Below are 49,140 nucleotides of genomic sequence, written 5' to 3' on the forward strand. Positions count from 1 at the left end.
GGCGACCGAGCCGCTGCCGCCGTCCGGTGCGCCGCAGGCGGCGAGCAGGCCGGCCGCGGCCGCGGCGGTCAGGAAGCGGCGCCGGTCGAGGGCGGTGTGGCGGCAGCCGTGGTGTGTGCACATGGGGATTCTCCTGTCTCAGTATGGGGTCAGGCGCGGTTCGCGCCGAGACGGAAACGCCACGCGGCGATCGCAAGCGGGACGACGATCCAGCCCGCCATCACGAGGCCGAGCAGCCAGGGCCGGGCCAGCGCGGGCGGGAAGACGGTGGCCAGGCCGTACAGCGTGCGCACGTCTTCCAGCGAGAAGATGTTGAGGATGCGGAAAACGTCGGCCGGATTCAACAGCAGCAGGTAGGGCAGGGTCTCGCCGCCCCACTGGCCGGCGCTCACGACCAGCACGCCGAGCAGCAGCAGGTCGAAGATCAGCACGAAGAAGAACCACATCGCGATCGCCAGGCCCGAGGCGCGCGTGCGGTCGGCGGCGAACACCGACAGCATCACCGCCAGGCTGAGGAAGGCGCAGCCCAGCAGCACCGAGCTGAGCATGAAGCCGAAATAGTGGAACAGCGCATTGAGGTCGAGCTGCGCCGACAGCACGATGCCGACCAGGCCGAAGCCGGCCACGGTGGAGAAGGTCAGTGCGCCGGCCAGGCCGAGGTACTTGCCGAGCAGCAGCTCCACGCGGGTGATCGGCATCGACAGCAGCAGGTCGAGCGAGCCGCGCTCGCGCTCGCCGACGATGGCGTCGAAACCCAGCACCAGCGCAATCAGCGGGATCAGGTAGATGACGAGGCTGACGAGGCTGGCGATGGTCACCTCGATCGAGCGGAAACCTACGGTGCCCTGCTGCGCGGCGCCGAAATAGGCGATCGACAGCGCGAACGCGGTGAACACCAGCGCCACCGCCAGCACCCAGCGGTTGCGGATGCGGTCCCAGAATTCCTTGCCGGCGATGGCGGCAATCTGCGAGAACTCCATGGTTCGCCCCTTAATCCGAAAAGCCGAAGAACACGTCTTCGAGCGAAGGTTCGCGCACGCTGAGGTCGCGCACCTTGCCGCCGAGCGCGGCCAGCGCGGCGATCACCGCCATCTTGGCCTCGCGCGGGCACTGTACCGCGACATGGTCTTCGCGTGCCTCGATCGCGCCCACCGGCAGGCTGCCCAGCGCCGCGCGCACGGCCTCGAAGTCTTCGGCGGCCACGCGCACGCTGAACCACAGCGGCAGGTCCATCTGTTCGCGCAGGGCCTGTACGGTGCCGGTGGCCTGCACCTTGCCGGCGGCCATGATCGCCAGGCGGTCCACCCGCTCCTGGATCTCGGCCAGGATATGCGAGGTGATGACCATCGTCACGCCCTCGCCCTTCAACTGCCGCAGGATGGCGTAGAAGCCGCGGATCGCCTCGGGGTCGAGGCCGGTGGTGGGCTCGTCGAGGAACAGGATGCGCGGCGTGCCGAGCAGGGCCTGGGCGAAGCCGAGGCGCTGGCGCATGCCTTTGGAGTATTCGCGCACGCGCCGGCGGGCGGCGTGGGCGAGGCCGACGCGCTCGAGCAGCGCGGCGTTGCCCTGCGGCGGCACGCCTTTCAGCCGGGCGAAGAACTGCAGCGTCTCCAGCCCGGTGAGGTTGTCGTACAGCACCACGTTCTCGGGCAGGTAGCCGATCTTGCGCCTCACCGCGCGGAAGTCGCCGCCGGCGCCGCCCACCGGGGCGCCGTCGATGCGGATCTCGCCCGCGCTCAGCGGGATCAGGCCGAGCATCATCTTGAACAGCGTGCTCTTGCCGGCGCCGTTGTGGCCGATGAGGCCGAACAGTTCGCCTTCGCGCACGTCCAGGTCGACGCCGTCGACCGCATGGATGCTGCCATAGTGCTTGCGCACGCCGCGGGCGACGATCACCGTGCGCGCGGCCTCATTCGGAGCGGGGGAAGTATCGGCCACGCCATGGGCTCCAGTCGGGGTTGTGCGGCTGCATTCGCGGCTTGGGGTCGACGATGCTGGGCGCGCGCAGCAGCGGGAACTGCTGGCCCACCAGTCGCAGCGTCTGCACCGCCGGGCTCGCCAGCAGCAGCTTCATCATCGGGTGGCGCCATGAGAGACGGTCCACCATGTCGTTGGCCTCGTACTGGACGTCGCCGGCGCCGTCGCCGTCGCGGTCCCAGCCGAGGTAGTTGCTCCAGTAGTTGCCTTCCTTCTCGCCCCACACCATGTCGCGCGCGCCGACGTAGCGCACCTGCTCGCGGTTGGCGATGAAGTCGTTGCCTTCGACCTTGTTGTTCTTCGATCCGGCCCACAGGTGGATGCCGACCCGGTTGTCGATGACGCGGTTGCCGCGCAGCTCGTTGTATTCGGCGTCGTAGATGAAGAAGCCGCGCTGGTTGCCGGCGACGACGTTGTTCTCGATCAGCGAGTCCTGGATGGTGCGCAGCATGATGCCGTGGTCCGAGTTGGCCCAGGCGCGGTTGTTGCGTACGGTCAGGCGGCGCACTTCCATCAGCGCCAGGCCGCCGCGGTTCATCCAGCTGTCGTTGCCTTCCCACACGTTGTCGTAGGCATTCATGTAGTGCGTGCCGTAGCGGCTATGGTGCAGGCGGTTGTCGCGGAACTGCGCGTCGTGCGACACATCCACGTACAGCGCGTCGCGCACGAAGCTGATGTTGTTGCCGATGATGCGCGCGCGGCGGGTGTTGTAGAGCTGGATGCCGTTGCCGCGCTGGGACGATTGCAGTTCGCGCTTGCCGGTGATCAGGTTGCCCTCGATGAGGACATCGTTCGACTGCTCGATCCACAGTCCGAACAGGGTGTAGGCGAAGTCGCAGTTGCGCACCACGGCATGGTGCGAGCCCGGCCAGACGTAGATGCCGGCATTCTGTTCGCGCAGGCTCGCGCCGGAGTCGGCGATGATCAGCCCTTCGATGGTGACGTTCTCGGCCTTGATGCGGATGGTATCGCCGCGCAGGCCGCCCGAGATCGTCGGCCGGTCGATGCCGCGCAGCGTCAGCGGCCGGGTGATCAGCAGGTTCTCGACGTAGCGCGCGCGTTCGACTTCGATGGTGTCGCCCGGCGCGGCGCGGTCGATGGCGGCCTGGATGGATTCACCCGCCTTCACCCGCCACACCGTGGCCGCGGCCGGCAGGGCGAGTGTGGCCAGCAAGGCAAGAGCTGCAGCAAGGCGAAAGAGGCGGGCGGGCAGAGGCATTGATCCGTCGGTGCTTGAGCGTGGGGCGATTATGCGACGCAATGTCTCAGTGTGCCTTGATCTTGGCAAAGTGGGGACCTGCCCCTTGGCGGCCGCGGCCGCGCCGGCTGCGTCGCAAACGATCACCGCCCGCGGGGACGGACGGTGATCGTGCGGAGGAAGACTCAGAGCACCAGCAGGCCGAGACTCTTGAGGGCGATGAACAGCGTTGCGCCAATCAGCAGGTTCTTGAAGCCGACGTAGCAGATCATGTCCATCACGCTCGCCTTGCGGTAGCGCTGGCTCCACCATGGACCTTCCTTGACGTAGGGTTTGGAGCCGAGGCGGACCACGACTTCGAACACGCTCCAGCCGAACCACCAGCCGATGATCGTGTTGGGGGCAAGGTCGTTGCCCAGTGCCGCCAGCACCCAGACGAGGGTGGCGGCGAGCGCGATCGCCAGGCTGGCGGCCTGGATCGTGCGCTGGCGCTGGAAGCCGCTGCGGCTCCAGGGCCACAGGTGGTCCCAGATCTCGGCGCCGATGTGCGCCAGGACGCCGCCGGGGTATGGCGGCTTCACCGGCTCGGTCATGCTGCGGGGGTCGATCATGATGCGCTCCTCGTCGACGTGACGGCGCTCAGGCCTTGGGCGGCTGGCGCCGGCTGGATCGGGATGTAGTAGCCGTCCTTGCCGATCGGCGTCAGCGTCAGGCCGGCCTTGGTGCGGCGCTTGCGCTCCTGCGCCAGCGGCGGGCAGGTGTTCTCGTCGGTATAGAGGATCATGCAGTCGAGGCAGTGCATGCATTCGCGATGGTCGATGCGGCCGTGCTCGTCGATCGCCAGCGAACCGCAACCTACTGCGCAGGCCTTGCAGGTGCTGCATTCCTGCTTGCGCTTGAGGCCGAACCAGCGGAAGGTCGAAGGCATCGCCAGCGAGGCGCCGAGTGGGCACAGGTACTTGCAGAACGGCCGCTCCATGAAGATCGACAGGCCGAGCAGCACCGCCACGAACAAGGTGTAGGGCCAGGCGCGGTTGAACATGCCGACGAGGAAGGTGGTCTTGAACGGCTCCACCTCGGCCAGCATCTCGGCCAAGCCCATCGAGAACACCGATACTGTGAGCAGAATGAAGAACACCGCGTACTTGATCCACTTCAGGCGGTTGTGCCACTTCATCGGCAGCTCGAACTGGAAGCGCTTGAGGCCGATCGTTTCTCCCACCTTGTGGATCAGCTCGGACAGCGAGCCAAAGGGGCACATCCAGCCGCAGAAGAGTCCCCGGCCCCACACGAAAGTGGTGAGGATGATGAAGATCCAGAACAGGAAGATGAAGGGATCGGTCAGGAACAGCTCCCATTTCCACTGAAACAGCAGCGAATGGAACCAGGTCAGCACCTGCGTGATCGAGGGCTGTGCGAGCAGGCCGAAGCCGACGAAGCCGATGCTGATCACCCAGAAAGTGTATTTGAAGGCGTTGACCGGCCACTTGTTCTTGCGCGTCGAGCGGCGCGTCAGCGCGTCGCGCTTGGCATAGACCACGGCCACGGCCACGAGCAGCGCGGCGAACAGGCCGATTTCCAGCGCGCGCGTCTTCCACACCCGCACCCAGGGGGCGTCGGGCTTCTTCACCTCCGGGCGGCCGCCGTCGAGGTAGGCCGCGGGCAGCCAGTATTCACGGTCGAAGTTCACGAAGGTGCGCGCGCCCGTCTCGCGGTCGACGCGGTTGCCGAGGAAGATGAACTTCCACGGGAAGGCGCCGGAGAAGGCGGGCGAGCGCACGATGAATATGCCCGATTCGTTGAAGGCCGGGGCGCCGGGCGCCGAGATGCCGTACAGGTTGAGGTAGTCGAGGTCGCGGAAGGTGAAGGCGTCCTGGCCCTGGCGGATCTGGATGCGATCGTAGATGCCGCCGCGTACGAAGCCCGAACCCTTGAAGGATTCGTTGCCGCCGGTACGGATCACGAACAGCGCGTGCTCGCCTTCGGCCAGCCGGCTCATCAGCGTGCGCCAGCCGGTTTCGCCCATGATCGCGCGGCCGACCTCGGGGTGGTTCAGGTAGCCGTACCACAGCTCGATGAAGGGTTCGCTGCTGCGCGCCAGGCCGACTTGCTCGGGCATCACCGCCAGGCGCTGCACCACGCCTTCGCTGACCATCGTGGCCCAGTCGAGTGCACGGCCGCGGTCGGCGAACTCGGCCTGCGGGCGCACGGCCGCTTCCAGGATGCCGACCTGGCGGCCGACCGAGGCGCCGGACATCATCATCACCTGGTTCTGCGCGATGACCGTCACCGTGGCGCCCGAGATCGCATCCAGGCCGATGATGTCTTCTTCCGGGCGCGAGCGGCCGATCTCGATGTTGTCGCCGACGAACTTGCCCAGGTACTGGTCGTTGAACTTGACCAGCGCGGACTCGGGAATGCCCAGCAGCAGGATCGGCTCGGAGTGCTTGAGGATCTTGATGCCGGCGAAGTGGCCCTGCGGCGTGAGGCCGATCAGCGTGATCACCGGCTTGCCGGAGTAGGCCGGGGTGTCGGTGACGTCGGTCGACAGCACGACGTAGCCGACCAGCTTGCGCGTGCCGTTTTCCTCCGCGTAGCCCTCGACGTAGGACGGCTGGCCCTTGCGTTCGGAGAAACTCGTCGCGCCGGGCAGCACGTCGGTACAGGGGACGTAGTCGCACAGCGCCGGCGCGGTATTGACCTCGGGCGGCAGCTTGGCCTCGTACGCGCTTTGCGCGCCGGCGGGCGGAGGGAGGAGGGCGACGGCAGCGAGAAGGGCCGCCATTGCGATGCCCCGCAGGGCGGAGAGGGGCTTCATGATGCGCTCCATTAGGAAATTGCGATGGAGTCTAGGAAAGCCGGAACAGGGTGTATTTGTCCCGGATCAATTCGTCGGAGAAGGCGTGCCGCGGCGCGTCTGGAAAAGCAACAGGGGGCTTGGCGCCCCCTGTTGCTATGCGGCCTGCTAGCGTGCCGGTGTCATGCCTCGACGATCATGCGGCTGCGCATTTCGAGGTGCAGCGCATGGCAGAAGTGGGTGCAGTAGCACCAGAACACGCCCGGCTTGTCGGCCTTGAAGGTCACCGACTTGGTTTCCTGCGGATTGACGATGAAGTTGACGTTGTACTTCGGAATCGCGAAGCCGTGCGTCAAGTCTTCGATCTTGTCCAGGTTGGTCAGGATGACGGTGACTTCGTCGCCCAGCTTGAGCTTGAACTCGCGCGGCTCGAAGGCCGGCGCCAGCGAGGTGATCTTGACCGTGACCTTGTTGCCGTCGCGGAACACGCCGGCCTCCTTCGCATCCTTGACCGCGTTCGGGAAGTCGTTGATGTCGTACACCTGCTTGGGCTGCAGCAGGTCGCGCTTGAAGATGATGAAGTCGTGCGGCTCGGGGCGGACCGGGTGGTCAGCCATCAGCACCATCTTGTCGCCCGAGATGTCGACCAGCTGCTCGGTTTCGGCGTGCAGCGGGCCGACCGGCAGGAAGCGGTCCTTCGAGAACTTGCACCCCACGCACAGCCACTTGCCGTCGGCGAACATGGTCTCGGACTGCGAGGCGTTGATGTGGCCGGGCTGGTAATGCACGTCGAGGCGGTCGACCACGTACTGGGCGTTGGTGTCGCCGCCGTGGAACTTGATGGCCGCCTCCACGTTCCACTTCACGATCTGGCTGTCGAGGAACAGCGTGGTGTAGGCATTGCCGCGGCCGTCGAAGGCCGTGTGCAGCGGGCCGAGGCCGATCTCGACTTCGGCGACGATGGCCTTGTCCAGGTCGTCCAGCTTGCCGTCGAACCATTCGAGCACCTTGGCCAGCTCGATCACGGTGGCGGTCGGCGACAGCTTGCCGGCGCAGATGAAGTACTTGCCGTCCGGGCTGGCGTTGACGCCGTGCGGGTTCTTCGGAACCGACACGTAGGCGACCAGCGCGGTCGCGGGGTCGGCGTTGGCGGCCTTGGTGCCATCGACGACCGGCACCTTGGAGGTGCCGAAGGTCTTGAACTTGCCGTCCTTGACCGCCTGCTCGATGCGGCCGACGTTGAAGAAGATGCAGGCGTCGCGTTCGGCCGACATCATGCCTTCATAGTGGTAGCCGCCCTCGGTGTTGTACTGGTTCGAGGCGGCGAGCTTGCCGTCGTACGAAGTGGCGACGAGGTCGCAGTTGCCGTCGATCAGGACCTGCCAGCGCACGTCCATGGTTTCGGCATCGATGCAGCTGAAGAGCGCGCGGTATTGTTCCGGCGCATCGGCGTCACGGCCGTCGTTCGGCAGCGGAGTGTGGAACTCGGCGCCGCAGAACACGCGGGTGGTGTAGTTGATCGCGGGATCGACCGGGTCGCGCTTGTCCGGGAAGATGCCGTGGAAGCCCTGCACGTTGGGCAACTCGGTGATCTTGTCGCAGATCAGGTAGTCGAGCCGGATGCGGGCGATGCGGCTGTTGATCTTGTCGTTGATCCACGCATAGCGGCCGTCGTAGTTGCCGTCCTTGTACGAGGCGTGGGTGTGGTGGGTGTCGCCGACGGTGTAGCGCAGGCTGCCGTCGGGCTTGGTGCCCATGACCGCCTTCGATTCGTTGGTGACGCCCCAGCCCACGAGCGCGTCGGGGACGAAGCAGGGCACGCGGTGCAGTTCGCGCCCGGAAGGCAGACCCAGCACGCGGAAGTCGCCGGTGTGGCCGCCGCTCCAGAAGCCGTAGTAGGTGTCGAGTTCGCCCGGCTTCAAGTGCACCGAGTTGTGCGCTGCCGCGGGGGCAGCCGCGGATACGGCCGCGGGCGCGGCCGCCGGGGCGGATTCCTTGTTGCATGCCGACAGGCCCACCGACAGGCCCGCGCCGGCCAGGCCGGCGAAGGCGGCGGTGTTGAGGAACTTGCGGCGGTTCGGGTCGGGCATCGCGTCGGCCTGGTTCATCTTCACATCTTCGTTCATGATCATGTCGCTCCCGTTCTGGCTTGATCGGCGTTCGTCCAGTCATCCGGAACGCGTGCGTCTTGCGCGGGCTGGGCGGATGCCTGTGACAAAATGTCCTGTGGCGTTTTGTCGCAGGTGCACTCTAGGCCCGGCTGCGGGGGCAAACCTTGATCTGGGTTAAGGACCGTCCTTTCCGTCGGCATCGGAAGCGGCCGTGTCCGTATGGGATTTCATCAGGATGAATCTTCTTCGCGGCGGTTCCAGCGCATCGCAGTCCGACCCCGCAGGCTTGGTGGGCGCTTCCCGTACGGGCGGGGGCGGCATGCCCACCGAGCCGGAGATCGCCGCGCTGCGCACGGATCCGGCCCGCCTGCTGCAATTTCGCTGGCTGTCGGTCGCCGCCATGGTGGCGATGGCCGTGCTCGTGTTTCCCGTGCTTGCTCCTGGGCATCCCGCGCAGCCCCTGCTGGCGGTGGCGCTGGTCCTGGCGGCGGTGAACCTGGCCCTGCTGGCCGGCCTGGCGCGCTGGCTCGACGGGCGTGGCGGCGCCTTCGTGCAGCTGCTGCTCGACCTGCTGGGCTGGGGAGCTTTCCTGTTCTACGGCGGCGGCGTCACCAATCCGGCGATCTCGTTGCTGCTGCCGGTCGTGGCGGTGGGCGCCTCGATCCTGCCCGCGCGCCAGGCCTGGGCGCTGGCGGCGGCCGCGATCGGCGTCTATGCGGTGTTGTGGGAGTTTCATCATCCGGTGCGTCTCGCCGATGCCGCCGCGGCGATGCACTGGCACCTCGCCGGCATGTCGATCAGCTTCGCGCTCGCCGCGGTGACCGTGGTGTGGTTCATCGCCCGGCTCAATGCCGAGCTGGCGAAAGGTGCGGCGGCGCTTGCCGAGGCCCGCTCCGCGCGCGCCCGCGACGCCCACGTCGTCGCCCTTGGCAGCCTTGCGGCTGGCGCGGCGCACCGGCTGGGCACGCCGCTCGGCACGCTCCGCATCCTGGCGGACGAACTGGCGCGGCGGGACGGCCTGGACGGCGAAATGCGCGAAGACCTCGGCCTGATGCGGGAGCAGCTCGATCATTGCCGCGAGATACTCAACAGCCTGACGCGCGAGGCCGGTCAGCAGCGCGCCGAAGGCGGCGGGGCAGAATTCGCCGGGCCATGGCTGCGCGCCGCGGCGGCGCGCTGGCAGCGCCTGCGCCCGGAAGCCGGCTTGCGCCTGGAGATCTCCCCCGAGCTGTCGGCGCACAGTCTCGTTGCCGACGCGAGCCTGGCCGAGGCGCTGCAGAATCTCATCGACAATGCGGCCAATGCCAACGCGGCGGCGGGCCGCGCCGGCACAGCGGTGGAGGTGCGCGCAGCGCTGGACGACGGCGGAATGCTGCGGATCGACGTGCTGGACAGCGGCTCGGGCATCGCGGAAGGGCGGCTCGCGGCGGCGCGCCATGCGCCGCTCGGCAGCCACGCCGAAGGCATGGGGGTCGGGCTGATGCTGGCGCATGCGGCGGTCGAGCATCACGGCGGCCAGCTGGATTTCCTCTCGCGCCCCGGTGGCGGCACCATTGCACGCATTGCCGTCCCGCTGCGTCCCGCTGGCGCATGAGTCCGGTGCGTCCCCGCTGCTGCCTCACGGCGCGGCGTGCGGCGGGAGTGGCGTGAAGTCCCGGCGTTCGGCGATGAAGGAGGGGCGTGGCGGCAGGCCGCAGAAAGGCGCGGCCGGCGTGTTGTGCACGCTGTTGTAGACGAAGAAGACGTTGCTGCGCGGCAGCGGCGTGATGTTGGAGTTCGAGCCGTGCATCACGTTGCAGTCGAAGAAGGTCACCGAGCCGGCCGGGCCGGTGGGCGCGACGATGCCGAACTCTTCGACCAGCCGCATCAGGCTGGCGTCGTCGGGCACGCCCACTTCCTGGCGTCTGAGCGAGGCGAGGTAGTGCGCCTGCGGCGTCGCGCCGACGCACGAGATGTAGCGCTGGTGCGAGCCGGGAATGATCATCAGTGGCCCGTTGTGCGGCGTGTTGGGCGTCAGGCTCACCGAGCAGCTCACCATCCGCATCGCCGGAATGCCGTCCTCCATGTGCCAGGTCTCGAAGTCTGAGTGCCAGTAGAACTCCTTGCCGCGAAAGCCGCTCTTGTAGTTGATGCGCGACTGGTGCAGATAGACCTCGCTGCCGAGCAACTGGCGGGCGATCGCCACCAGCCGGGGATAGGCGCACAGCCGGCGCAGCACGGCGCTGCGTCTGTGGACTTCGAACAGCGAGCGCAGCTCGCCGCTGCCGGGTTCGATGATGGCTTCCGCGGCGTGCCTGACGGTTTCGTCGCGGCGCAGCGCGTCGAGCTCGCCGAGGCAGGCGCCGAGCTCGTCGGCGCCGATCAACTGGTCGAAAGTCAGATAGCCGTTGTCGCGGTAGAAGCGCAGCTCGGTTTCGCTCAGCGGGCCGTCGCCGGCGTGGCCATGGACCACCGGGTCCTGGCGGTCGGCGATGCGCGGCTCCGGCCAGAAGCGGGACGGATAGCGGTCGTCGTCGCGCGGCCGGGCATGCGCCGCCCGTGGTGGCAGTGTCGTCGTCATGACGTGCTCCTCTTCAGTCGGCCAGGACGTAGGCGCCGCCTGCGTCATGCACCTCGCGCCCGGTCAGCGGCGGGTTGAAGACGCACACCATGCGCATGTTCACGCCCTTATTGGCGCGCAGGATGTGGCGGTCGTGGGCGTCGAGGGCGTACAGCGTGCCCGGCCGGATGGGGTGGGTGAGGCCGGTGGCGAGATCGGTGATCTCGCCCTCGCCGTCGATGCAATAGACGGTTTCGAGATGGTTGCGGTATTCCATCTCGAGTTCGGCGCCGGCCTTGATGATGGTGTCGTTGACCGAGTAGCCCATGCCATCCTGCTTGTAGATGAGGCGGCGGCTGGTCCAGCCTTCGGTGTCGACGTCGGCCGCGGTGCCGATGATGTCGTCGAGATGTTTCACGATCATGATTCGAGCCCTCGATGTGCTTGGGGTGGAAAAGGTGATGCGGCGCCTCAGGCGACCTGGCCGATTTCTGCGGCGAGCGTGGCGGCGAGCGCGGCGTCTATCGTGTCCAGCCCTTTCGTCAGCGTTGCCTCGTCCATGGTCAGGCTGGGCAGCAGCTTCAGAACCTGGCCGTCGATGCCGGCGGTCTCGATGATCAGTCCACGCTCGAAGCAAGCCTGGGAGACGCGGCCGGCAAGTCCGGGGTCGCCGAACTCGACCCCCTGGATCAGGCCGCGGCCGCGCACCGCGCCTTCGACACCGTGCGACTTCAGCATGCGTTGCAGGTGCTTGTGCACCCGTTCACCCTTGTGCTCCACCGCGCGGTTCAGGCGGTCGTCCTGCCAGTAGTGTTCCAGCGCCGCGGTTGCGGTGACGAAGGCGGGGCAGTGGCCGCGGAAGGTGCCGTTGTGCTCGCCCGGCGCCCATTGGTCGAGGTCCGGCCGGATCAGCACCAGCGCGAGTGGCAGGCCGTAGCCGGACAGCGACTTCGACAGCGTCACGATGTCGGGTTCGATGCCGGCTTCTTCGAAGCTGAAGAAGCCGCCGACGCGTCCGCAGCCGACCTGGATGTCATCGACGATGAGGACGATGCCGTTGTTCCGGGTGATCCGGCGCAGGCGGCGCAGCCATTCGGCGCTGGCGACGTTGACGCCGCCTTCCGCCTGTACCGTCTCGACGATGACCGCTGCCGGCACTTCCATGCCGCTGCCGTTGTCGAGCAGCATCGCCTCGAAGTAGTCGAGGGTATCGACGTCGCTGCCGAGATAGCCGTCGAAGGGGACGGAGGAGGCGTGCGACAGCGGCACGCCGGCGCCGGCGCGCTTGAAGCCGTTGCCGGTCACTGCCAGCGAGCCCAGCGTCATGCCGTGGAAGGCGTTGGTGAAGCTCACCACCTGTTCGCGGCCGGTGACCTTGCGCGCAAGCTTCAAGGCGGCCTCGACCGCGTTCGTGCCGGTGGGGCCGGGGAACTGGAGCTTGTACGACAGGCCGCGCGGCGCCAGGATCAAATCGTGGAAGCGTTCGATGAAGCGCGCCTTCGCCGTGCTGTACATGTCGAGCGTATGGGTGATGCCGTCGGCCGCCAGGTAGTCGGTCAGCGCGCGTTTGATGGGTTCGGGGTTGTGGCCGTAGTTGAGCACGCCGGCGCCGCAGAAGAAATCGAGATAGCGCCGGCCACGCTGGTCGGTCATCCAGGCGCCTTTGGCCGTGGTGAATACTGCGGGGAAATTGCGGCAATAGCCGCGGACCTCGGATTCGTGTCGTTCGAAGACGTTCATCAGACTCCTCCTTGTAATGGTCGAGTGGTGACATCAGCCGGTGGCACCGACTGATGGCGTTGGCAAAGCGCTTGGCGAGCGCCGTCCCCGGCGCAGAGGCTCAGGGCGCCGAGCCGTCGAGCGGACCGATGCGGTACAGGGGTTCCGCAGGGTGCGGACAGGGGAACATGTCCGCTGTGAACAGCGGCGAGACTGCGCAGTCCGTGCCGCAGTCGCGGGCGAAGCGGCGGAACAGCGCCTGTGAAGCCGTGTTGTCGTCGGCGACGGTGGCGGTGACCCACCTGCAGCCGCGATTGGCCGGCAGCGCGCTCCATTCCTGCAGCAGCTTCAGCCCCAGGCCCTGGCCGCGGTGTTCCGGCAGGACGCCGATTTGCCATACGAAGGCCGTGTCGGTCTGGCGCGGCGGGTGGTAGCCGACGACGGCGCCGACCATGCGGCCGTCGTGTTCGGCGACCAGGCAGGTGTCGCCGAAATCGGCTGCGAACAGGAGGTAGAAATAGGCTGAATTGAGTTCCAGCGCGCCCGTGGCTCCGACCAGCCGCCACAGGGCGGCGCCGTCGTCGGGGCGTGCGGGCCGGAAATGAAGGGGACGGGAAATGCTCGGCTTACGTCGGTCCGTGTCGTTCATGCCATGGGTTGTTTGTCGGTGGTGCGGCGTTTGCCATCGGATGGCGAGCGGCACACCAAGCCGGCGGGCGTCGCCTGCCGGCCGGCCCCGAAGGGCCTGCAAAGGAACTCAAGCGACGCTCAGGCCGTTGAATGAACCCGACCTGACCGGCTGCCGGCCGCGGATCGGGCGAAGAATCACGAAGGATTCGCCGGGAGGTGAATGCGTGTTCGTATAAATTATATTGCGACAAATATAATTTGTGCAAGCGCTCATGCAGTGTTTATACAGATGGAGCCTCGCGTCCGGTGCGTGCATGGGGGCTTCTGCGGATGGCCTGGGCCTGCATTGACCGGGGTTTTGCGTGGGCGGGTCCTCCATCGCGCGGTGCCGTATCGGTCCGGCGCGGGGTCGGATTTCCTTTCGTGTCCGGGAGGTGGCAACATTGCGCGCTCCGCCGTCCCGCTGCATCAGCCTGCCGCATGAATTCCGAACACGCCCCGACCCTGCTCGTCGTCGATGACGACCCCGCCTTCAATCGCGTGCTGGCGCGCGCGCTCGCGCAGCGCGGCTTCGACACCTATGGCGCCACCGACTGTGAAGGCGCGCTCGAACTGGCGCAGGATCATTCGCCCGAGTTCATCGTGCTCGACCTCAACATCGGCGGCGAATCCGGCCTCAAGCTCATCCGCCCGCTGCTCGACGCCAGTCCCGGCGCGCGCATCCTGGTGCTGACCGGCTATGCCAGCATCGCCACCGCCGTGGATGCGGTGAAGCTCGGCGCCGTCCAGTACCTGGCCAAGCCGGCCGACGTGGATGCCATCATCAAGGCCTTGCAGGCCGAGGACGTCGTCATCGACGAACGTGCGCCCGAGGCGCCGATGTCGGTCGACCGCCTCGAATGGGAGCACATCCAGCGCGTGCTCGCCGGGCACGACGGCAACATCTCGGCGACCGCGAGGGCGTTGCAGATGCACCGCCGCACGCTGCAGCGCAAGCTCGCCCGCCCGCCGGGCGGCACCTGAGCGTGCGCCGTCCGTGACCGCCGCACGCCATCCGCTGGAGGCGGATCTGTTCCTGTTGCTGGCCACGCTGGCGGCCGCGGCGGGCTGGATCTTCTCCAAGGAAGCGCTCGCCGGGCTGCCGCCCCTGCTGTTCGTCGGTAGCCGTTTCCTGCTGGCGGGCGTGGCGCTGGCCGTGTTCGGCTGGCCGCAGCTGCGCGTGCTCGGGCGCAGGGGCTGGCGGGGCGCGCTGATGGTCGGCGCCCTGTTCGCACTGGCGATGGCGTTCTGGATCAGCGGCCTGCAGCATGCCAGGCACATCGGCGAGGGGGCGTTCATCGCCAGCCTGGGGGTCGTGCTCGTTCCCCTGGTCGGCCGCCTGTTCTTCGGCGAGCGGCCGCCGCGCATGGTCTGGGTGTCGATGCCGCTGGCGCTGGTGGGCTTCGCCTGCCTGTCGCTGGAGCACGGCTTCCGCGTCGAGCCCGGGCAGTGGTTCTTCGTTGCGGCGGCGGCGGTCTTCGCGGTGCTGATCAACCTCAACGGCCGTGTCGTGCACGACGTTCCGGCGCTGGCGCTGAGCACCGTGCAGGTGACGACGGTCGGGGTGCTGATGCTGCCGTTGTCGGCCGCGCTGGAAACCTGGCCCGGCGCGGTGCAGGCGCCGGTGCTGGGCTGGCTGCTGGGCAGCGCCCTGTTCGCCACCACGCTGCGTTTTTTCGCCCAGCTCCATGGGCAGAGCCTGACCACGCCCAGCCACGCCGCAGTCATCCTGATGCTGGAGCCGATGTGGACCGCGCTTGCCGCCGCGTGGTGGTTCGGCGAGCGCATGGGCGCGCTGCAGTTCTTCGGCTGTACGCTGATCTTCTCGGCCCTCGTGCTCAGCCGCTGGCGGGTGGTGCGGGACGTGCTGAGGATGCTGGCGGGGCGCTGAGGGGCAGGGGAGTCTTGCATGCGCCGGCCGCCGCCAGGGGCGTTCCAGCGGCCGCGGCCCGGGCCCCTCGCCTCCCAGCGTGTCCTCCGGATTGCGTAGCGGGCATTCGTTCAGCGACGGGTAGCCGCAGCCGATGCAACTGTCGAGCATGTTGCGCAGGCGTGCCAGGCGCTTGATGCGGGCGTCGAGATCCTCGCGCCACCTTGATGACCGCGATGTAGCGCAGCGCCACCGCGGGAAAGCGCCGCGGGTTTCCGCGGCGCGGCGAATGGCGACGGCGATGCGCGATGCAATTCGTCCCCGGCCCGGATATTCAATAGGGCCGAAGGCCGGAGCCCATTGTCGGGATGATTGCTTATGATCGGCACATCGGGAAAGTCAATTCAGATATCGATGCGCGGCTTTTTACGTCGGGGTGCAATCCTCAATTGCGGCCGCCAGTGTCCAGCCGGGCCGAATCCCGTGCGCCGCACCGTCCCACCCGCCGCTCCGATACCGAAATCAATTGCGATCCGGGGTGGGTGCGCCGGGGTGACTGTTGTCCGAAACTGTATCTGCGGGCCGTCATGTTGCACTGCAGTTCTGTCCTAAGATCGCCTCCACTCAACGGGCGAACTCCCTCTTCTCCGTATTTTCGGAATGGCCGCCTGGTGGATGCGAAGTGTTTCCATCAGCGGCTCTTTTTTTCGGATGGCAATGGGGAGATTGAAATAATCGGAAGGCACGGGCGTGATTCGAGGACGCGGTGCGCCGATTGCCCCGAATGAGTGTGTGACCAGGCAGGAGACAACGGATGGATGGCAATGGGCAGGACGCCGTACTTTCCGTGTTTTGAATAAAACAGAAAAAATAGAATCAGGAGGATGTGGTGGTATTCATAACGTCATCGAATCGGTTTTCCTGGCGGAAGGCGTGCCTGGGCATTGCAAGCTGTGTCGCCATTGCCGCCTTTCCATTCCATGCTGCTGCCGCCGCCGGAAACAAATCCGTGGCGGCGGTCGACCAGAAGCGGCTCGTCAACGCGGCCGCCGATCCGGGCAACTGGATTACCCGCGGCGGCACGTCGGACGAACAGCATTACAGCCCGCTGAAGCGGATCGACACGTCCAACGTGTCGCGGCTCGGGTTGGCCTGGTACGGCGAATTCGACACCAACCGCGGCCAGCAGGCGACGCCGCTGGTGATCGACGGCGTGCTGTACACCAGCACGGCATGGTCGAAGGTGTACGCCTACGATGCCGCCACCGGCGAGCAGTTGTGGTTCTTCGATCCCGAGGTGCCGGGCAAGAAGGCGCCGGATGGCTGCTGCGACGTGGTCAACCGCGGCGTGGCGGCGTGGAAGGGCAAGATCTACGTGGGCACCTACGACGGGCGCCTGATTGCGCTCGACGCCAAGAGCGGCAAGCCGGTGTGGGAGACGCAGACCACCGACGTGACGCGCAGCTACACCATCACCGGTGCGCCGCGGGTGGCCAACGGCAAGGTGTTCATCGGCAACGGCGGGGCCGAGTTCGGCGTGCGCGGCTACGTGTCGGCGTATGACGCCGAGAGCGGCAAGCTGGACTGGCGCTTCTACATCACCCCCAACCCGGAAGGAAAGCCCGACGGTGCGGCCTCGGACAGGATCCACCGCGAAATCGGCTTCAAGACCTGGGGCGACGGCTGGTGGAAGCAGACCGGCGGTGGCGGCACCGCGTGGGATTCCATCGTCTACGACAAGGACTACGACCAGGTCCTGATCGGCACCGGCAACGGCACGCCGTGGAGCCACGTGGCGCGTTCGGGTGGCGAGGGCGACAACCTGTTCATCTCGTCCATCGTCGCGGTCGATGCCAATTCCGGCGAGTACAAGTGGCACTACCAGTCGACACCGGCCGAGGAATGGGACTTCACCGCGACCCAGCCCATCGTGCTGACCGAGCTGGAGGTCGATGGCAAGAAGACCAAGGTGGCGATGCAGGCGCCGAAGAACGGTTTCTTCTACGTGCTCGACCGCAGCAACGGCAAGCTCGTTTCGGCGAAGAACTTCATGCCGGTGAACTGGGCCGCGGGCATCGACCTCGAGACGGGGCGCCCCATCGAGTACCCGGCGGCGCGCTATTCGAAGCACGGCAACGACTTTCTTGCGATTCCGGGCGCGTTCGGCGCGCACAACTGGCCGCCGATGGCATACAGCCCGGACACCGGCCTGGTGTACATCCCGGCGCAGCAGGGTTCGTTCGGCTACAAGCACGACCCGGACTTCAAGTACAACCCGCTCAACGGCGCCTGGAACCTGGCCAACATTTCCGGGCACCCGACGCTGGCGCCGCGCGATGAGGCCGACCGCCTGAGCGTCACCCAGAGCTTCCGCGGCGACCTGATCGCCTGGGACCCGCAGGCGCAGAAGGAAGTCTGGCGGGTGCCGTATCCCTCCATCGGCGCGGGCGGCACGCTCGCCACGGCCGGCAACCTGGTGTTCCAGGGCACGCCGGACGGCATCTTCCATGCCTACGAGGCCGATACCGGCAAGGAAGTGTGGAGCTACGACGGCCGCATCGGCATCATCGCCGGCGCGATGAGCTACGAGATCGACGGCACCCAGTACGTTGCCGTGCTGTCCGGCCTGGGCGGTTCGGCCGGCCTGCAGATCCCGCACATGAAGAATCCCCGCGCGGGTATCGGACGGGTGCTGGTGTTCAAGCTCGACGGCAGCGGCGCCCTGCCGCCCTACGAGCGCGCGCACCGGCCGGCACAGGTGCCGGCGGAGACCTTCCCGCCCGAGATGGTCGCCCGGGGCGCGGCCTTCTACGGTAACTGCGTGGCCTGCCACGGCTACGGCACCTACACCAATGACGAGGTCGTGCCCGACCTGCGCCGCTCGCCGCTGCTGCTGGACAAGGCGTCGTTCGCGGCGGTGGTGTATGACGGCATCCGCGAAAGCCGCGGCATGGTGAGCTTCGCCGACCGCATGAGCCGCGACGACGTGGAGGCGCTGCGCGCCTGGCTGGTTGACCGCGCCATCCAGCTCAAGGCGGACGAGGCGGCCGAGCAGGCCGCGCGCGCATCCGGCAATCCGGCCGCCAAAGCCAACCCCTGAACGCATGACCGACTACACAGGCACCGCCTCCGCGTCTTGCGGAGGGGGTGGCTTCCTCACGAGGTGAAAAAATGAACACAGAACGTCAAGAGCGTCCGTCGACCGGGCTGCTGCTGGGGCTGGCCTGCGTGGCCGGCGTTGCCGGAATGCTGGCGGCGGGGGACAGCGAGGCGGCCACCGGCCGCAGCTTCATCGCGCCGCATGAATATGCGCTGCCGTCCAATGTCCCCGATGGATTCGACGTGTTTCTCGTCTATGGCTACCTGGAGCGGGGCGACCAGGCTTTCGATGCCAAGGGCGACAAGCAGCGTTCCGACCGCACGGAGACGATGGTCTCGCTGTTGAAGTATTCGCGCGGCTGGACCCTGGAGAGCGATCCGAACTTCGGCTACGCCTGGGAGCTGATCGTGCCGGTGAGCGGCTCACGCAACCGTACGGCGAGGACCTCGGCGAGCGGGGTGGGCGACCCCATCGTCGCGCCCTACATCTGGTACAAGCTGTCGGAAAAGGTCACCGTCGGCACCGACTTCCTGTTCCAACTCCCGGTCGGCGACAGCGACGTGGGCGGCGGCGACAGCTGGAAGTTCACCAACTCGGTTTTCGTCGACGTGCAACTGGGCAAGTTCAACTACACCGGCGACGTGATCTGGAACTTCCCCGGCACGTCGAACAAGGCGGACGCCAAGGCCGGGAAGTCGTGGTCGACCGAGCACTTGTTCGGCTATCGTGTCTCGCCGCTCGTGGAACCGTATGTGGGCGTCGCCTACGAATACCAGAAGGCGTCGGTGATCAACCCCGCCAACAGCGAGACCGACGTCATGGGTGGGGTGATGTTCCATTTCAAGAAGGGCAGCGCGGCGTTCCACTTGCTGCACACGGTGGATGGCAAGAACCGGCCCGCCGGCAACTCGCTCAATCTGCGGCTGGTGTGGGCGCTCTGACGGCGGGCCGCCGGTCCGACAAGAAGGAAGGAAACTCGAAGGAGACGAAAGCATGAAAAACGATCTGAATCCCGCGCTGGCCGCCCAGGCCGGCAGCGCCCGGCATTACGCGATGCTGATCGACGGCGAGCTGGTTGCCGGCGCGACGACGATCCCGGTCATCGATCCGGCGACCGAAGAGGTCTTTGCCCATGCCCCGGCGGCCGACGTGAGCCAGCTCGAAAAGGCGGTCGCGGCGGCCAAGGCGGCGTTCGGCGCGTGGAAGGACGTGGCGCCTGCCGAGCGCGCCGCGCTGGTGCATCGCATCGCCGACGCCATCGAGGCGCGGCGCGAGGAGATCGCGCGGATCATCACGCTGGAAGTCGGCAAGCCGATCGCGGCTGCCCGCGCGGACGTGGATCTGTCGCTGATGTGGGCGCGCCAGGTGGCGGCTGTGGAACTGAAGCCGGAGGTGCTGCAGGACGATGAACAGGCCTACGTCGAGGTCCGCTACAAGCCGATCGGCGTCGTGGCGGCCATCATCCCGTGGAACTTCCCGTTCTTCCAGACCGTGTACAAGCTGGTGCCGGCCCTGCTGACCGGCAACACCGTCGTCGTCAAGCCGGCGCCGACCAGCCCGTTGAACGCGATGCTGCTGGGCGAGATCCTGCACGGCATCCTGCCGCCGGGCGTGGTCAATGTCGTCGGTGATGACGGCAGCCTCGGTCCGCGCCTGTCGAGCCACCCCGACATCGGCAAGGTGTCGTTCACCGGGTCGACGGCGGCCGGGCGGCAGGTGATGGCCAGCGGTGCGCCGACGCTCAAGCGCATCGTGCTGGAACTCGGCGGCAACGATGCCGCGATCGTGCTCGACGATGCCGACGTCGATTCGGCGGCCCGGGGCATCTTTACCTGGGCCTTCATGAATTCGGGGCAGGTCTGCATCAACATCAAGCGCATCTACGTGCCGGATGCGTTGTACGACCGCTTCTGCGACGTGTTCGCGAAACTCGCCAGGTCGGCGGTCGTGGGCCACGGGCTGGACGAGAAGACCGAGTACGGCCCGATCCAGAACCGGCGCCAGTACGAAGCGGTCCTGCGCTCGCTCGACGTCGCCCGGCGCGACGGCACGGTGATCGCGGGCGGCGAGCCGGCGCAGGGCAAAGGCTATTTCGTGCCGCCGACGGTGGTGCGGGACATCGATGAATCGAGCCTACTGGTCAGCGAAGAGACCTTCGGCCCGATCCGCTCGATCCTGAGGTATTCGTCGATCGACGAAGCGGTACGCCGCGCCAACGATACGCAGTACGGGCTGGGCGGCTCGGTGTGGGGCAAGGACATCGAGCACGCGGCACGGATCGCCGCACGGCTGGAAAGCGGCACGACGTGGGTGAACACCCACTTCGCGCTGGCGCCGAATGTCCCGTTCGGCGGACGCAAGCAGTCGGGACTGGGGGTCGAATTTGGCCTCGAAGGCATCCACGAGTTCACCGACCGCCACGTCATCCACGTCGCGCGGGGGTGACGGCACCGGGCGGCGCGGATACCGTCCGTGCCGCCCGGCCGCCTTACAGGCAGGCCTTCATGCTCTCGATGAACAGCGGGTCCTGCAGGTAGCCGACGTTCAAGCGGGTCCAGGGCGACTTCGAGCGGGGGTTCAGCATGAAGATCGAGCCGGGGGCGAGAACGACCCCCTTGGGCAACAGGCGCAGCGTCAAGGCGTTCATGTCTTCGATGCCCGGGAAGCGCGCCCACAGATAGAGCGTCTGTTCGGGCTCGCAGAACAGTTCGGCGCCGAGATCCTTCAGTATCCGGATTCCGTCCCGGGTGGCGCTGCGGGCATGTTCCTGGAGGCGGACGACGTGGCGCAGGAAATGCCCCTCGCTGAGCATCACGTCGAGAATCCGTTCGCTGTATTCGCAGCCGCTGACATGCAGCAGCATCTTGATGTCGGCCAGTTCCTCGATCCGGTTGACGTCGCCGGCGATGAAGCCGGCGCGCAATGATGCGGAAAGCGATTTGGAGAAACTGCCGACGTAAAGCGTATTCCTGAGATTGTCCACCGCTGATATCTTCGGGGCGGAATTGATCTTGATGTCGGCGACGGCATCGTCTTCGACGACCAGCAGGTTGTACATGGCGGCGAGTTTCGCGATTCGCCGTGCCTTTTCTTCGCTGATGTCCGAGCCGGTGGGGTTCTGCCCCGACGACTGGACGAAGAAAAGGCGGGCGCGTTCGGTACGCAGCTTGTGCTCGAGCATTTCGACGTCCGGGCCGTCGGCAAGGCGCGGAATGGCGATCATCCGTGCGCCCTGCAACTGGAGCTTGCCGAATAGCGGGTAATAGCCGGGCTCTTCGACGAAAACCGGATCGCCGGCCGATACATAGCGCCGAATGATCAGGTCGAGCCCGTGGTTGCCGCCGTGCGTCGTCATGATCTGGCGTTCGGATGCGCCGATCGAATGGGCGGCCAGCTTGCGGTTGATGTGGGAGCGCAGGTTCGGATTGCCGTAGCGGCTGCCGTAGCGGAACAACCCGGCGATGCCGTTGCGCGTGATCTGGCGGTGGAACTTGTCGATGCGCATCTCCGACAGCCAGTGCGGCGGCGGCAAGGCGATGCTGAGGTTCGATTCGCCCGGGGCCTGCAGCAATTGCTGGCGCATAAGCCAGATGGTGTCGATGGCCCGCTGGTACGCCTGCGGCGACGCTTCGTCGCCATCGTGGGCCTGTCTGGGGCTGCCGATCACGAAAAAGCCCTTGCCCCGGTGGGCCTGGACCAATTGCCACTGCGTCAGCAGCTCGAATGCGGCGATGACCGTATTCAGCGAATGCGAATAGAGCCGCGCGTAGATCCGCAGCGACGGCAGCTTGTCGCCTTTCTTGAGCGAGCCGGACAGGATCTGCTTCGAAATGTCCTGGGCGATCTTCTCCGCGGCGTTCTTCTGTTTCATGGCGTCATTGGGTGGGGGTGGCGTGGGTAACTGTTTCCCGCGACTGTATCTTCCTTGGCCGTGGGCTTCTTGCTAGCGTGATTCATTGTCTGGCGGCGTGGAAAGATTCATTTTTCGGGCTATTGCCGTTGAATCTTTCCGCCTATTCTTATTGGCGCCTTGCCGCGCCTATCTTACTGCGTGGAGATGAAATGGAGAAACTCGCAAGCAGCGAGGCGGACGATTCCATTGACAAGCGTGCGATGTCGGCGCGGGTGATTCCCGCCCGCTACAACATGGGTTTCGACGCATGCACGAAGTGGGCGGCCGGCCCGGATCGCCTGGCACTGGTGCACGACGATGGAAAGACCATCGAGCGCTATTCATTCCAGGACATCGAGGCGCTATCCAATCAGACGGCGAACCTGCTGCGCGATGCCGGCGTCACCGTCGGGACCCGGGTGGCCTTGATGGTGCCGCAGCGCCCCGAGACGGCCTATTGCCACGTCGCCATCTACAAGTCGGCAGCCATCGCGGTGCCGCTGTTTCCGCTGTTCGGCGAGGAAGCGATCGAACACCGCTTGTCCGACAGCGAGGCCGAAGTGTTCATCGGCGACCGCCAGTCGATCGCCAAGCTGAACCGGGTCCGTGCCCGGCTGCCACATCTCGAGCGCGTGTTCTGTGTCGATGGCGCCGCCGAGGGCGCCGAGGACTTCCACGCGCTTCGGCGCAGCGCCGCGGCGCATGCGCCGATTGCCGACACGTCCGCGGACGATCCGGCACTGATCATCTACACCTCCGGCACGACCGGAAAATCGAAGGGCGCGCTGCACGCGCAGCGCGTGCTGCTGGGGCATCTCCCCGGCGTCGAGATGTCGCACGACGGTCTCGGCCAGCCCGGCGACCTGATGTGGACGCCGGCCGACTGGTCGTGGATCGGCGGGCTGCTGGATGTGCTGATGCCCGCCTGGCACCACGGCATTCCCGTGCTTGCGCGCCGTTTCGAGAAGTTCGACGCCGCCGAGGCGATGGCATTGATGGCCCGCCACGGCGTGCGCAACGCCATGCTGCCGCCGACCGCACTGAAGCTCCTGCGTGCCGGCACGCGCGGCGATCATGACTACGGCCTGGCGCTGCGCTCGGTCGCGAGCGGCGGGGAAAGCCTGGGCACCGAACTGCTCGACTGGGGGCGCGCCGTCCTCGGCGTGAACATCAACGAATTCTATGGACAGACTGAATGCAACATGGTGGTGTCGTCGAGCAGCCGCCTGTTTCCGGCCAAACCCGGCTGGATGGGCAAGGCGGTGCCGGGGCACGACGTGCGCATCGTCGATGCGTGCGGGGCGGTGAAGCCGATCGGTGAAGCCGGGCTGATCGGCGTCCGCCAGCCGAACCCGGTGTCCTTCCTCGGTTACTGGAACAACCCGGCGGCGACCCGCGACAAGTTCGCCGGCGACTTCCTGCTGACGGGCGACCAGGGCGAGATGGACGCCGACGGCTTCATCCGCTTCATCGGGCGCGACGACGACATCATCACCAGCGCCGGCTACCGGATTGGCCCGGGACCGATCGAGGATTGCCTGCTCGGCCACCCGGCGGTACGGCAGGCCGCAGTGATCGGCATTCCCGATCCCGAGCGGACCGAACTGGTGAAGGCCTTCGTCGTCCTCAACGACGGGTTCGCCGGCGGCGACGAACTGACCCGGCAGTTGAAGGAGCACGTCCGCTCGCGGCTCGCCGGACACGAGTACCCGCGCCTGATCGAGTATCTCGACGAGCTGCCGAGCACGACCACCGGCAAGGTGCTGCGCCGCGAGTTGCGGCTTCGGTAAGGCTACGGTGGGGCGACTGGTGGTGTGATTTCACCGGTGACGCGATCGGCCGCACTCGCCCAGCCCGATGTTCTGCAGCACCTGATCCAGCGTTGCTCCCGTGCTTGTCAGGGAAATACCGTATCAGCACAAGAGGGTGCATCAATCCCGGACGCTGGTTTGAGAATGCCGTTGCAGGTGCTGGAACAAGGCTTCTTGGCGTTCCAGACCCGTCTCCGGGCTAGCTCCAATACCGTTCAGATAAGCGCGGCTTGTTTCTGTAGGAGCGGCGCCAGCCGCGCGAACACGGCCTGATTCGCGGCTAAAGCCGCCCTTACCGTGACGAGGCGCGCGTTGACTGAACCGCATTGGGGCCAGTTCCCTATGTTTCCAAGGTGGCTTCTGGGGTGATTCCACCGCCAAATGGGGTAGTCGTGGGTTCGGAATGGGGTAGTTCCACGGAAAACTACCCCATTGGCGCTGCCCGCCGTGCTGTTCAGCCAGCCGAGTGCTACCCGGCTGTCACTGGGGCAGGAGAAAGTCAGACGTTGAACAAGAAATTCAGCACGTCCCCATCTTTGACCACGTACTCCTTCCCTTCCGCGCGCATCTTGCCGGCTTCCTTGGCGCCGGCTTCGCCCTTGTACTGGATGAAATCCTCGAAGGCGATGGTCTGGGCGCGGATGAAGCCGCGTTCGAAGTCGGTGTGGATGACGCCGGCGGCCTGGGGGGCAGTGTCGCCGGCATGGATGGTCCAGGCGCGCACTTCCTTCACGCCGGCGGTGAAATAGGTCTGCAGGCCGAGCAGCGTGTAGCCGGCGCGGATCAGGCGGTCGAGGCCGGGTTCTTCGAGGCCCATGGTCTCGAGGAATTCTTTCTTGTCGCCATCGTCGAGGTCGGCGATTTCGGCTTCGATGGCGGCGCACAGCGCGACCACCTGGGCGCCTTCGGCGGCGGCGTGGGCGCGCACGGCGTCCAGATGCGGGTTGCCCTCGAAGCCGTCCTCGGAGACGTTGGCGGCGTACAGCACCGGCTTGGCGGTGATCAGGCAGAAGGGCTTGAGGCTGGCCCACTCTTCCTTGGCGAGATCGAGCGCGCGCACCGGCTTGCCGGCATCGAGCTGGGCGAAGCTCTTTTCCAGCACCGCGACCAGAGCCTTGGCTTCCTTGTCGCCCGAGGCGGCGGGGCGCTTGTAGCGGGCGACGGCCTTTTCGACGGTGGCGAGGTCGGCCAGCGCGAGTTCGGTGTCGATGACTTCGATGTCGCGGATCGGGTCGACGCTGCCCGAGACGTGGATCACGTTGTCGTCGGCGAAGCAGCGCACCACGTGCACGATGGCGTCGGTTTCGCGGATGTTGGCCAGGAACTGGTTGCCCAGGCCTTCTCCCTTGGAGGCGCCCGCCACCAGGCCGGCGATGTCGACGAATTCGACGATGGCCGGCTGCACCCGCTGCGGCTTGACGATTTCGGACAACTGGACGAGGCGCGGATCGGGCACTTCGACGATGCCGACGTTGGGCTCGATGGTGCAGAAGGGGTAGTTCTCGGCCTGGATGCCGGCCTTGGTGAGGGCGTTGAAGAGGGTCGACTTGCCGACGTTGGGCAGTCCGACGATTCCGCATTTCAGGCTCATGTGAATCCTTGTCGTTCCGGGGCAGGCATCGCGTGAGCGGGCTATTGCCTTGATCCGGTGTGGAAAACCACGAATTGTACCGCGATGGGGGAGGGCATCCAAAGCCGGGCGATGGCTACAAAACGGCCGGGCTGCGCCTACAATGTCTGGCTTGCATTGCCACAAAACAAATCATGGAGGAGCGGAGATGGTGAGCAAATGGATCGAGGCGATCGATGCGCGCAGCGCGGGCGCGCTGACGTCGGGGGCCTTGCAGCCGGTGCAGGCGGAGCAGACCGAGATGGAAGACGGCGGCATGCGCTTCATCGTGCGCTGGGTGTCGTCGCTGGCGGTGAAGGATGCCGCCAAGGCTGCCGGAGCGTCCCAGGTGGCGATTCCGGGCGGGCCGCGCGACCCGAACTTCAATCCCTTCCTGAATCCCGATCCGGAACTGACCGTCGGCCCGCTCGGCGACGAGCACGTCGTGATCCTGAACAAGTTCCCGCTGAGCGAGCGCCACTTGGTGCTGGCGCGGCGCGCGTTCGAGGAGCAGTTGCTGCCGCTGGCGCGCGGCGATTTCGCCGCGCTGGCCACGATCATGGCCGAGGCCGGCGGGATCGGGCTGTACAACGGTGGCGCCGCGGCGGGCGCGAGCCAGCGCCACAAGCATGTGCAGTGGATGCCGCCGGCCGAGGGCAATGCCAGTCTGCGCCTCTTCGCGCCTGGCCTCCCGGCCGGACTGCCCGAGCAGGGTGTGGCCCAGCACCCGGCGCTGCCGATGAAGCATTGCTTCGTGCGCGTGTGCTGCGGCGAGGGCGTTCCGGTGGAAGTGGCGGCGGACAGCCTGCATGCGGCCTACCGCCTGGCCTGCGAGACGCTGGACCTGCAGCCGGGGGCGGACGGCTTGCTGCCGCCGTGCAACCTGCTGGCGAGCGACGGCTGGCTGCTGATGCTGCCGCGCAGCGAGGAGTGCTTCGAGGGCATTTCGATGAGTGCGGTGTGCTTCGGCGGCACCTTGTATATCCGCCAGCCGGAGCAGATCGAGTCGATCCGGCGGGTGGGGCCGCTGAAGGCGTTGGCTGCGGTCGGGTATTGATGCCGGGGCGGCCCCGCCCGTTTCGTAGGAGCTTCAGCCGCGAAAACAACGTATGGGCAACAATCAGGCCCCGTTCGCGGCTGAAGCCGCTTCTACGGGGGCTGCATCTCAGGCGCCGGCGTCGTCCGGTGCCTGGGAAGGCGTCGCCGTCTTGGGGGATTTTGGAGGTTTGGGCGCTTTTGGCGGCGCCGGCCGGGCGTTGAGCCGGGTGGTGGCGGTGTTGAGTTCGCCCTTGGCAAGCAGCGGCCAGGCGGCGAGCGCCTTGTCGATGGACTCGTCGATCAGTTGCTGTTCCTCGCGCCGTGCCGGCTTGAGGACGAAATTCACCACTTCGTTGCGGTCGCCGGGATGGCCGATGCCGATGCGCAGGCGCCAGTAATCATGGGTGCCGAGGTGGGCGGAGGTGTCCTTGAGGCCGTTGTGGCCGCCGAGGCCGCCGCCGAACTTCAGGCGCAACTGGCCGGGGGGGATGTCCAACTCGTCATGGACGACGAGGATTTCCGCGGGTTCGATACGGTAGAAACGCGCGAGGGCGCCGATGGCCTGGCCCGAGCGGTTCATGAAGGTCTGCGGCATCAGCAGCCATGCGCCGGCGTCGCGCGCATTGGCGACCAGGCCGTGGAAGCGGGATTCGTGCGAGAAGCGTACGCCGAGCGTGTCGGCGAGCCGCTCACAAAACCAAAACCCGGCGTTATGCCGGGTTTCAGCGTATTCACCGCCCGGATTGCCGAGACCGACGATGAGGCGCAGGGGGCGCGAAGGCGTTGCGCTCATCGGTATCCGGTCTCCAGCATCCGTGGGGGCGGCAAATCGGGCGTGACGGGGAAGTGGCTCAGGCCGCTTCGCCTTCACCCTCGGCTTCGGCGGCGCCGCGAACCTTCAGCGCGCTGGCGATCACCGGGTCGCCTTCGCCGTGCTGGACCAGTTCGACACCGGCCGGCAGCTTGACCTGGGAGGCGTGCACCGACTGGCCGGCCTCCAGCGCCGACAGGTCGACTTCGACGAATTCCGGCAGGTCCTTCGGCAGGCACTGGATGCCGATTTCGTTGAGGACGTGCGAGATGATGCAGCCGCCCAGCTTCACGGCGGGGCTGACTTCGTCGCCGGAGAAGTGCAGCGGCACCTTCAGATGCATCTTCTGGTCGGCGTCGATGCGCTGGAAGTCGATGTGCAGGACTTGCGGCTTGAAGGCGTGCCACTGGGTGTCGCGCAGGACGGCGGTTTCCTTCTTGCCGTCGACGTCGATGCTCAGCACGGACGAGTGGAACACTTCCTTCTTCAGCAGGTGGTACAGCTCGTTGTGGTCGAGCGAGATCGGCAGGGCTTCGCCGCCGCCGTAGATGATGCCCGGCAGCTGGCCGGCACGACGCAGGCGGCGGCTCGCACCCGTACCTTGGGCGTCACGCTTGGTGGCCTTGAATTGGATTTGCATGTGTTGCTCCTGGTGATGTGTCTTCGCCCGCGACCAGGCGAAAACGTTGAAAACCCGCGCCTTCGTGCGAAGGCGCGGGCGAAAGCTCATTCCATGAACAGCGAGGAGACGGACTCTTCGTTGCTGATGCGCAAAATCGTGTCGGCCAGCAGCGAGGCCACCGAAACCTGGCGGATGCGGGCGCTGGCCCTGGCGTCGTCGCGCAGCGGGATGGTGTCGGTGACGACCAGTTCGTCCAGTGCCGAATCGTTGATGCGCGAGACCGCGGCGCCCGACAGTACGGCGTGCGTGCAATACGACAGCACGCGCTTGGCGCCGTGCTCCTTGAGCGCGGTGGCGGCCTTGCACAGCGTGCCGGCGGTGTCGACGATGTCGTCCATGATCACGCAGGTGCGGCCTTCGACCTCGCCGATGATGTTCATGACTTCGGACACGTTGGCCTTCGGGCGGCGCTTGTCGATGATCGCCAGGTCGCATTCCATGCGCTTGGCGAAGGCGCGGGCGCGCACCACGCCGCCGACGTCGGGCGACACGACCAGCAGGTCGTCGTACTTCTGCTTGTCGAGGTCGTTCAGCAGCACCGGGGCGGCATAGACGTTGTCGACCGGGATGTCGAAGAAACCCTGGATCTGGTCGGCGTGCAGGTCCATCGTCAGCAGGCGCTGGACGCCGGCGGCCTGCAGCATGTTGGCGACGACCTTGGCCGTGATCGGCACGCGCGCGGAACGCGGGCGGCGGTCCTGGCGGGCATAGCCGAAGTAGGGGATGGCGGCGGTGATGCGGCCGGCGGAGGCGCGCTTGAGCGCGTCGACCAGCACCAGCAGCTCCATCAGGTTCTCGTTGGTCGGCGAGCAGGTGGGCTGCAGGACGAAGACGTCCTTGCCGCGCACGTTCTCGAGCAGCTCGATGTTGACTTCGCCATCCGAAAACCGGCCGACGGTGGCCGAACCGAGGGAGATACCCAGACGTCGTGTCACGTCGGCGCCAAGCTTGGGGTTGGCGTTGCTGGTGAAGACCATCAGGCTGCCGTGGGGCATGACCGCTACTCCGATGCCGTAAGAATCTGCGCGTAAAAACGACTCGGGCAGACCCGTGGTCTGCCCGTCGTTGTATGGCTGGGGAGGAAGGATTCGAACCCTCGAATGCCGGAATCAAAATCCGGTGCCTTAACCGACTTGGCGACTCCCCAATAAACCTGTTTCGCTTGCCTTGCGTATCGACCGTGATACAGCCTGTAACGAAGCGGCCGCTATTCTAGCCATTCGTACAGTGGATGGCGAGAGGCGCTTCGCACTTTCCATGCCGACCACCGTTGCGGACAGCTTGCTGCGATGCGTTCCGCGTCCTGCGCCGAAGGGGCTTCGGCAAAGACGCATGCGCCAGATCCTGTCATCCGGGCCGGTGCGTGTTGCATCAGCCAGTCGACCGCGCTTTGCACTTCCGGATACAGCTTGCAGGCCACTGGCTGCAGGTCGTTTCGCGTGGTGCATGCTGCGAAGTCCGCCATTCTGATGGGGGGTGTATCTCTCGTCAAGTCTTTCGCGCAAAAAATTTCAGCGGTGGGGACTGCCACGCCCGGCGAGACAAGCACGTACCAGGCTGGCGCAAGCGCCATCGGCTGCAGTGCCTCGCCCACGCCTTCGGCGAAGGCGTCGCGGCCGAAGATGAAGACGGGGACGTCGGCGCCGAGCTGCAGGCCGAGTGCCTGCAGTTCGGCACGGCCCAGGCCGGTGCCCCACAGGCGGTTGAGCGCGATCAGCGTGGTGGCGGCATCCGAGCTGCCGCCGCCGATGCCGCCGCCCATCGGCAAGACCTTGTGCAGTGCGATGTCGGCGCCGAGGCGGCAGCCGGTGTGTGCCTGCAGCAGGCGAGCGGCGCGCATGACCAGGTCCTGCTCGGCGGGAACGCCGGGAACTTCGGTCGTGCGGTGGATTTCGCCGTCCCCGCGCAGGGTGAAATCGAGCGTGTCGCCCCAGTCGAGCAGGCGGAAGGCCGTCTGCAGCAGGTGGTAGCCGTCGGCGCGGCGGCCGACGACGTGCAGGAACAGGTTGAGCTTGGAGGGAGCCGGGCAGCCAGGCAGGCGTTGCGGGTCGGATGTGTCCGGCGGGGTCAGGGCAGCGTGGTCCATGAATCGATGACGAGGCGAATGCGGGCATCGCCGCGGGAGATGTCGAGGCGTGCCGGCGGCGCGTCGCCGGCGGTGCCGGCGTATTCCGGATATTCGATGCGCCAGCCCTGGTCGATGACGACGGCCGGCCGGCCGGCCGCGTCGAGGTTGCGGATCTCGGCTTCGGCCGCCGGCGCGGCTTGCGCCCAGCGGCTGAGGCGCTCGGCCGGGACCTCGACGCCGAGCACGCGTGGCAGCAGCGCTGCCGCGCTGTCTGCAGTCAGCGACTCGCCCTCGGCAGTCACCAGCCGCGCGCCGAGGGCGTCGGCATCGAGCCGGGCCGCGATCTGCCCGAGCGGGGTGAGTAGCGTGAAACGGTCCGTGCCGCGGTCGTGCGTCCATTCGATGTGGCCGCTGGCGGCCTGATTGCCGTTGCTGGCGGAAATGCGCCCTTGCAGCTCGAATGCGTTCGAGAAGCCGCGAACGGCAATGTCCGCGGGCGCGCTGGCCGGTAGCGGCGCGCAGGCGGACAGGGTGAGTGCCGCTACCGAGAAAGCGGCGGACAGGAGCCGCGGCTGGAGTGCGTTCATTGCCCGCTCAGGCGGCGGACGGTGTCGGCCAGCAGGCTGTTGTCGGGGTGGGCCTGGCGTGCTTCCTCGAAGAGGCGCTTGGCGTCTTCGCGCCGTTCCAGCGTCCAGAGCACTTCGCCGAGGTGGGCGGCGATTTCGGCGTCCTTGCGGATCGTGTAGGCGCGTTCGAGGTGGATCAGCGCCCCGGCCGCGTCGCCGCGGCGGAAGCGTACCCAGCCCATGCTGTCGAGGATGAAGGCGTCGTCGGGCGAGAGTTCGAGCGCGTGCGCGATCAGCGCTTCGGCCTCGTCCAGGCGCAGGCCGCGGTCGGCCAGCGAGTAGCCCAGCGCGTTGCGGGCATGGGCGTGGTCGGGTTTGAGCTCGATCACGCGGCGCAGGCGGGTCTCCATCAGGTCGATCCGGTTCAGGCGCTCGGCGAGCATCGCGGTTTCGTACAGCAGATCGGTGTCGTCCGGGGTGGCGAGCAGGGCCGCGTCCAGTACGGCGAGGGCGTCGCCCGTGCGCTCTGCCTCTCGCAGGATCTGGGCCTCCGCGAGCAGGTAGCGGCGCTTGTCCTCGTCGCTGCCGCTTTGCGCCTTGAGCAGCGCGCGCGCTTCGTCGACCGCGCCCTCGCGCGCCAGGCTCTGCGCGCTGCGGATCATCGCCTCGGCCTGGTGGTGCTCGTCGCTGATTTCGCCGAACCACTTGCGCGCCAGCGCGCCTTCGCCGCGCTGCTCGGCAAGCTGGCCGAGTTGCAGGCGGATCAGGTCGGGCTGCGGGTAGCCGGCTTCGAGGGCGCGCAGGTAGTGCGATTCGGCCGTGGCACCGTCGTCGAGCTGCATCGACAGCAGGCCGATCGCGTAGAGCAGTTCGGCGTCGTCAGGGGTGGCGGCGAGCAGGCGGCTGAATTCGTTGCGTGCATCGGCAAAGCGCTGTGCGCTGACCAGTGCGCGGGCGTAGGCGAGACGCAGCGAGGGGCTGTCGGGGTTGCGCGCGACTTCGGCCTCGAGCTGGCGCACCGCCTCGGCCGATGCGCCGGTGTGCTGAAGGATCTGGGCCTTCAGTTGAATGGCGGGCTCCCAGCCTGGCTTCAGGTGCAGGGCCGCATCGACCGCGCCCAGCGCCTGCATCGGCTCTTCTGCGAGCATGGCCGCCTGCGCGCGCGCGACATGGGCTTCGGGCAGGTCGAGATAGGGGTCGGTCAGCCGCAGCACGATGTGCCGCGCGGCGTCCTTGTCGGGAATCCCCGCGAGCGCCCGGTTCAGGCCGAGCAGGTTCTGCCCGATGCGCTCGTTGGATTGCGCCAGTGCCCGCGCGAGCTGGACCTGCACCTGTTCGAGGTTGCCCGCACCGCGGCCCACGCCGGCGAACACGCGGCGGGCTTCCTCGGAGTCGGGGGCGGTTTCCATCCACAGCCGCGCCGCTTCGCCGGCCATCTGGGGGTTGCGCGAGTACATCGCGATTTCGGTGGCGCGGCGGGCGACGCGCGGGTCGCGTGTGGCGCGTGCCAGATCGACGTAGAGCTGTGCCGACAGCCCGATCTGGCCGCGCGCGCCGGCGATCTCGGCGAGCAGGAGTTGATAGACCGTGCGCGGCGTCAGTTCCTGAGCCGGCAGCGGGCCGCCCACGTCGTCCCTGTCTGCCGCGCCGGCGATGCCGGCGGTGGCGCCCAGGCCGATGGCCAGGCACAGGATGCGGAGGATGCGGGAGGGGCGAGAGTTCATATTGGTGGTCCGGCGGGCTGCAGCGGTTTGCGCAGGGGAAATGGTGCCATGGAAGGCGATGGGATGCATGCGACAAGGCGTCGCCGGCCAGGCTGCGGCCGTACGGCGCCGTCCGAAGCCGGTGCTCCCGCTGCAGGGCGCCGGCACAAGTTGGAGCACTGCTCTAGAATTCGGTTCGCACCATGGTATGCAGATCGACGCCCTGCCCGCAAGACGGGTGGCCGAGGGGCGTCACGACATTGTTTCCCATTCCGATAGCGCCGATGCCCGAACTGCCCGAAGTCGAAACCACCTGCCGTGGCGTACGCCCCCATGTCGAAGGCCGCATGCTGAGCGGCCTGGTCGTGCGCAATGCGCGCCTGCGCCTGCCGGTGCCGCCCGATCTCGCCGACGAGATCGTCGGCCGCAGGCTGTGCGCGGTGTCGCGGCGGGCGAAGTACCTGTTGCTGGATTTCGGCCACGGCACGCTGATCGTGCATCTCGGCATGTCGGGCAGCCTGCGCGTGGTCGCGGCCGATGCGCCGCACGGCGCGCATGACCATGTCGATCTGGTCTTCGGCGCGCAGGCACTGCGCCTGCGGGATCCGCGCCGTTTCGGAATGGTGGTGTGGCAGGCGGGCGACGCCGCGCGGCATCCGCTGCTGGCGCGGCTGGGGCCGGAGCCGCTCGGCGACGCTTTCGACGCCGGCTGGCTGTACAAGATCACGCGCGGCCTGCGGGCGCCGATCAAGCATGTGCTGATGGACAGCCGCCGCGTCGTCGGCGTGGGCAACATCTATGCGTCGGAAAGCCTGTTCCGGGCGCGCATCCATCCGCTGGAGCCTGCCGGAGCGCTCGGCCCGCGGCGCTGTGCGCGCCTGGTGCAGTCGCTGCGCGATACCTTGACCGATTCCATCGCCGCGGGGGGCAGCACACTGCGCGATTTCGTCGGCGGCGATGGCCGTCCTGGGTACTTCCAGCAGCAGTATTTCGTGTATGGCCGCGACGGCGAAGCCTGCCGGCAGTGCGGCGCCGCGGTCGAGAGGATCGTCAGCGGCCAGCGCGCGGCGTATTTCTGCCCGCGCTGCCAGCGCCGCGGCTGAGGCGTGCGCGCTCGTCGGATTGCGTCTGCCGCCGGGCCGGTGCCCACACTTCCCGATGGCAGCTGCGCGCGTTCGCCGTTATGCTGACGCTATGTAAACCGCCTTCGCGGGCGTGCGCCCCCGTCATCCCGATGAGCGACCCGATGACCCAACTGATCGACCAGTTTTCCGCCTACGCCAAATGGCGTGCCTCCGCCGCCGAGTCCGTGACGCGCCTGCGTGCGTGGCTGGCGCGCAACGAAGTCGGCGATGCCCAGTGCGACCTGCGCCTGCACTACCTGCTGGAGCGTCTGCGCGACGACAAGCTCACGGTGGCATTCGTCGCCGAATTCTCGCGGGGCAAATCGGAACTGATCAATGCGATCTTCTTTGCCGATTACGGTGATCGCATCCTGCCCTCCAGCGCGGGGCGCACGACGATGTGCCCGACCGAGCTGCAGTGGAGCAAGGGCGTACAGCCGGAGCTGCGCCTGCTGCCCATCCGCACGCGCGAGCGCCAGGCGCCGGTGAGCGAACTGAAGCGCTATCCCGAGGAATGGCAGGCGGTGTCGCTGCAGAGCCTGGATGTCGCCAGCCTGCAGGCGGCGCTCGCGCGCGTGGGAGAGACCGAGCGCGTGTCGCAGGACGAAGCCGGGCGTCTCGGTTTCGCCATCGACCCCGATGGCGAGGAGGGGCTCAAGCCGGGCGCCGACGGCTTGATCGAGATTCCATGCTGGCGCCACGCACTGATCCAGTTCCCGCATCCGCTGCTCGAACAGGGCCTCGTCGTGCTCGATACCCCGGGGCTGAACGCGATCGGCGCCGAACCCGAACTGACGCTGTCGATGTTGCCGAGCGCGCATGCGGTGCTGTTCATCCTGGCCGCCGACACCGGCGTCACGCAGAGTGACCTCGCCGTGTGGCGCGACTACGTGCAGGGCGGCGGGGCGCGCCAGCGCGGCCGCCTCGTGGTGCTGAACAAGATCGATGGCCTGTGGGACGGCCTGCGCGACGAGACGCAGATCGATGCGGAGATCGACAGGCAGGTGAGGTCGGTAGCGGAAACGCTGGCGATCGAAGGCGATGCCGTGTTCCCCGTCTCGGCGCAAAAAGGCCTGGTGGCGCGCATCACCGGCGACGTGGGCCTGCTCGTGCGCAGCCGCATGCCGGCCCTGGAACAGGCCTTGACCGGCGACCTGCTGCCCGCCAAGCAGGACATCGTGCGCGACGATACCCTGGCCGAGACCGGCGACGTTGTGGCGCAGACGCGCGGGCTGCTCGAAGCGCGCCTGGCGGGCCTGCGCGAGCAACTGCAGGAACTGACCGACCTTCGCGGCAAGAACCAGAGCGTCATCGAATACATGATGCGCAAGATCCGCAGCGAGAAGGACGACTTCGAGCAGGGGCTGCAGAAGTACTACGCGGTGCGTTCCGTGTTCTCGAACCTGACCAACAGCCTGCTCGCCAGCATCGGCATGGATGCGCTGCGCGACGAAACCCGCCGCACGCGCGAGGCGATGCTGGAATCGACCTTCACCAAGGGCCTGCGCGATGCGATGGAAGGTTTCTTCCTGCATCTGCGCGAGAACCTGCAGCGGTCGACGGGGGAAATCGGCGAGATCTCCCGGATGCTCGATGCGATGTACAAGCGCTTCAGCGTCGAACACGGGCTCAAGCTGACGCCGCCCGAAACCTTCTCGACCCTGCGCTATGAAAAGGAGATCGACCGCCTGGAGGCGGCCTTCAACCGCCAGCTCAACACCACGCTGACGCTGGTGACGACGGAAAAGCACGTGCTCACGCAGAAGTTCTTCGAAACCGTCGCCGTGCAGGCGAGGCGCACCTTCGAGGTTGCAAACCGCGATGTCGAGCAGTGGCTGCGCGCGGTGATGTCGCCGCTCGAAACCCAGGTGCGCGAGTACCAGATCCAGCTCAAGCGCCGGCTCGAAAGCGTCAAGCGCATCCACCAGGCGACGGACACGCTGGAAGACCGGGTGGAAGAGCTGAAGCAGGGCGAGGACGGCGTGCTGGTGATGCTGGCGCAGCTCGATGCCCTGCAGCGCGAGATTGCCGACACCCTCGGAGAGGGCGGCCGGCCCGAAGGCGCCGAGGTGCGCGAAGCGGCCTGAGGCCCCTGCCCGCGCCGGAAATGCGCGAGGCCGCCCGCAGCGCAATGCCGCGGGCGGCCTCGCCGTCTGTCGGCAGGCTCAGCCCTGGCCGGTCAGCGTATTGTATTTTTCCATGAGTTGTTCCTTTGTCTCCGGTCGGTCCGGGTCCAGTGGAATACAGTCGACCGGGCAGACCTGCTGGCATTGCGGTTCGTCGAAGTGGCCGACGCACTCGGTGCATTTGTTCGGGTCGATGACGTAGGTTTCGTCGCCCTGGGAGATGGCGCCGTTGGGGCATTCCGGTTCGCAGACGTCGCAGTTGATGCACTCGTCGGTAATCATCAGAGCCATGGTGTTCGCTTCCTTGCTATTGCCTTGATTTCAATTTTTCCTGCAGCCGTGCCAGCACCGAGGGCTGCACGAACTTGCTCACATCGCCGCCGAGGCGGGCGATTTCACGCACCATCGTGGCCGAGATGAACATGTACTCTTCTGCGGGCGTCAGGAATACCGTTTCGACATCCGGGTGAAGCTTGCGGTTCATTCCCGCCATCTGGAATTCGTACTCGAAGTCCGATACCGCGCGCAGTCCGCGCAGGATCACGCGCGCATCCTGCTGCTTGAGGAAGTCCATCAGCAGACAGTCGAAGCCGGTGACCGTGACGTTAGGATAGGCGGCGATCGCCTCGCGTGCGATGTCCACCCGTTCGTCGAGCGAGAAGATCGGTCCCTTGCTGTTGCTGCGTGCAACGGCGACGATGACGCGATCGAACAGCACCGACGCCCGGCGCACGAGATCGGCATGCCCGCGGGTGAAGGGATCGAACGTCCCCGGATAGACCGCCACCGCTTCCTTCATTCCTGGCTCCTGCGCATCAGATGGTAGTGGACCATTCCGGCGCGGCCTTGTTTGACCGTCTGCCAGTCGCCCAGATTCGCCACCGTGGCCTCGGACTCGACGTAGATCCATCCGCCGGGGTTCAACAGACTGTCCAGCCATGGATGTACACGCTCGATCCAGCCCTGCCTGTAGGGCGGGTCGAGAAACACGCCGCCGAACTTCCGCTGCGTGGTTTGCGCGAATCTTACCGCATCGCCGCACACGATCTCTACTTGCGACGCCTGTAGGGTTTTTGCGGACTTGTGCAGTGCATCGGCCGCGCGGGCGTCGCGCTCGACCAGCACGACCGCCCCGGCACCGCGCGAGGCGGCCTCGAAGCCGAGGATGCCGCTGCCGGCGAATAGATCGAGGCAATGCTCGCCATCGAGGTCCTGGCCCAGCCAGTTGAACAGGGTTTCCCGCACGCGATCGGGCGTGGGGCGCAGGCCCCGGGCGTCGGCCACTTCCAGCAGGCGCGAGCGCCATTGCCCGCCGACGATGCGCACACGGCTCATCGGGCGGCTTCTGCGGGGGCGGGCGAAGGCGCGGTCTCGGCCGTGTCGCCGTCGCCGCCGGCGATGACGGTGATGAGCTGGTCGCTGCGGACGCGGCGGGCGAAGGCATCGCGGACCTGGCCGGCGTCGACCGCCGCGACATGCTGCGGATAGCTGTCGAGCCAGTCGAGCGGCAGGCGGTAGAAGCCGATCATCGACACGTAGCCGAGGATCTTGGCGTTCGAGTCCAGGCGCAGGCCGAAACCGTTGATCAGGTTGTCCTTGGCGGCCTGCAATTCCTCCGCGCTGGGGCCTTCGGCGATGAAACCGTCCAGCGTGTCGCGTACCACGCCGAGCGCCTCGTCGGCCTGGTTGCCGCGCGTCTGCAGCCCGATCTGGAACGGGCCGGCCACCTGCTGAGGGGAGAAGTAGCTGTACACGCTGTAGGCGAAGCCACGTTTCTCGCGCACTTCCTTGGTCAGCCGCGACACGAAGCCGCCGCCGCCGAGCACGTAGTTGCCCACCAGCAGCGGGAAATAGTCGGCGTCCTCGCGCGCCATGCCGGGCTGGCCGACGAGGATGTGCGCCTGGGCCGAGGGATTGGCGATGCGCAGCACGGCGGCTTGCGTCATCGCCGGCGAGGGCAGTGCCGCCGGGGCCTCGGCGGGCGGCAGGTGTTCGGTCAGGCGGATGGCGATGCGTTCGGCGGTGGCGCGATCGACGTCGCCAACGATGGCGACCGAGGCGCGCTGCGCGCCGAAATGGGTGCGATGGAAGTCGACCAGGTCGTCGCGCGTGATCGACTCCAGCGATTCGGGCGTGACGCTGCCGCCATACGGGTGGCCGGCGTACAGCGCTTCGTTGAAGCGGCGTGCGGCCAGTGTCGCCGGCTTGGTCAGGGCCTCGCGCAGGCCGGCGATGGCGCGCCGGCGTTCGCGTTCGAGGATGTCGGCGGGAAAGCCCGGCTGCGCGAGCAGGCCGGCGCCGAGCTCCACCGCGGCGTCGCGTTCCGGCGCCGAAGACAGGCTGCGGATCGACAGGCTGGCGCGGTCGCTGTCGGTGCCGCCGCCGATCTGAGCGCCGATGTCGGCGATGCGCTCGGCGATCTGCTGTTCGTCCAGTTCGGTGGTGCCGGCATCGAGCAGGCTGCGCGTGAGGCTGGCGAGGCCGGTCTTGCCGGCCGGTTCGTAGGCCGAGCCGGCGGCGAAATCGATCTGGATGTCGACCAGCGGCAGGGCGCGGCTTTCCACGTAGAGCACGCGGGCGCCGGTCGGGGCGGTCCATTGTTCGATCTTCGGGCCGGCCAGCGCGGGGCCGGCGGCGAACTGGGCGAGCAGCGCCAGGCCGGCGACAACGGGGGTGAGGAGGCGGGAGGTCGTGGTCATGTCAGCGGGTTCCGTCGGTTCGCGAGGGCGTTCAGTGGTGCGCCGGGGCGAGGGGCGAGCGCGGGCGCGGCGCCTGGGGCGGCTGGGGGTCGAGGCGGGCGATGTTCAGGCTGTCGTCGGCGAAGTAGCGCCGTGCGACGCCCTGCACTTCTTCCGCCGTGACGCTGCGCAGGCCGTCGAGCAGGCGTTCTTCGTCGCGCCATGACAGGCCGGCGGATTCGAGGTAGCCAATCTCCATCGCCTGCCCCATCAGCGAGTCGCGCTTGTAGACGCGGCTGGCCACGGCCTGGGTCTTGACGCGGGCGAGTTCGGCCTCGCTCACGCCGTCGTCGCGGATGCGCTGCAGTTCGGCGCGCAGCGCGGTTTCGAGTTCATCGACCGAATGGCCGGGGGCGGGAACGCCGTCGAGGTAGAACAGCGCGGGGCCGCGGCCGCTGCCGTCGTAGCCGGCGCCGGCGGAGAGCGCCAGGCCGCTGTCGCGCACCAGGCGGCGGGTGAGGCGGGCGCCGTCGTAGCCGTCGAGCACCGCGGACAGCACTTGCAGCGCGTAGGCGTCGCGGTCCTGCGCCGGGTCGCGCAGCGCGGGCACGTGCCAGGCCATGCTCAGGTAGGGCAGCTCGGCCGGCGCTTTCACCACGGCCTGGCGCGGCCCCTGCTGGGCCGGTTCGGGCGTGATGCGGCGGGCGGGCAGCGTGCGCGCGGCGATCGGGCCGTAATGGCGCTCGGCGTCGCGGAACACGCGGCGGTGATCGACGTCGCCCACCACCACCAGGTAGGCGTTGGCAGGGGTATACCAGCGGCGGTACCAGTCGCGCGCATCGTCGGGCTGCATGGCCTCGAGGTCGGGCATCCAGCCGATCACGGGGCGGCGGTAGGGGTGGGCCTTGAACGCGGTGGCCATCAACTGTTCATAGACCAGCGCGCGCGGCTGGTCGTCGGTGCGCAGGCGGCGCTCCTCCTTGACGACTTCGAGCTCGCGGCGGAAGGCTTCGTCGTCCAGCACCAGGTGCTGCATGCGGTCGGCTTCGAGCGCCATCATCTCGCCCAGCCGGTCCGGCGGAACCTGCTGGAAATAGGCGGTGTAGTCCTTGCCGGTGAAGGCGTTGTCGCGTCCGCCGACGGCGGCCACGCGCTTGTTGAACTCGCCGGGGCCGACGTTCCTGGTGCCCTTGAACATCATGTGCTCGAGCACGTGGGCGACGCCGGACACGCCTTCGGGTTCGTCCATCGAGCCGCTGCGGTACCACACCATGTGCACTGCCGACGGCGCGCGGCGGTCTTCCTTGACGATGACCTTCATGCCGTTGGTGAGCGTGGTTTCGAAGGGGTTGGCGGTCGCGGTGGCCGGCGCGAGCAGCGGGGCCGCGATGGCGCTGCCGAGGAGGAGGGCGCGGGCAAACGTGTGGAGAAACATGGGTATGTCCTGCATCTGTTAGAATTCGCGGCGCTCCGCGAGGGTCGGTGCACCGTGCACCGGTCGGACGGGGAGCCGCATCTTAACGTGATCGGTAGCGGGTGCCCACGGCTGGCGTGGGGCCGCGCCGGCGCGAAACGTCCCCTCTGACCCGAGCGTGTCATGTTTGGTTTCCTGAAGAAGAAGTTCGGCAAGGCCGAGCAGGCCGAGGTTGGCCAGCCCGATGCCGAGGATGTCGCCGAAAAGACCGTATCCGATGCAGCTCCCGCGGCGGCGCAGGGCGTCGCCGTTGAAGAAGCGCCTGCCGCCGGGCTTCAGGCATCCGCGCCGGAGCAGGTCCCGGAGGCTCCAGAGGCTCCAGAGGCCGCTTCGGAGTCCGTCGAGCCCCCCGATCCCGCATCCGTCCCCGCAACTGCCGCGGTTCCGGCTACATCCGGCGACGTGACGCCGGAGGGTTCTTCCGAGACCTCCGGCCGGGCCGAAGCGGCCGGGCCCGCGGACGCCGCCGAGCCCGTCGAATCCATCGAAGCCGTCGTGCCGGTGCCGGCCGAGGCGCCGGCCAGGCGCTCCTGGAGCGATCGCCTCAAGGCCGGCTTGTCGCGAACCCGCCAGCAACTGGGCGGCGGCCTGGCGAGCCTGTTCGGCCGGCGCAAGATCGACGAGGACCTGCTCGAAGAGCTCGAATCCACGTTGTTGATGGCCGATTGCGGCGTCGAGGCCACCCAGCACCTGATCGACGAGCTGCGCCTGCGCTGGAAGCGCGATCGGCTGGAGACGGCCGATCAACTGCAGAAAGCGCTCGCCGACGGGCTGCACGCCATCATCGCGCCGCTCGAACAGCCGCTCGACGCCGCCACCCACCGGCCTTTCGTGATCATGATCGCCGGGGTCAACGGCTCGGGCAAGACGACTTCCATCGGCAAGCTGGCCAAGTATTTCCAGGCGCAGGGCAAGAGCGTGCTGCTGGCGGCGGGCGACACCTTCCGCGCGGCGGCGCGCGAGCAGTTGATGACCTGGGGCGAGCGCAACAATGTCACCGTGGTGGCGCAGGACGGCGGCGATGCCGCGGCCGTCATCTTCGATGCGATCAATGCGGCGCGCGCGCGCAACATCGACGTCGTGCTGGCGGACACCGCCGGCCGCCTGCCGACGCAGCTCCACCTGATGGAAGAAATCGCCAAGGTGCGGCGCGTGATCGCCAAGGCAGATCCGTCCGCTCCGCACGAGGTACTGCTGGTGCTCGATGCCAACATCGGCCAGAACGCGCTGGCGCAGGTGAAGGCCTTCGACAAGGCGATCGGCGTCACCGGCCTGGTCGTGACCAAGCTCGACGGCACCGCCAAGGGCGGCGTGCTGGCGGCGATCGCGCGCCAGTGCCCGAAGCCGCTGCGTTTCATCGGCGTCGGCGAGGGCATCGACGACCTGCAGCCGTTCAAGGCGCGGGAGTTCGTCGATGCGCTGTTCGAGCCCGCCGCGGGCGCAGGCAGGAGCGGGGCAGCTCGCAACGAAGCGGACCCGCGCGCATGATCGTCTTCGAGGACGTGGCCAAACGCTATGCGGGCGGCTACACGGCGCTAGCCGGCGTCAGTTTCGAGATCCGCCATGGCGAGCTGGTGGTGCTGTCGGGCCATTCCGGCGCCGGCAAGAGCACCTTGCTGAAGCTGATTCCCGTCATCGAGCGGCCGAGTGCGGGGCGTGTGCTGATCAATGGCCAGGACGTGTCCCACCTGCCGAAGGCGGCGATCCCCTACCTGCGCCGCAACCTCGGCCTGGTGCTGCAGGAAAGCCGGCTGCTGTTCGACCGCAGCGTGTTCGACAACGTGATGCTGCCGCTGGTGATCACCGGCCATCCGCCGCGCGACGCGGCTAGGCGGGTGGCGGCGGCGCTCGACCGGGTCGGCCTGGACGGGCGCGGCAAGGAGGTGCCGGCCGGGCTGTCGGGCGGCGAGCAGCAGCGGGTGGCGATCGCGCGTGCGATCGTCAATCGGCCGTCCATCCTGATCGCCGACGAGCCGACCGCCCACCTCGATCCGGCCTATGCGGCCGACATCGCCGAGCTGTTCCTGTCCTTCAACGAGGCGGGCGTCACGGTGTTGGTCAGCACCCACGACGCCGCGCTGTTCGCGGCCAGCCGCCCGCGCCGGGTGGTGCTGGCGAAAGGCGTGCTGGCGGAAGATACGCATTCCGCCGGCGGCTGGGCCGCGTACGAGGTGGCGCCATGAGCGCCGTTGCCCGGCCGCCCGAAGGCGGCGCGCTCCTCCCATGGGGAGGTGGTCGCACCAGCGACCGGAGAGTAGTCCGATGAGCAACTGGTTCTATCTGCATGCGCGCGCCATCGCCCATGCGCTGCGCCGCCTGTTCGGCCAGCCCGTCGGCACGCTGCTGTCGGCGCTGGTGGTGGGGATCGCGCTGTCGCTGCCGGGCGGCGGTTATCTGCTGCTGGACAATCTCGCCTCGCTCGCGCGCGGTGTGTCGGGGACGCCGGAGATCAGCGTCTTTCTCGATACGCAGGCGCAGAAGGCCGACGCCGATGCGCTCGAGGCGCGGCTGAAGGCCTTGCCCCAACTTGCCAGCTACCGCTTCGTGGCGCGCGACGAGGCGCTGAAGCAGCTCGCAGCCAGCGGGCTGGGCGATGTGCTGGGAGGGCTAGGCGACAATCCGCTGCCCGACGCTTTCGTGCTGACGCCGCGTGGCGAAGACCCCGAACTGTTCGAACGCATGGCGGCGGACATCGGCACCTGGCCGCGAGTGGCCCATGTGCAGCTCGATTCGGCCTGGGTCGCGCGCCTGCACGCCCTGCTGGAACTGGGGCGCCTGGCCGTGCTGATGCTGGCGGGGCTGCTGGGCTTCGCGCTCGTCATCGTCACGTTCAACACCATCCGCCTGCAGATCCTGACCCAGCGCCAGGAAATCGAGGTGAGCCGCCTGCTCGGCGCGACCGACCCTTTCATCCGCAGGCCGTTTTACTGGTTCGGCGGGTTGCAAGGCGCGCTCGGCGGCCTGGTGGCGCTGGGCACGGTGTGGGCGGGTGTGCAGGCGCTGGGGCAGCCGGTTGCCCGCCTAGCGGAAACCTACGGCGCCGTGTTCGTGCTCGGCGGCCCGGACTGGCGTGCGTCGGCCGCGATCGTCGCGTTCGCGGCCTTCCTCGGCTGGCTCGGCGCCGTCATCTCGGTACGCCGGCATCTCGCCGGCGCTTGATTTTTCGGCCGTTCATCCCCAGATTAAATGAATCGCCGGTCAGGGCAGCTTGCCAGCCGCATGCCGGTGCATGATGGGGGGCAGCCGTTTCTTGGTGACCTCCTGATAGCAACATTCAATCGATAGTATCTCGATTATCAATTAGAGCAATTCATCGAAGCGGTCTAAACTTCGTTCCATCAAGTTTCAACACCCTGTTCCATCAACCCCGCTGGAGGACTACAGATGTCGCTGATCAACACCGAAGTCAAGCCTTTCAAGGCCCAGGCCTACAAGAACGGCAAGTTCATCGAAGTCACCGATGCCGACCTGAAGGGCAAGTGGTCCGTGCTGATCTTCATGCCGGCCGCGTTCACCTTCAACTGCCCGACCGAAATCGAGGATGCGGCCGACCACTACGCCGAGTTCGAGAAGGCTGGCGCCGAGGTCTACATCGTCACCACCGACACCCACTTTTCGCACAAGGTGTGGCACGAAACTTCGCAAGCCGTGGGCAAGGCCAAGTTCGCGCTGGTCGGCGACCCCACCCACCAGCTGACCAACGCTTTCGACGTGCATATCCCGGAAGAAGGCCTGGCGCTGCGCGGCACCTTCGTCATCAACCCGGACGGCATCATCAAGACGATGGAAGTGCATTCCAACGAAATCGCCCGTGACGTGACCGAAACCGTGCGCAAGCTGAAGGCCGCCCAATACACCGCCGCCCACCCGAACGAAGTGTGCCCGGCGAAGTGGAAGGAAGGCGAAAAGACGCTGGCACCGTCGATCGACCTGGTCGGCAAGATCTAAGTCAGCCGCCGCACCGTCCGGGCCTGATCCGGCCCGGGCTGCTCGCTCCGCAGCCGGCCATGTGCCGGCTGTGTCGTATCAGGACCACCGTAAACCGCGGTGGCCGTATTTTTGAAGGAAGAAGCCATCATGCTGGACGCCAACATCAAGACGCAATTGAAAGCCTATCTGGAAAGGGTGACGCAGCCGATCGAGATCGTGGCGTCGCTGGACGATGGCGAAAAGTCGCGTGAAATGCAGGAACTGCTCAAGGATGTCGCCGAGCAGTCCAACCTGATCACCCTGATCGAGCGGCGCGACGACGACGAACGCAAACCTTCCTTCTCGGTCGGCCCCAGGGGCGGGGAGGCACGCGTGCGCTTCGCCGGCCTGCCGATGGGCCATGAATTCACCTCGCTGATCCTCGCCCTGCTGCAATCCGCGGGCTATCCGCCCAAGGTCGAGGCCGACGTGATCGAGCAGATCAAGGCGCTCGAAGGCGAGTTCGATTTCGAGACCTACATCTCGCTGTCCTGCCACAACTGCCCGGACGTGGTGCAGGCGCTGAACCTGCTGGCGATCCTCAATCCCAACATCCGCCATACCATGATCGACGGCGCGCTGTTCCAGGACGAAGTGGAAAAGCGCCAGATCATGGCCGTGCCCACGGTGTACCTGAACGGCCAGGAATTCGGCGCGGGCCGCATGGAGCTGGGTGAAATCCTCGCCAAGATCGACACCGGCGCCGCGGCGCGCGAGGCGAAGAAGCTATCGGCCAAGGCGCCGTTCGACGTGCTGATCGTCGGCGGCGGCCCGGCCGGTGCGGCGGCGGCGATCTATGCCGCACGCAAGGGCATCCGCACCGGCATCGTCGCCGAGCGCTTCGGCGGCCAGGTCATGGACACGCTGGCGATCGAGAATTTCATCTCGGTGAAGGAAACCGAGGGGCCGAAGCTGGTGATGGCGCTCGAAGAGCACGTCAAGCAGTACGAGGTCGACGTCATGAATCTGCAGCGCGCGGCCAGGCTCGTGCCGGGCAGCGCGGACGGCGGCACGCTGGCCGAGGTTCAGCTCGAGAACGGCGCGGCGCTGCAGGCCAAGACCGTGATCGTCGCTACCGGCGCGCGTTGGCGCGAGATGAACGTGCCCGGCGAGCAGGAATTCCGCGGCAAGGGCGTGGCCTATTGCCCGCACTGCGACGGCCCGCTGTTCAAGGGCAAGCGCGTGGCGGTCATCGGCGGCGGCAACTCGGGCGTCGAGGCAGCGATCGACCTGGCCGGCATCGTCGGCCACGTCACCTTGCTGGAGTTCGCCGATGAGCTGCGGGCCGACGCCGTGCTGCAGAAGAAGCTCTACAGCCTGTCCAACGTCAAGGTGGTCAAGAGCGCGCAGACCACCGAGGTCACCGGCGCCGACAAGGTCAACGGCCTGGTGTACAAGGATCGCGCCTCGGGCGAGCCGCATCGCATCGAGCTGGAAGGCGTCTTCGTGCAGATCGGCCTGCTGCCCAACACGGACTTCCTGAAGGGCACGGTCGAACTGAGCCGTTTCGGCGAGATCGTCGTCGATGCCAAGGGCCAGACCTCGGTGCCGGGCGTGTTCGCGGCGGGTGACTGCACGACCGTGCCTTACAAGCAGATCATCATCGCCATGGGTGAAGGCTCCAAGGCGGCGCTGTCGGCCTTCGATCACCTGATCCGCAGCAGCGCGCCGGCCTGATCCCGTTCTCCGTGCTGTCGTAGAATGCCCCGCCTGGTGCGGGGCATTCTGCTTTGCGGGGCACTTGCGCAAGCGTCCGCTGTCAGAGTCCGCGATTTGCCTTTTCGGGCCCGCCTGCCCATTCCTGACGGAGTATCCCCTTGCTTTTCAACTGGTTCGAGCGCCGTGTCGACCCCTATCCGGAGATGCCGCCACGGCCCGCGCCGAAGCGCTTCTTCGCCTTCCTGTGGGCCGGAACGGAGGGCATGCGCCCCTTCATCCTGGGCATGATGCTGCTGACGGCGACCATCGGCGCCTTCGAGGCCTTGCTGTTCGCAATGCTGGGCAAGGTCGTGGACTGGCTGGCGGCGGTCGAGCCGGCGCGGCTATGGGCCGACGAGGGCGGCAAGCTGCTGTTGCTGGCGGCGATCGTGCTCGGCAGCATCGTGCTGGTGGCGGTGCAGACCCTGCTCAAGCATCAGGCGCTGGCGGGCAATTTCCCGATGCGCCTGCGCTGGAAATTCCACAGCCTGATGCTCGGCCAGAGCATGAGCTTCTATCAGGACGAGTTCGCCGGCCGCGTGTCGGCCAAGGTCATGCAGACCGCGCTCGCGGTGCGCGACACCTGCCTGATCATGACCGACATCCTGGTCTTCGTCGTCATCTACTTCGTCACCCTGACCGCCGTGGTGGCGAGCTTCGACCTGTGGATGCTGCTGCCTTTCCTTGGCTGGCTGGGGCTGTACGCGGTGTCGCTGCGCTGGTTCGTGCCGCGCCTGTCGAAGGTGGCGCGCACGCAGGCGGATGCGCGCTCGCTGATGACCGGCCGCATCACCGATGCCTATACCAACATCGCCACGGTGAAGCTGTTCTCCCACGCCGGCCGTGAGGCCGGCTACGCGCGCGGCGCGATGCAGGAGTTCCTGCACACCGTGCATGCGCAGATGCGGCTGGTGAGCTGCATCGAGATCGTCAACCACAGCCTGTCGATGCTGCTGATCCTGTCGACCGGCGGCATGGCGCTGTGGCTGTGGAGCCAGGGCGAAATCGGCGTCGGCGCGGTGGCGGCGGCCACGGCGATGGCATTGCGCCTGAACGGCATGTCGCACTGGGTGATGTGGGAAATGGCGTCGCTGTTCGAGAACGTCGGCACGGTGCAGGACGGCATCAACACCCTGTCGCGCCCGCATGCCGTCGTCGACCGCCCGGATGCCAGGCCGCTGGTGGTGGACAGGGGCGAGATCCGCTTCGAGCAACTGGGTTTCGCCTACGGCGCCAAGGAGCCGGATGCAGGGCGCGTCATCGACGGGCTTTCGCTGACGATCCGCCCCGGCGAGAAGATCGGCGTGGTCGGGCGCTCGGGCGCCGGCAAGTCGACGCTGGTGAACCTGCTGCTGCGTTTCTATGATGTCGAGCAGGGCCGCATCCTGATCGACGGGCAGGACATCGCCACGGTGACGCAGGATAGTCTGCGCGCGCAGATCGGCATGGTGACGCAGGACACCTCGCTGCTGCACCGCTCGGTGCGCGACAACATCCTGTACGGCCGCCCGGACGCCGGCGAAGACGACATGGTTTCGGCGGCGCGGCGCGCCGAGGCGCATGCGTTCATCCTAGGTCTCACCGACCCGAAGGGACGCAGCGGCTATGATGCCCATGTCGGCGAGCGCGGCGTGAAGCTGTCCGGCGGCCAGCGCCAGCGCATCGCCATCGCGCGGGTGATGCTCAAGGACGCGCCCATCCTGCTGCTCGACGAGGCGACCAGCGCGCTCGACTCCGAAGTCGAGGCAGCCATCCAGGCCAGCCTCTACCGCCTAATGGAGGGCAAGACCGTGGTGGCGATCGCCCACCGCTTGTCGACCATCGCCGCGATGGACCGCCTGGTGGTCATGGACCAAGGGCGCATCGTCGAGGAGGGCGACCACCACGGCCTGCTGGCACGCGGTGGGCTGTATGCGCGGCTGTGGGCGCGGCAGAGCGGGGGCTTCATCGGAGAGATGGCCGATGATGACGACGGGGTCGCACGCCTCGACCCGCTGCTGGCCTGAGTGCCTTGCCTGCGGTGGGGATTCCCGCCGCCGCAGGCCCCTCCGCCGGTTCGACTTGCAGGGCGTTCTCCACTAGAGTGGTGGCATGACGTTCGAGCCCTTGCTTGCGGTCGCCCGGGACGATGCCGTCCGGCATCGGCGAGGCCTCGTATTCGTCTATCTGATGGCCTCGCTGATCTTCGGCGGCTTGCTGTGGGCCGAATTGCTGCGTGTCGACGAAGCCTTCATGGCCGCCGCGCGGGAGCGCGGTCAGACCGTGTTCCGCTTGGTCGAAATCACACGCGAGTGGAATACGCACCATGGCGGCGTATACGTCCCGGTGACGGACGAAATGCAGCCGAACCCTTATCTGGTCCATCCGCGGCGCGATCTCATCACCTCGGACGGACGTCCCCTGACGATGGTCAATCCGGCCTTCATGACACGCCAGATCGCGGAGATTTCGGAGCGGACCGATGGCGTGCGCCTGCACATCACCAGCCTGAGGCCGGTCCGTCCGGCCAACCAACCCGACGCGTGGGAGGCCGAGGCACTCGAAGCCTTCGAGAGCGGGGTGCCGGAGCGGCTGGCATTGGTCGATGAAGAGCGCGGCCCGGTCCATCGCTACATGGCGCCCTTGAGGGTGGCCGAGTCCTGCCTGCCATGCCACGCCGGCAACGAGTACCGCGTCGGAGACGTCCATGGAGGCATCTCCGTGACGATGCCGGCTGGGCCCCTGCTCGCATTGCGCGACGCCCAGCGTCAGCGCGTGGCGGGCCTGTTCCTGCTGGCGTTCGTGCTTTCGGCGGGCTCGATCCATTACCTGCTGGCCGCCGCGCGGCGGCACGTGGGTTCGATCGCCCGCATCAATGCGGAGCAGGAGCGCCTCATCGCGCAGCGAACGGGCGAACTGGCGGCGAGCAACGCCGGGCTGGCGCGCGAGATCGCGCAGCGTTTGCGCGACCAGCGCCGGCTTGCCGCCAGCGAGGCGCGCTACCGGGCGGTGTTCGACAGCACGGCCGAGGGCATCATGTTGATCGATGACGAGATGCGCGTGCTGCAGGTGAACCCGGCTTTCACTAGGATCACCGGCTACGAAGAGGACGAGGTGCGCGGCCGCGGGCTGGAACTGCTGGGCGCGGGGCGCCACGACCAGGCCTTCTTCGACGCGATACGGCGCATGCTGGCGGACACGGGCCGCTGGCAGGGCGAGGTCTGGAACCGGCGCAAGAGCGGCGACGCCTACGTGCAATGGATGTCCATCACGCGCGCCAGCCTGCCCGGGGAGGCAGCTGCCTTCGTCGCGACGCTGACCGACATCACCTTGCGCAAGGAGGCCGAGCAGCGCATGCAGTACCGTGCCGACCACGATGCGCTGACGGGCCTGCCCAATCGCGCCCTGTTCCAGGACCGGCTCGACGCCGCGCTGGCGAGCGCGCACCGGAACGGCGGGCAGTTCGCGGTGCTGTTCATCGATCTCGACCGCTTCAAGGCGGTCAATGACAGCCTGGGCCATCCGGCGGGCGATGCCTTGCTGGTCGAGGCCGGCGCGCGGATCCTGGGCTGTGTCCGCGAATCCGATACGGTGGCGCGCTTCGGCGGGGACGAGTTCGCGGCGATCCTGCCCGACGCAGGCGGCGTCGAGGATGCCCGGGAGGTGGCGCAGCGCATTTGCGCCGCGCTGGCAGAGCCGTTCATGCTGCAGCAGGGCCGGGCACAGGTGGCCGGTTCGGTGGGCATCGCGCTGTCGCCGATGCACGGCAGCGACCGCGCCGGGCTCGAGAGCCGCGCCGATCAGGCGCTCTACGCGGCCAAGCGCGCCGGAGGCGGCCGCTGGTGCGTGTATGCGGGCGCGGTCCAGGCCGGCGGGGCCTGAGCACGCGCTGGCCCGCCGGGCTCAGGCCCCGGCGAGGCGTGCCGCGAGCG

The 49,140-nt window shown here is 67.3% G+C and carries 41 protein-coding genes and 1 tRNA gene; 17 read left to right on the forward strand and 25 right to left on the reverse strand.

Annotated elements, in window-relative coordinates; genetic code table 11:
- From C666_RS07560 to nosZ, 7 genes are all read right to left on the reverse strand, one after another.
- The coding region (locus C666_RS07560) for a twin-arginine translocation signal domain-containing protein (RefSeq protein ID WP_004336253.1) at positions 1-123 on the reverse strand (123 nt) is incomplete at its 3' end.
- A gap of 26 nt (positions 124-149) precedes the next feature.
- Complete coding sequence (locus C666_RS07565; RefSeq protein ID WP_004336254.1) at positions 150-980, reverse strand: ABC transporter permease; 831 nt, start codon at positions 978-980, stop codon at positions 150-152.
- A gap of 10 nt (positions 981-990) precedes the next feature.
- The gene (locus C666_RS07570; RefSeq protein WP_004336255.1) at positions 991-1,938 is read right to left on the reverse strand and encodes an ABC transporter ATP-binding protein; all 948 of its coding nucleotides are present in this window, start codon (positions 1,936-1,938) and stop codon (positions 991-993) included.
- Complete coding sequence (locus C666_RS07575; protein ID WP_028792104.1) at positions 1,910-3,196, reverse strand: nitrous oxide reductase family maturation protein NosD; 1,287 nt, start codon at positions 3,194-3,196, stop codon at positions 1,910-1,912. Before C666_RS07575 ends, C666_RS07570 begins: the two co-directional genes overlap by 29 nt.
- A 164-nt stretch (positions 3,197-3,360) precedes the next feature.
- Entirely contained in the window at positions 3,361-3,786 is a 426-nt protein-coding gene (locus tag C666_RS07580) for a hypothetical protein (RefSeq protein WP_004336259.1), read from the reverse strand.
- The gene (locus C666_RS07585) at positions 3,783-5,993 is read right to left on the reverse strand and encodes a NosR/NirI family protein (RefSeq protein ID WP_038000469.1); all 2,211 of its coding nucleotides are present in this window, start codon (positions 5,991-5,993) and stop codon (positions 3,783-3,785) included. The genes C666_RS07580 and C666_RS07585 overlap by 4 nt, the downstream gene beginning before the upstream one ends.
- Positions 5,994-6,154: 161 nt before the next feature.
- Entirely contained in the window at positions 6,155-8,098 is a 1,944-nt protein-coding gene (gene nosZ, locus C666_RS07590; protein WP_081593401.1) for a TAT-dependent nitrous-oxide reductase, read from the reverse strand.
- 220 nt (positions 8,099-8,318) lie between these two features.
- Here nosZ and C666_RS07595 point away from each other — a divergent pair, with 220 nt between their 5' ends.
- Entirely contained in the window at positions 8,319-9,677 is a 1,359-nt protein-coding gene (locus C666_RS07595) for a sensor histidine kinase (RefSeq protein ID WP_245603905.1), read from the forward strand.
- A gap of 24 nt (positions 9,678-9,701) precedes the next feature.
- On the opposite strand, the gene thpD is transcribed toward C666_RS07595, so the two are convergent.
- The 4 genes from thpD to ectA form a co-directional block, all read right to left on the reverse strand.
- A complete protein-coding gene (thpD, locus tag C666_RS07600) occupies positions 9,702-10,643 on the reverse strand; it encodes an ectoine hydroxylase (protein ID WP_004336263.1) in 942 nt (313 codons plus the stop codon).
- Positions 10,644-10,656: 13 nt separating this feature from the next.
- On the reverse strand, positions 10,657-11,046 hold the full coding sequence (locus tag C666_RS07605; protein ID WP_004336264.1) for an ectoine synthase: 390 nt from the start codon (positions 11,044-11,046) through the stop codon (positions 10,657-10,659).
- A gap of 47 nt (positions 11,047-11,093) precedes the next feature.
- Positions 11,094-12,362, reverse strand: a complete 1,269-nt coding sequence (gene ectB, locus C666_RS07610) for a diaminobutyrate--2-oxoglutarate transaminase (protein ID WP_004336265.1) — start codon at positions 12,360-12,362, stop codon at positions 11,094-11,096.
- Between the two features lie 100 nt (positions 12,363-12,462).
- On the reverse strand, positions 12,463-12,990 hold the full coding sequence (ectA, locus tag C666_RS07615; protein ID WP_004336266.1) for a diaminobutyrate acetyltransferase: 528 nt from the start codon (positions 12,988-12,990) through the stop codon (positions 12,463-12,465).
- Positions 12,991-13,451: 461 nt separating this feature from the next.
- Between ectA and C666_RS07620 the strand changes: the two genes are divergently transcribed.
- The 5 genes from C666_RS07620 (at position 13,452) to C666_RS07640 (ending at position 20,425) form a co-directional block, all read left to right on the forward strand.
- Positions 13,452-13,994, forward strand: coding sequence for a response regulator transcription factor (locus C666_RS07620; RefSeq protein WP_004336267.1), 543 nt, complete (start codon positions 13,452-13,454; stop codon positions 13,992-13,994).
- A gap of 13 nt (positions 13,995-14,007) precedes the next feature.
- Complete coding sequence (locus C666_RS07625) at positions 14,008-14,901, forward strand: DMT family transporter (RefSeq protein WP_004336268.1); 894 nt, start codon at positions 14,008-14,010, stop codon at positions 14,899-14,901.
- A gap of 988 nt (positions 14,902-15,889) precedes the next feature.
- Positions 15,890-17,980, forward strand: a complete 2,091-nt coding sequence (locus C666_RS07630; protein ID WP_004336269.1) for a PQQ-dependent dehydrogenase, methanol/ethanol family — start codon at positions 15,890-15,892, stop codon at positions 17,978-17,980.
- 71 nt (positions 17,981-18,051) lie between these two features.
- Positions 18,052-18,921, forward strand: a complete 870-nt coding sequence (locus C666_RS07635; RefSeq protein ID WP_004336270.1) for a transporter — start codon at positions 18,052-18,054, stop codon at positions 18,919-18,921.
- A 52-nt stretch (positions 18,922-18,973) separates the two neighbouring features.
- Positions 18,974-20,425, forward strand: a complete 1,452-nt coding sequence (locus tag C666_RS07640) for an aldehyde dehydrogenase family protein (RefSeq protein ID WP_004336271.1) — start codon at positions 18,974-18,976, stop codon at positions 20,423-20,425.
- Positions 20,426-20,468: 43 nt separating this feature from the next.
- On the opposite strand, the gene C666_RS07645 is transcribed toward C666_RS07640, so the two are convergent.
- Positions 20,469-21,851 carry an aminotransferase-like domain-containing protein gene (locus C666_RS07645; protein WP_004336272.1) on the reverse strand — a complete coding sequence of 461 codons (1,383 nt, stop codon included), beginning with the start codon at positions 21,849-21,851 and terminating at the stop codon, positions 20,469-20,471.
- 191 nt (positions 21,852-22,042) lie between these two features.
- Here C666_RS07645 and C666_RS07650 point away from each other — a divergent pair, with 191 nt between their 5' ends.
- On the forward strand, positions 22,043-23,662 hold the full coding sequence (locus tag C666_RS07650; protein WP_004336273.1) for an acyl-CoA synthetase: 1,620 nt from the start codon (positions 22,043-22,045) through the stop codon (positions 23,660-23,662).
- 520 nt (positions 23,663-24,182) lie between these two features.
- Here the strand turns inward: C666_RS07650 and ychF are convergent.
- Positions 24,183-25,274 (reverse strand): redox-regulated ATPase YchF, encoded by a 1,092-nt coding sequence (gene ychF, locus C666_RS07655; protein ID WP_004336274.1) that lies wholly within the window; start codon positions 25,272-25,274, stop codon positions 24,183-24,185.
- Positions 25,275-25,461: 187 nt separating this feature from the next.
- On the opposite strand from ychF, the gene C666_RS07660 reads away from it, so the two are divergent.
- On the forward strand, positions 25,462-26,349 hold the full coding sequence (locus C666_RS07660; protein WP_004336275.1) for an ATP adenylyltransferase family protein: 888 nt from the start codon (positions 25,462-25,464) through the stop codon (positions 26,347-26,349).
- 108 nt (positions 26,350-26,457) lie between these two features.
- Here C666_RS07660 and pth read toward each other — a convergent pair whose 3' ends face one another.
- The 7 genes from pth to C666_RS07695 all read right to left on the reverse strand — a co-directional run bounded on the left by pth (position 26,458) and on the right by C666_RS07695 (position 32,181).
- The gene (pth, locus tag C666_RS07665) at positions 26,458-27,123 is read right to left on the reverse strand and encodes an aminoacyl-tRNA hydrolase (RefSeq protein WP_004336276.1); all 666 of its coding nucleotides are present in this window, start codon (positions 27,121-27,123) and stop codon (positions 26,458-26,460) included.
- A 58-nt stretch (positions 27,124-27,181) separates the two neighbouring features.
- Entirely contained in the window at positions 27,182-27,781 is a 600-nt protein-coding gene (locus C666_RS07670) for a 50S ribosomal protein L25/general stress protein Ctc (protein WP_004336278.1), read from the reverse strand.
- 86 nt (positions 27,782-27,867) lie between these two features.
- Positions 27,868-28,818, reverse strand: coding sequence for a ribose-phosphate pyrophosphokinase (locus tag C666_RS07675; protein ID WP_004336279.1), 951 nt, complete (start codon positions 28,816-28,818; stop codon positions 27,868-27,870).
- Between the two features lie 75 nt (positions 28,819-28,893).
- Positions 28,894-28,970, reverse strand: a tRNA-Gln gene (locus C666_RS07680).
- Positions 28,971-29,030: 60 nt separating this feature from the next.
- Complete coding sequence (gene ispE / locus C666_RS07685) at positions 29,031-29,909, reverse strand: 4-(cytidine 5'-diphospho)-2-C-methyl-D-erythritol kinase (RefSeq protein ID WP_004336280.1); 879 nt, start codon at positions 29,907-29,909, stop codon at positions 29,031-29,033.
- Positions 29,891-30,478, reverse strand: a complete 588-nt coding sequence (gene lolB, locus C666_RS07690) for a lipoprotein insertase outer membrane protein LolB (protein ID WP_004336281.1) — start codon at positions 30,476-30,478, stop codon at positions 29,891-29,893. The genes ispE and lolB overlap by 19 nt, the downstream gene beginning before the upstream one ends.
- Positions 30,475-32,181 (reverse strand): tetratricopeptide repeat protein, encoded by a 1,707-nt coding sequence (locus C666_RS07695; protein ID WP_004336283.1) that lies wholly within the window; start codon positions 32,179-32,181, stop codon positions 30,475-30,477. Before C666_RS07695 ends, lolB begins: the two co-directional genes overlap by 4 nt.
- 263 nt (positions 32,182-32,444) lie before the next feature.
- Here C666_RS07695 and mutM point away from each other — a divergent pair, with 263 nt between their 5' ends.
- The gene (gene mutM / locus C666_RS07700) at positions 32,445-33,263 is read left to right on the forward strand and encodes a bifunctional DNA-formamidopyrimidine glycosylase/DNA-(apurinic or apyrimidinic site) lyase (RefSeq protein WP_004336285.1); all 819 of its coding nucleotides are present in this window, start codon (positions 32,445-32,447) and stop codon (positions 33,261-33,263) included.
- Between the two features lie 143 nt (positions 33,264-33,406).
- Positions 33,407-35,371 (forward strand): dynamin family protein, encoded by a 1,965-nt coding sequence (locus tag C666_RS07705; protein WP_004336287.1) that lies wholly within the window; start codon positions 33,407-33,409, stop codon positions 35,369-35,371.
- A 78-nt stretch (positions 35,372-35,449) separates the two neighbouring features.
- Here the strand turns inward: C666_RS07705 and C666_RS07710 are convergent, their stop codons facing one another.
- Genes C666_RS07710 through C666_RS07730 form a run of 5 tightly spaced genes read right to left on the reverse strand, consistent with a single transcriptional unit; the run spans position 35,450 to position 39,523 of the window.
- Positions 35,450-35,701, reverse strand: a complete 252-nt coding sequence (locus tag C666_RS07710) for a YfhL family 4Fe-4S dicluster ferredoxin (RefSeq protein ID WP_004336288.1) — start codon at positions 35,699-35,701, stop codon at positions 35,450-35,452.
- Between the two features lie 16 nt (positions 35,702-35,717).
- Complete coding sequence (gene coaD, locus C666_RS07715; RefSeq protein WP_004336289.1) at positions 35,718-36,209, reverse strand: pantetheine-phosphate adenylyltransferase; 492 nt, start codon at positions 36,207-36,209, stop codon at positions 35,718-35,720.
- Entirely contained in the window at positions 36,206-36,745 is a 540-nt protein-coding gene (gene rsmD, locus C666_RS07720) for a 16S rRNA (guanine(966)-N(2))-methyltransferase RsmD (RefSeq protein WP_004336290.1), read from the reverse strand. Before rsmD ends, coaD begins: the two co-directional genes overlap by 4 nt.
- Complete coding sequence (locus C666_RS07725; protein ID WP_004336292.1) at positions 36,742-38,109, reverse strand: M16 family metallopeptidase; 1,368 nt, start codon at positions 38,107-38,109, stop codon at positions 36,742-36,744. Before C666_RS07725 ends, rsmD begins: the two co-directional genes overlap by 4 nt.
- 31 nt (positions 38,110-38,140) lie before the next feature.
- Positions 38,141-39,523, reverse strand: coding sequence for a M16 family metallopeptidase (locus C666_RS07730; protein WP_004336294.1), 1,383 nt, complete (start codon positions 39,521-39,523; stop codon positions 38,141-38,143).
- Positions 39,524-39,685: 162 nt separating this feature from the next.
- Between C666_RS07730 and ftsY the strand changes: the two genes are divergently transcribed.
- From ftsY to C666_RS07765, 7 genes are all read left to right on the forward strand, one after another.
- The gene (gene ftsY, locus C666_RS07735; RefSeq protein ID WP_004336295.1) at positions 39,686-41,050 is read left to right on the forward strand and encodes a signal recognition particle-docking protein FtsY; all 1,365 of its coding nucleotides are present in this window, start codon (positions 39,686-39,688) and stop codon (positions 41,048-41,050) included.
- Positions 41,047-41,745, forward strand: coding sequence for a cell division ATP-binding protein FtsE (locus C666_RS07740; RefSeq protein ID WP_004336297.1), 699 nt, complete (start codon positions 41,047-41,049; stop codon positions 41,743-41,745). The genes ftsY and C666_RS07740 overlap by 4 nt, the downstream gene beginning before the upstream one ends.
- Positions 41,746-41,824: 79 nt before the next feature.
- A complete protein-coding gene (ftsX, locus tag C666_RS07745; RefSeq protein ID WP_004336298.1) occupies positions 41,825-42,721 on the forward strand; it encodes a permease-like cell division protein FtsX in 897 nt (298 codons plus the stop codon).
- A gap of 225 nt (positions 42,722-42,946) precedes the next feature.
- Positions 42,947-43,510 (forward strand): alkyl hydroperoxide reductase subunit C, encoded by a 564-nt coding sequence (gene ahpC, locus C666_RS07750; RefSeq protein ID WP_004336299.1) that lies wholly within the window; start codon positions 42,947-42,949, stop codon positions 43,508-43,510.
- A 129-nt stretch (positions 43,511-43,639) separates the two neighbouring features.
- Entirely contained in the window at positions 43,640-45,208 is a 1,569-nt protein-coding gene (gene ahpF / locus C666_RS07755; RefSeq protein ID WP_004336300.1) for an alkyl hydroperoxide reductase subunit F, read from the forward strand.
- Positions 45,209-45,348: 140 nt separating this feature from the next.
- Complete coding sequence (locus tag C666_RS07760; protein ID WP_004336301.1) at positions 45,349-47,235, forward strand: ABC transporter ATP-binding protein; 1,887 nt, start codon at positions 45,349-45,351, stop codon at positions 47,233-47,235.
- Positions 47,236-47,320: 85 nt separating this feature from the next.
- Positions 47,321-49,090: a diguanylate cyclase domain-containing protein gene (locus C666_RS07765; RefSeq protein WP_004336303.1), complete on the forward strand. Its 1,770-nt coding sequence runs from the start codon at positions 47,321-47,323 to the stop codon at positions 49,088-49,090.
- The last annotated feature ends 50 nt before the right edge of the window (positions 49,091-49,140 follow it).

It is taken from the genome of Thauera linaloolentis 47Lol = DSM 12138, assembly GCF_000310205.1.
Classification (GTDB): Bacteria; Pseudomonadota; Gammaproteobacteria; order Burkholderiales; family Rhodocyclaceae; genus Thauera; species Thauera linaloolentis.

Excerpts from the sequence above, each read along its gene's own strand:
- C666_RS07565 (WP_004336254.1), bottom strand. The coding sequence starts at position 980 with ATGGAGTTCTCGCAGATTGCCGCCATCGCCGGCAAGGAATTCTGGGAC.
- C666_RS07575 (WP_028792104.1), bottom strand. The coding sequence starts at position 3,196 with ATGCCTCTGCCCGCCCGCCTCTTTCGCCTTGCTGCAGCTCTTGCCTTG.
- C666_RS07580 (WP_004336259.1), bottom strand. The coding sequence starts at position 3,786 with ATGATCGACCCCCGCAGCATGACCGAGCCGGTGAAGCCGCCATACCCC.
- C666_RS07585 (WP_038000469.1), bottom strand. The coding sequence starts at position 5,993 with ATGAAGCCCCTCTCCGCCCTGCGGGGCATCGCAATGGCGGCCCTTCTC.
- nosZ (WP_081593401.1), bottom strand. The coding sequence starts at position 8,098 with ATGAACGAAGATGTGAAGATGAACCAGGCCGACGCGATGCCCGACCCG.
- C666_RS07595 (WP_245603905.1), top strand. The coding sequence starts at position 8,319 with ATGAATCTTCTTCGCGGCGGTTCCAGCGCATCGCAGTCCGACCCCGCA.
- thpD (WP_004336263.1), bottom strand. The coding sequence starts at position 10,643 with ATGACGACGACACTGCCACCACGGGCGGCGCATGCCCGGCCGCGCGAC.
- C666_RS07605 (WP_004336264.1), bottom strand. The coding sequence starts at position 11,046 with ATGATCGTGAAACATCTCGACGACATCATCGGCACCGCGGCCGACGTC.
- ectB (WP_004336265.1), bottom strand. The coding sequence starts at position 12,362 with ATGAACGTCTTCGAACGACACGAATCCGAGGTCCGCGGCTATTGCCGC.
- ectA (WP_004336266.1), bottom strand. The coding sequence starts at position 12,990 with ATGAACGACACGGACCGACGTAAGCCGAGCATTTCCCGTCCCCTTCAT.
- C666_RS07620 (WP_004336267.1), top strand. The coding sequence starts at position 13,452 with ATGAATTCCGAACACGCCCCGACCCTGCTCGTCGTCGATGACGACCCC.
- C666_RS07635 (WP_004336270.1), top strand. The coding sequence starts at position 18,052 with ATGAACACAGAACGTCAAGAGCGTCCGTCGACCGGGCTGCTGCTGGGG.
- C666_RS07640 (WP_004336271.1), top strand. The coding sequence starts at position 18,974 with ATGAAAAACGATCTGAATCCCGCGCTGGCCGCCCAGGCCGGCAGCGCC.
- C666_RS07645 (WP_004336272.1), bottom strand. The coding sequence starts at position 21,851 with ATGAAACAGAAGAACGCCGCGGAGAAGATCGCCCAGGACATTTCGAAG.
- C666_RS07650 (WP_004336273.1), top strand. The coding sequence starts at position 22,043 with ATGGAGAAACTCGCAAGCAGCGAGGCGGACGATTCCATTGACAAGCGT.
- ychF (WP_004336274.1), bottom strand. The coding sequence starts at position 25,274 with ATGAGCCTGAAATGCGGAATCGTCGGACTGCCCAACGTCGGCAAGTCG.
- C666_RS07660 (WP_004336275.1), top strand. The coding sequence starts at position 25,462 with ATGGTGAGCAAATGGATCGAGGCGATCGATGCGCGCAGCGCGGGCGCG.
- pth (WP_004336276.1), bottom strand. The coding sequence starts at position 27,123 with ATGAGCGCAACGCCTTCGCGCCCCCTGCGCCTCATCGTCGGTCTCGGC.
- C666_RS07670 (WP_004336278.1), bottom strand. The coding sequence starts at position 27,781 with ATGCAAATCCAATTCAAGGCCACCAAGCGTGACGCCCAAGGTACGGGT.
- C666_RS07675 (WP_004336279.1), bottom strand. The coding sequence starts at position 28,818 with ATGCCCCACGGCAGCCTGATGGTCTTCACCAGCAACGCCAACCCCAAG.
- ispE (WP_004336280.1), bottom strand. The coding sequence starts at position 29,909 with ATGGACCACGCTGCCCTGACCCCGCCGGACACATCCGACCCGCAACGC.
- lolB (WP_004336281.1), bottom strand. The coding sequence starts at position 30,478 with ATGAACGCACTCCAGCCGCGGCTCCTGTCCGCCGCTTTCTCGGTAGCG.
- C666_RS07695 (WP_004336283.1), bottom strand. The coding sequence starts at position 32,181 with ATGAACTCTCGCCCCTCCCGCATCCTCCGCATCCTGTGCCTGGCCATC.
- mutM (WP_004336285.1), top strand. The coding sequence starts at position 32,445 with ATGCCCGAACTGCCCGAAGTCGAAACCACCTGCCGTGGCGTACGCCCC.
- C666_RS07705 (WP_004336287.1), top strand. The coding sequence starts at position 33,407 with ATGACCCAACTGATCGACCAGTTTTCCGCCTACGCCAAATGGCGTGCC.
- C666_RS07710 (WP_004336288.1), bottom strand. The coding sequence starts at position 35,701 with ATGGCTCTGATGATTACCGACGAGTGCATCAACTGCGACGTCTGCGAA.
- coaD (WP_004336289.1), bottom strand. The coding sequence starts at position 36,209 with ATGAAGGAAGCGGTGGCGGTCTATCCGGGGACGTTCGATCCCTTCACC.
- rsmD (WP_004336290.1), bottom strand. The coding sequence starts at position 36,745 with ATGAGCCGTGTGCGCATCGTCGGCGGGCAATGGCGCTCGCGCCTGCTG.
- C666_RS07725 (WP_004336292.1), bottom strand. The coding sequence starts at position 38,109 with ATGACCACGACCTCCCGCCTCCTCACCCCCGTTGTCGCCGGCCTGGCG.
- C666_RS07730 (WP_004336294.1), bottom strand. The coding sequence starts at position 39,523 with ATGTTTCTCCACACGTTTGCCCGCGCCCTCCTCCTCGGCAGCGCCATC.
- ftsY (WP_004336295.1), top strand. The coding sequence starts at position 39,686 with ATGTTTGGTTTCCTGAAGAAGAAGTTCGGCAAGGCCGAGCAGGCCGAG.
- C666_RS07740 (WP_004336297.1), top strand. The coding sequence starts at position 41,047 with ATGATCGTCTTCGAGGACGTGGCCAAACGCTATGCGGGCGGCTACACG.
- ftsX (WP_004336298.1), top strand. The coding sequence starts at position 41,825 with ATGAGCAACTGGTTCTATCTGCATGCGCGCGCCATCGCCCATGCGCTG.
- ahpC (WP_004336299.1), top strand. The coding sequence starts at position 42,947 with ATGTCGCTGATCAACACCGAAGTCAAGCCTTTCAAGGCCCAGGCCTAC.
- ahpF (WP_004336300.1), top strand. The coding sequence starts at position 43,640 with ATGCTGGACGCCAACATCAAGACGCAATTGAAAGCCTATCTGGAAAGG.
- C666_RS07765 (WP_004336303.1), top strand. The coding sequence starts at position 47,321 with ATGACGTTCGAGCCCTTGCTTGCGGTCGCCCGGGACGATGCCGTCCGG.